The 57,671-nt window shown below is 42.4% G+C and carries 45 protein-coding genes, 4 tRNA genes, 1 other RNA gene and 3 pseudogenes (1 of these 53 running past the window's edge); 22 read left to right on the top strand and 31 right to left on the bottom strand.

Features of this window, described 5'->3' with window-relative positions:
- Together AC0SAP_RS06775 and AC0SAP_RS06770 are read left to right on the top strand one after the other, a co-directional pair.
- Window positions 1-47: the 3' portion of a LexA family protein gene (locus AC0SAP_RS06775; RefSeq protein WP_094567906.1), read on the top strand. 610 nt of this gene lie to the left of the window's left edge; only the last 47 of its 657 coding nucleotides appear in the window; its start codon lies beyond the left edge, outside the window; the stop codon is at window positions 45-47.
- A 365-nt stretch (window positions 48-412) separates the two neighbouring features.
- The gene (locus AC0SAP_RS06770) at window positions 413-736 is read left to right on the top strand and encodes a hypothetical protein (protein ID WP_473383556.1); all 324 of its coding nucleotides are present in this window, start codon (window positions 413-415) and stop codon (window positions 734-736) included.
- Between the two features lie 224 nt (window positions 737-960).
- Here the strand turns inward: AC0SAP_RS06770 and AC0SAP_RS06765 are convergent, their stop codons facing one another.
- Window positions 961-1,848: an EexN family lipoprotein gene (locus AC0SAP_RS06765; protein WP_473383554.1), complete on the bottom strand. Its 888-nt coding sequence runs from the start codon at window positions 1,846-1,848 to the stop codon at window positions 961-963.
- Window positions 1,849-2,328: 480 nt separating this feature from the next.
- Between AC0SAP_RS06765 and AC0SAP_RS06760 the strand changes: the two genes are divergently transcribed.
- Entirely contained in the window at window positions 2,329-3,273 is a 945-nt protein-coding gene (locus AC0SAP_RS06760; RefSeq protein ID WP_286481705.1) for an AEC family transporter, read from the top strand.
- Between the two features lie 184 nt (window positions 3,274-3,457).
- Window positions 3,458-3,997, top strand: a pseudogene (locus AC0SAP_RS06755) (rhodanese-like domain-containing protein); the annotation flags it as partial.
- Window positions 3,998-4,574: 577 nt separating this feature from the next.
- Here AC0SAP_RS06755 and AC0SAP_RS06750 read toward each other — a convergent pair.
- The gene (locus AC0SAP_RS06750; RefSeq protein ID WP_353623209.1) at window positions 4,575-5,735 is read right to left on the bottom strand and encodes a linear amide C-N hydrolase; all 1,161 of its coding nucleotides are present in this window, start codon (window positions 5,733-5,735) and stop codon (window positions 4,575-4,577) included.
- 388 nt (window positions 5,736-6,123) lie between these two features.
- On the bottom strand, window positions 6,124-8,082 hold the full coding sequence (locus AC0SAP_RS06745; RefSeq protein WP_473383553.1) for a PhoX family protein: 1,959 nt from the start codon (window positions 8,080-8,082) through the stop codon (window positions 6,124-6,126).
- Window positions 8,083-8,367: 285 nt separating this feature from the next.
- Here AC0SAP_RS06745 and AC0SAP_RS06740 point away from each other — a divergent pair, with 285 nt between their 5' ends.
- Window positions 8,368-8,967, top strand: a complete 600-nt coding sequence (locus AC0SAP_RS06740; protein ID WP_286481709.1) for a 2OG-Fe(II) oxygenase — start codon at window positions 8,368-8,370, stop codon at window positions 8,965-8,967.
- Window positions 8,968-9,142: 175 nt separating this feature from the next.
- Here AC0SAP_RS06740 and AC0SAP_RS06735 read toward each other — a convergent pair whose 3' ends face one another.
- Window positions 9,143-9,484 (bottom strand): hypothetical protein, encoded by a 342-nt coding sequence (locus AC0SAP_RS06735; protein ID WP_094567911.1) that lies wholly within the window; start codon window positions 9,482-9,484, stop codon window positions 9,143-9,145.
- Window positions 9,485-9,747: 263 nt separating this feature from the next.
- Entirely contained in the window at window positions 9,748-10,536 is a 789-nt protein-coding gene (locus tag AC0SAP_RS06730) for a HesA/MoeB/ThiF family protein (RefSeq protein ID WP_473383552.1), read from the bottom strand.
- 288 nt (window positions 10,537-10,824) lie between these two features.
- Here AC0SAP_RS06730 and hslV point away from each other — a divergent pair, with 288 nt between their 5' ends.
- Window positions 10,825-11,364, top strand: coding sequence for an ATP-dependent protease subunit HslV (gene hslV / locus AC0SAP_RS06725; protein WP_094567913.1), 540 nt, complete (start codon window positions 10,825-10,827; stop codon window positions 11,362-11,364).
- A 245-nt stretch (window positions 11,365-11,609) separates the two neighbouring features.
- Window positions 11,610-12,947, top strand: coding sequence for an ATP-dependent protease ATPase subunit HslU (gene hslU, locus AC0SAP_RS06720; RefSeq protein ID WP_094567914.1), 1,338 nt, complete (start codon window positions 11,610-11,612; stop codon window positions 12,945-12,947).
- Window positions 12,948-13,217: 270 nt separating this feature from the next.
- On the opposite strand, the gene AC0SAP_RS06715 is transcribed toward hslU, so the two are convergent.
- The 11 genes and pseudogenes from AC0SAP_RS06715 to pbpC all read right to left on the bottom strand — a co-directional run bounded on the left by AC0SAP_RS06715 (window position 13,218) and on the right by pbpC (window position 26,492).
- A complete protein-coding gene (locus AC0SAP_RS06715) occupies window positions 13,218-13,877 on the bottom strand; it encodes a DUF4276 family protein (protein ID WP_473383550.1) in 660 nt (219 codons plus the stop codon).
- Window positions 13,871-14,974 (bottom strand): AAA family ATPase, encoded by a 1,104-nt coding sequence (locus AC0SAP_RS06710; protein WP_094567916.1) that lies wholly within the window; start codon window positions 14,972-14,974, stop codon window positions 13,871-13,873. Before AC0SAP_RS06710 ends, AC0SAP_RS06715 begins: the two co-directional genes overlap by 7 nt.
- A gap of 273 nt (window positions 14,975-15,247) precedes the next feature.
- Window positions 15,248-16,291: a ferric ABC transporter ATP-binding protein gene (gene fbpC, locus AC0SAP_RS06705; RefSeq protein ID WP_094567917.1), complete on the bottom strand. Its 1,044-nt coding sequence runs from the start codon at window positions 16,289-16,291 to the stop codon at window positions 15,248-15,250.
- Window positions 16,292-16,308: 17 nt separating this feature from the next.
- A complete protein-coding gene (locus AC0SAP_RS06700) occupies window positions 16,309-18,375 on the bottom strand; it encodes an ABC transporter permease (RefSeq protein WP_286481714.1) in 2,067 nt (688 codons plus the stop codon).
- Between the two features lie 210 nt (window positions 18,376-18,585).
- Complete coding sequence (locus tag AC0SAP_RS06695; RefSeq protein WP_473383548.1) at window positions 18,586-19,614, bottom strand: ABC transporter substrate-binding protein; 1,029 nt, start codon at window positions 19,612-19,614, stop codon at window positions 18,586-18,588.
- Between the two features lie 464 nt (window positions 19,615-20,078).
- Window positions 20,079-21,372 (bottom strand): annotated as a pseudogene (locus tag AC0SAP_RS06690) (MFS transporter).
- A gap of 212 nt (window positions 21,373-21,584) precedes the next feature.
- On the bottom strand, window positions 21,585-22,922 hold the full coding sequence (locus AC0SAP_RS06685) for an amidase (protein WP_473383546.1): 1,338 nt from the start codon (window positions 22,920-22,922) through the stop codon (window positions 21,585-21,587).
- Window positions 22,923-22,932: 10 nt separating this feature from the next.
- Window positions 22,933-23,103: a DUF2848 family protein gene (locus AC0SAP_RS06680; protein WP_473383639.1), complete on the bottom strand. Its 171-nt coding sequence runs from the start codon at window positions 23,101-23,103 to the stop codon at window positions 22,933-22,935.
- Between the two features lie 254 nt (window positions 23,104-23,357).
- Window positions 23,358-23,639: pseudogene (locus tag AC0SAP_RS06675) on the bottom strand (GntR family transcriptional regulator); the annotation flags it as partial.
- A gap of 50 nt (window positions 23,640-23,689) precedes the next feature.
- Complete coding sequence (locus tag AC0SAP_RS06670; RefSeq protein WP_473383545.1) at window positions 23,690-24,049, bottom strand: YajD family HNH nuclease; 360 nt, start codon at window positions 24,047-24,049, stop codon at window positions 23,690-23,692.
- 148 nt (window positions 24,050-24,197) lie between these two features.
- Window positions 24,198-26,492 (bottom strand): penicillin-binding protein 1C, encoded by a 2,295-nt coding sequence (pbpC, locus tag AC0SAP_RS06665; protein ID WP_473383544.1) that lies wholly within the window; start codon window positions 26,490-26,492, stop codon window positions 24,198-24,200.
- 355 nt (window positions 26,493-26,847) lie between these two features.
- On the opposite strand from pbpC, the gene AC0SAP_RS06660 reads away from it, so the two are divergent.
- From AC0SAP_RS06660 to AC0SAP_RS06630, 7 genes are all read left to right on the top strand, one after another.
- Window positions 26,848-31,947, top strand: coding sequence for an alpha-2-macroglobulin family protein (locus AC0SAP_RS06660; protein WP_473383542.1), 5,100 nt, complete (start codon window positions 26,848-26,850; stop codon window positions 31,945-31,947).
- A 216-nt stretch (window positions 31,948-32,163) separates the two neighbouring features.
- The gene (locus AC0SAP_RS06655) at window positions 32,164-33,402 is read left to right on the top strand and encodes a multifunctional CCA addition/repair protein (protein WP_473383541.1); all 1,239 of its coding nucleotides are present in this window, start codon (window positions 32,164-32,166) and stop codon (window positions 33,400-33,402) included.
- Between the two features lie 59 nt (window positions 33,403-33,461).
- Window positions 33,462-33,538: transfer RNA gene (locus tag AC0SAP_RS06650), tRNA-Pro, on the top strand.
- Between the two features lie 40 nt (window positions 33,539-33,578).
- A tRNA-Arg gene (locus tag AC0SAP_RS06645) sits at window positions 33,579-33,655 on the top strand.
- A gap of 53 nt (window positions 33,656-33,708) precedes the next feature.
- Window positions 33,709-33,784, top strand: a tRNA-His gene (locus AC0SAP_RS06640).
- 51 nt (window positions 33,785-33,835) lie between these two features.
- Window positions 33,836-33,912: transfer RNA gene (locus AC0SAP_RS06635), tRNA-Pro, on the top strand.
- Window positions 33,913-34,212: 300 nt separating this feature from the next.
- Window positions 34,213-34,659: an MORN repeat-containing protein gene (locus tag AC0SAP_RS06630; protein WP_473383540.1), complete on the top strand. Its 447-nt coding sequence runs from the start codon at window positions 34,213-34,215 to the stop codon at window positions 34,657-34,659.
- Between the two features lie 64 nt (window positions 34,660-34,723).
- On the opposite strand, the gene AC0SAP_RS06625 is transcribed toward AC0SAP_RS06630, so the two are convergent.
- Window positions 34,724-36,208: an MFS transporter gene (locus AC0SAP_RS06625; protein ID WP_473383538.1), complete on the bottom strand. Its 1,485-nt coding sequence runs from the start codon at window positions 36,206-36,208 to the stop codon at window positions 34,724-34,726.
- A gap of 117 nt (window positions 36,209-36,325) precedes the next feature.
- Here AC0SAP_RS06625 and rnpB point away from each other — a divergent pair.
- From rnpB to hpaC, 4 genes are all read left to right on the top strand, one after another.
- Window positions 36,326-36,680: RNase P RNA component class A (gene rnpB / locus AC0SAP_RS06620), an RNA gene on the top strand.
- A 32-nt stretch (window positions 36,681-36,712) separates the two neighbouring features.
- Window positions 36,713-37,564: a peptide chain release factor N(5)-glutamine methyltransferase gene (gene prmC / locus AC0SAP_RS06615; protein WP_473383537.1), complete on the top strand. Its 852-nt coding sequence runs from the start codon at window positions 36,713-36,715 to the stop codon at window positions 37,562-37,564.
- Between the two features lie 162 nt (window positions 37,565-37,726).
- On the top strand, window positions 37,727-39,298 hold the full coding sequence (gene hpaB, locus AC0SAP_RS06610; RefSeq protein ID WP_473383536.1) for a 4-hydroxyphenylacetate 3-monooxygenase, oxygenase component: 1,572 nt from the start codon (window positions 37,727-37,729) through the stop codon (window positions 39,296-39,298).
- Between the two features lie 84 nt (window positions 39,299-39,382).
- Entirely contained in the window at window positions 39,383-39,895 is a 513-nt protein-coding gene (hpaC, locus tag AC0SAP_RS06605; RefSeq protein WP_473383535.1) for a 4-hydroxyphenylacetate 3-monooxygenase, reductase component, read from the top strand.
- Between the two features lie 111 nt (window positions 39,896-40,006).
- On the opposite strand, the gene AC0SAP_RS06600 is transcribed toward hpaC, so the two are convergent.
- The 8 genes from AC0SAP_RS06600 to AC0SAP_RS06565 all read right to left on the bottom strand — a co-directional run bounded on the left by AC0SAP_RS06600 (window position 40,007) and on the right by AC0SAP_RS06565 (window position 48,044).
- A complete protein-coding gene (locus AC0SAP_RS06600; protein WP_473383533.1) occupies window positions 40,007-40,954 on the bottom strand; it encodes a helix-turn-helix domain-containing protein in 948 nt (315 codons plus the stop codon).
- Between the two features lie 163 nt (window positions 40,955-41,117).
- Window positions 41,118-42,332, bottom strand: coding sequence for a 3-oxoadipyl-CoA thiolase (gene pcaF / locus AC0SAP_RS06595; protein WP_473383532.1), 1,215 nt, complete (start codon window positions 42,330-42,332; stop codon window positions 41,118-41,120).
- A gap of 82 nt (window positions 42,333-42,414) precedes the next feature.
- On the bottom strand, window positions 42,415-43,086 hold the full coding sequence (locus AC0SAP_RS06590; RefSeq protein WP_473383531.1) for a 3-oxoacid CoA-transferase subunit B: 672 nt from the start codon (window positions 43,084-43,086) through the stop codon (window positions 42,415-42,417).
- Between the two features lie 11 nt (window positions 43,087-43,097).
- Window positions 43,098-43,760: a 3-oxoacid CoA-transferase subunit A gene (locus AC0SAP_RS06585; RefSeq protein WP_094567938.1), complete on the bottom strand. Its 663-nt coding sequence runs from the start codon at window positions 43,758-43,760 to the stop codon at window positions 43,098-43,100.
- A gap of 529 nt (window positions 43,761-44,289) precedes the next feature.
- Window positions 44,290-45,225 (bottom strand): catechol 1,2-dioxygenase, encoded by a 936-nt coding sequence (gene catA, locus AC0SAP_RS06580; protein ID WP_473383529.1) that lies wholly within the window; start codon window positions 45,223-45,225, stop codon window positions 44,290-44,292.
- Window positions 45,226-45,462: 237 nt separating this feature from the next.
- A complete protein-coding gene (gene catC, locus AC0SAP_RS06575) occupies window positions 45,463-45,753 on the bottom strand; it encodes a muconolactone Delta-isomerase (protein ID WP_473383528.1) in 291 nt (96 codons plus the stop codon).
- A gap of 149 nt (window positions 45,754-45,902) precedes the next feature.
- A complete protein-coding gene (locus AC0SAP_RS06570; protein ID WP_473383526.1) occupies window positions 45,903-47,048 on the bottom strand; it encodes a muconate/chloromuconate family cycloisomerase in 1,146 nt (381 codons plus the stop codon).
- Between the two features lie 147 nt (window positions 47,049-47,195).
- The gene (locus AC0SAP_RS06565; RefSeq protein ID WP_473383525.1) at window positions 47,196-48,044 is read right to left on the bottom strand and encodes an alpha/beta fold hydrolase; all 849 of its coding nucleotides are present in this window, start codon (window positions 48,042-48,044) and stop codon (window positions 47,196-47,198) included.
- Window positions 48,045-48,404: 360 nt separating this feature from the next.
- On the opposite strand from AC0SAP_RS06565, the gene AC0SAP_RS06560 reads away from it, so the two are divergent.
- Together AC0SAP_RS06560 and AC0SAP_RS06555 are read left to right on the top strand one after the other, a co-directional pair.
- The gene (locus AC0SAP_RS06560; RefSeq protein WP_473383523.1) at window positions 48,405-49,223 is read left to right on the top strand and encodes an IclR family transcriptional regulator domain-containing protein; all 819 of its coding nucleotides are present in this window, start codon (window positions 48,405-48,407) and stop codon (window positions 49,221-49,223) included.
- A 139-nt stretch (window positions 49,224-49,362) separates the two neighbouring features.
- Window positions 49,363-50,169, top strand: coding sequence for an IclR family transcriptional regulator domain-containing protein (locus AC0SAP_RS06555; protein ID WP_189363316.1), 807 nt, complete (start codon window positions 49,363-49,365; stop codon window positions 50,167-50,169).
- A gap of 195 nt (window positions 50,170-50,364) precedes the next feature.
- On the opposite strand, the gene htpX is transcribed toward AC0SAP_RS06555, so the two are convergent.
- The 5 genes from htpX to AC0SAP_RS06530 all read right to left on the bottom strand — a co-directional run bounded on the left by htpX (window position 50,365) and on the right by AC0SAP_RS06530 (window position 54,199).
- The gene (gene htpX, locus AC0SAP_RS06550; protein ID WP_109236425.1) at window positions 50,365-51,249 is read right to left on the bottom strand and encodes a protease HtpX; all 885 of its coding nucleotides are present in this window, start codon (window positions 51,247-51,249) and stop codon (window positions 50,365-50,367) included.
- 355 nt (window positions 51,250-51,604) lie between these two features.
- Entirely contained in the window at window positions 51,605-51,976 is a 372-nt protein-coding gene (gene rplS / locus AC0SAP_RS06545; protein WP_094567946.1) for a 50S ribosomal protein L19, read from the bottom strand.
- Window positions 51,977-52,067: 91 nt separating this feature from the next.
- Window positions 52,068-52,688: an L-threonylcarbamoyladenylate synthase gene (locus tag AC0SAP_RS06540; RefSeq protein ID WP_094567947.1), complete on the bottom strand. Its 621-nt coding sequence runs from the start codon at window positions 52,686-52,688 to the stop codon at window positions 52,068-52,070.
- 19 nt (window positions 52,689-52,707) lie between these two features.
- Entirely contained in the window at window positions 52,708-53,391 is a 684-nt protein-coding gene (locus AC0SAP_RS06535; protein ID WP_473383521.1) for an NUDIX domain-containing protein, read from the bottom strand.
- Window positions 53,392-53,590: 199 nt separating this feature from the next.
- Entirely contained in the window at window positions 53,591-54,199 is a 609-nt protein-coding gene (locus tag AC0SAP_RS06530; RefSeq protein WP_094567949.1) for a YcbK family protein, read from the bottom strand.
- 451 nt (window positions 54,200-54,650) lie between these two features.
- Between AC0SAP_RS06530 and dnaB the strand changes: the two genes are divergently transcribed.
- A complete protein-coding gene (gene dnaB / locus AC0SAP_RS06525; protein WP_109236428.1) occupies window positions 54,651-56,042 on the top strand; it encodes a replicative DNA helicase in 1,392 nt (463 codons plus the stop codon).
- Between the two features lie 111 nt (window positions 56,043-56,153).
- Here dnaB and AC0SAP_RS06520 read toward each other — a convergent pair whose 3' ends face one another.
- A complete protein-coding gene (locus tag AC0SAP_RS06520) occupies window positions 56,154-56,744 on the bottom strand; it encodes a cysteine hydrolase family protein (protein ID WP_473383520.1) in 591 nt (196 codons plus the stop codon).
- A 116-nt stretch (window positions 56,745-56,860) separates the two neighbouring features.
- Here AC0SAP_RS06520 and AC0SAP_RS06515 point away from each other — a divergent pair, with 116 nt between their 5' ends.
- Window positions 56,861-57,130 (top strand): hypothetical protein, encoded by a 270-nt coding sequence (locus AC0SAP_RS06515; protein WP_473383518.1) that lies wholly within the window; start codon window positions 56,861-56,863, stop codon window positions 57,128-57,130.
- Window positions 57,131-57,671: the final 541 nt, after the last annotated feature.

Genomic DNA, 57,671 nt, shown 5'->3' with positions numbered 1-57,671 from the left:
CCTCTATCAATGGTGTTGTGATCGGAAAATGGGTTGATATCTGCTAATAATTAGAGAGCAGATATCGCTCGATTCATTCGAGCGTCTGATCGTTTGATCGTTTAATCTACTCTTCATTGCATCAATAAGATTGATCATTCTCCCATTTCTCTTTACCTATCTCTTTATCCACCACTTTTAAATGTACGATGCACTCAATATATTCTCCTTTTATTCCAATGAGTTACAATTACAGCATCTAAAACCGTAAAAGTTCCAGCAGAAATATTACAAATATGTATTGCAATAACCATTACATAAATGTAATATTTATTACATCAAAGATCACATCAAGATCTAACTGAAAACGGATAAAAAAGTGATTAAGTCGATTCTAAGAGAGCTCAACTGCGTCACTAAAAGGAGAAGAGAGATGTTATTGACCGATCTATTAAACTTATTATTGACCCAACGCCAAAAAGAGAATCTTCGTATTAAGAGAGAGCGCCATTTTAACAATGTTCTATTAATCGCCAATGAATTTAGTGCAGAAACCCCCAAGGCAATTGGCGAGAAGATCACAAAAGCAGAGATCCAGCTACAAAAGGCACCTTTTTGGAGACGCAAAGAGCTAAAAGTATTAACTGAAGCACTCTATCACGCTCAAAAATTGATTAATCGCCGGCATCAATTGATGCAAAATAGAGAACCTCTCTCTCCTGTTCCTTTCGTCCTACTCAGGAAGGAAGCGGCATAATTCCGAATGATGCCACTAAGCGCACACTAAAATTTTACACCACAATAAGAAGAGGCTGACAAATAGAATGTCAGCCTCTTTGCGTTTTCTACAATTCACGATGATTTCCATCTGCTATTAAAGAGTAAGCTAGATGGATTAAGTCGCTTTCAAATGATTACGAATAAGGAAGCAATTATCGCCCCACCTATTCGCTCTACTATAAAGTCGACTATTGAATCCTACTACTCTCCAATATGCTTTCCAAAATTGGTGCTACTTCCCATACCTTTTTCAATAAAGGCCGCTTCAATTTGGGAACAAGGTGTTGTCTCTCTAATCTTACGCTTTGCATTGCGCTTCTCAGTAGCAGTTAAACCACTATTACGGTCAACTTTCGCCATACGATCAACACAACGATTGTATCCAGAGATAAAGAGCGCTCGATCCTGTTTATATTGCTCGACTGCAAGATTATTTTTCTCTTTCCAAACGCGTTTCCAGATATCACAATCTGCCGTCGCGGCATGGCTTTCAGCACAAAACTGTGGATGAATCGCTTGTAGCTCCATCAATGAGAGCGGTGTTAACATCTCATAGCTCTTCTCATCTCGCACATCTTTCCATAATTGGCAAAGTGTCGATTCTGTTGGATTTTTGCCACAAAATTGATGCTCATGACGATAGAGATTATCTAAGTTCTCTTCGAAAAGAACCTTTTTCCCCTCAATCTTTGCGTTCTTTACCAATTTATTAAAGGCATTACACTCAACATTTTCATGTGCCGTGGTCGCTTCATTACAAGCCATAGCATCATAAACGGAAAGAACTTCTTGCCAATTTTTCTCGCCATGCTCACGCTCAAGTCTCGCTTCAATCTCCGAGAAGTGCTCCATCTCTAGATCTAAAGCAGCTTGATCCAAAGCTTTCTGTGCTGCGATACAAGCTTGATCATTTTCCACTAGCGCAACACCCTTTTCTCCCCCTTTTTTACGGGCATTATCAAGGCGTTTCTCACAATTTTTGACCATATCTTGGGCTTTATTTAGATGCTTCATATAGTACGCTTCATCATGGTCCCCACATGCTGCAAGCCCTAATACTAAACCCACTACTATCGCAATTTTTTTCATCTCTCTTTGCCTTTTGTTTTAAGTACAATGGATAAGCGAATCAGTGATCAAAATACTTTGATCTTCAACATAGCTCTCTTCCTAAAGAGGAGGGGAGAAACTACGTTGCCCTTAATCTGACCGGCTCCTTGTCTCTCTTTACGTAATACTTAGCCGTAATACTTAACGTAATATTTACAGTAAAACCTAACTGTAATCATTTTATTAATATTTACATATTATAGATAATCACATCTTAAATAGAAAGGTAGAACCCGCTAAAGGCTATATAGATCAAGCTTCCTAGTAACCAAAAGAGGTTGAAAGATCCTCTGATAGAGAGTGATAAAAAAGTATTTTACCTCCTCTTTCTACTTTGAAAATGCTCTGCTACAGTGGAGAGACACTTTTGATTTAGATCACATTTGATTTAGATCACAAATCCCTAAAAGGATAGATCACTCTATTCTCCCTAACTCCACTTTTCTCTGAGCGCTGACCATGACACTCTTTCTACATGCCTTTGCGACCCAATTTTACGCCCTTCTACCCTTTTTTATTCTGATTGCAACCGGCTATATTCTAGTCCGCATCTTCCGTTGGAGTAATACCTTTACAGAAGGATTAACGCGTTTTCTCTTCAATCTGGCAATCCCGGTGATGCTCTTTGGTGTGATGAGTCGCTTTCATACTCAAGAGGAGATGGACCCGCGTCTGATTATTGCCTATTTCGGCGCCTCTTTTATCCTCTTCTTTATTGCACAAATCTATGTCAAGTGGATCTTAAAACGGAGTGCGCAAGAGGCGGCTGTCTTTGGAATGGGTGGCATCTTCTCCAATAATGTGATGATTGGAATTCCCCTTATTATGCTCTTTATGGGAAGTGAAGCGATTGCAGTATCGGCACTGGTAATCTCCTTCAATGCGCTTCTTCTTTGGAGTTTAGTCTCCGTTGCCATTGAATGGGCAGACCATGGATCGCTCTCTCTTAAAGGGTTTCTCCTCACCTTCCGTGGCGTTCTTAAAAACCCGATTGTCATCGGCATTATGCTGGGACTTTTAGTGAGCTTTCTTCGAGTGCCGATGCCAACTTTTGCAACCCATACCATTGAGATGTTCTCTGATATGGTCGCACCCCTTTCCCTTTTGGTCCTGGGAATGGGATTAGCTAAATATCGTCTAGGTGCAAATCTCAAGTTGAGCCTTAATATCACCTTTTTTAAATTAATTCTGCATCCTCTTATCATTTGGGGCGTTGCACTCTTGATGGGACTTCCTCCCTTTGAGACAAAGGCAATTGTCATTTTAGGCTCCATCGCTACAGGGATGAATGTCTATCTTATGGCCTTAAAATTCCAAGTGATTGAGGATGCCGTCGCCTCAAGTATTATCTTAACGACGATCCTCTCTGCCGTTACGACACCTATTATTGTGGTACTTCTCTAGAGCTCTAACTTCTCTATATCTGGCCAGTCATTACCAAACTCCTTCAATATACAAAAATATATGATATCTGTTAAAATAGAGGAGATAGAGCGAGTCTATCACTCATATCGATCAACTCAACCATCGGCTAATTATCGATAGCGATCGAATGATCTATTTTCAACTAGTTAAGAGAGTGACTATTATGAAAAAATTGATTTTATCCTCCCTATTTCTTCTTGCTTCATGGTCTTTTGCTGCAGAAGAGATGGGCTTAACACCTCAAGAGACTTATCAATTAAAGACGGAAGGCGAGACACCTGTTCTCTTTATTGATGTCCGTGATCCTGTAGAGATTATGTTTGTTGGTAGTACTGATGTTGTCGATCTCAATATTCCCTTTTTAATCGTTGATCGAACAGAATGGAGTGATGAGCGTGGCGCGTTTAAGATGAATAAGAATGATCAATTCGCTAAAGAAGTTGCTGCGGCATTAGAAGCTAAAAATCTTCCTAAAGAGACAATGATTATCACCATGTGTCGTTCAGGTAGTGAGCGAGGAAAGCCAAGCGCAGAAGCTCTACGTGAAGCAGGATTTAGTAACGCACACTATGTTATCAATGGCTTCCAAGGTGATGCAGTTAAAGAGGGTGAAATGAAGGGCTTCCGCATTGAAAATGGTTGGCAAAACTCTGACCTTCCTTGGGGCGCAAAAATGAGTGGTGATAAGATCTACCGTACAGATACAAGTGAAGCAGAAGTGAAAGCAGATACTGAAGTCGCAGAAAAGGCTATTGAAGCGGCGGCAACAGATACTGCAACAGCAGCAGATGCTGCGATCGATCAAGTCAAAGAGACTGCCTCAACTGATGCAACAACTATTGAAGAAGATGCAGCAGATAAAAAGAGTGCCCTCAATGAGATGAAAGAAGATCTTAAAAAGAGCGTTGATAATGCATCGGAGAATGTCAAAGAACTTTTTGATCAACAAAAAGAGAATCTCGATAATGCCGTTGATAAGGCAAAAGAGCTCTTCGATGGCAAGAAAGAGGATCTCAATAAGCTCAAAGAGATGCCTAAATCTGATGATGCACCGGCAGCTGTTAAAGAGAATGTCGCAGCTTAGAGTCTGCTTCTATTCCATTGCCTAATAACACAAAAAGCACTGATCCTAACAATCAGTGCTTTTCTATTTCACCAGCCTTATTGCCGGCTAAAGCGATATCTTAACTGATCAATACATTGGCCTCATCGAGGCTTATTGATCTTATGGATCTTATGGATCTTATCGATCTCGGCAATCCTACCAGTCCCATCAATCATTAGAGCGGGACACTATCAACACTCTCATTCTCTCTGAGTTTAGCTTCCTCTTTCGCTTCAAAAGCCTTCTCTTCAGCACGCTCTTTCGCCATCTCATCCTGAATTTGTGCTTCAGTAACACCGAGGAACTTAAATGCCGGCGTTACGACAAACTCTGAAGAGACCTCGCCTGAATAGATATGCGATTGATTCTGACCTAAATCGAGTTTTTTCACATTCTGCTCGCCTGGCGCAAAATCAATCTTTTTAAGATCAACCCAGAAGATATTGGGAGAGATCGCAGATTCAAAGAAATAGAGCCCCTCTTTATGATCGACTACCGTACGCCATCGTGTTGAAGAGATATTAGGTTCCTCTTCCGTATTCAGTCCATAAGGAACAGAGACATTGCGAATGACACTAAAGACACTAGAGATCGAATCCTTCATCGATCCGCCTGTCGGAATCGCATTGATATAGAATGAAGCTCGTGCAAAACGATCCGCCGCACGATTGGTTCCCGGCAATACCACCGTCCCACCAATGCCTTCCCAATACTCATTCATCGCTAACTGCTTATCGAATGTAGGAGAGTTTGTCATCACTTGGTAACTACGGTCATGATGAATCACTTGCTCTCCATTAACATACTCGACAATGGCGCTATCTCCCGTTGCATCTGACATAGAGAGATGTAAGGTCGCAAGACGTGTCTCGCCCGGCACTTCCGCCGTAACAATAATAAAAGGTTCCTTCTCTAAAAATTCAACCGCCTCTGCTACAGTGGCAAAATTATCGAGCATATATTGCGCCCAGAGTGAGATTGCCATAGTGGGCTTCTCATTGAGAACAGAAGGATTGGGATATTCCGATTCCGCTAGCCAAAGAAGGTTCGCATTAAGCCCCGCCTCATTCACGCCATCTGTTGTGGAGATATCATAACCTGTTGCAACTAAGCTTCCATACTGAGAGACCCACTCAATCGATCGATCTCCCGCTTCACCCGTACGTGCCATTCCCTTTGGAAGGATCCATAAGTTAGTCCCCACATCACTCTTCCAATCCATCGATCTTGCCGTAATATTACGATCATTATCACCATGGAATACAACACGGGTACACGCTTCTGCTGCCGTGGTTAAAAGTAGTGCAGCACCAACGGCAACAGCCACTTTTTTCATGTTAAGGAGGGGAGATTTTTTGAAGATATTACGCATAGTTTAATAATCCTTCTTTAGCATAGCTCTTATTAAAGAGAAATCTGAGATAGAGATGTCAAAAATAGCGATATTAGGATCACTCCCTTTATCTCATAACACTCTACTTTCTGCCTATTTTACCATCAGAGTGGCTGATCTCTTTCACTTTTTTTATAAAAATCGATAAAAAAAGCGAAATAAACGATGATTAAAATAAGAAAAAAGCTAAAAGAAAAATGTAAGAAGAACTAAAAGCCCCTTTAAGAGCCCAACTACTAAAATGTAATTGAGATTAAAGGAGCCTCTATCGCTATCTCATAATAAGCTCATAATAAACTCACAATGAGATTATGATTAGAGATCAAAATGATTAACTGCCGATCACGCCACCATCTCTCTTCTGAATCACCACAGTTGCTGAGCGAGGACGCCCTGCCGCCGCACCATCAGGCCATGTTGAGAGCGCTAATGCCGCGGAAGGATCAGTTGTTCCATTATCGGGCTCACCAGGATGCTGAATATTGATAAAGAGCGTCTTATTATCAGGTGTAAAGGAGATTCCCGTAATCTCACTACGATTAGGTCCCACCAAGAAACGTTTGAAATAACCATCAGCAGGATCAACCGCTAACATCTGATTATTCCCCATGCCGGCATACGCTTTCTGATTAATGGTTGATGAGGAGACATCGGTCTGCACCCATAAGATTCCATTATGATCAAAAGCTAATCCATCAGGGCTACCAAAAGCATCTCCACGATTTTGAGCTTTTAAGTTAGGATCATCTGTTAAATCAGAGCCGGCAAGCGCTAAAATATCCCATTCAAATGTTGGTGATGTGACATCTGCATGATCTTCCTGCCAATGGATAATATGACCAAAGAGGTTATTATCACGAGGATTTGCCGCATCTTTTCCTGGGTAGCCTGCTTTACCACGATTGCTATTGTTGGTCAGTGTACAGTAGATACTGCCGGGATTTTTAGGATCTGCTGCAATCCATTCTGGGCGATCCATCTTTGTACCGCCCACAATATCAGCTGCACTACGGGCATTGATCACGACATCCCCTTGATTTTTAAATCCATTCTCTGCTGTTAAACCATTCTCACCATAGATTAATGGTAGCCATTCACCTTTGCCATTCTCATCAAAGCGAGCAACATAGAGCGTTCCATCACTGAGAAGCTGACTATTCGCCTTCCCTTTTGCTGGATCATATTGATCACGACTGACAAATTTATAGATATACTCAAAGCGCTGATCATCGCCCATATAGACGGCGACGCGCTTATCCGGTCCAACAACAAGTTCAGCACCCTCATGTTTAAAACGGCCGAGCGCCGTATGTTTGACCGGTGTTGAGGTAGGATCTTCAGGATCGATCTCTACCACCCAACCGAAACGGTTCACCTCATTGGGATGTTTATCGACATTGAAGCGCTCATCAAATTCCACCCAACGATAAGCAGTGTCACTATCAGCAATACCATAACGCTTCTCGAGAGCATTATGCGCTCCTTCTGCTTTCACAAAGATATCGGCCCAATTCTCTTCACAAGTTAAATAGGTACCCCATGGCGTTTTACCATTTGCACAATTTTGCATGGTACCTAATACTTTTGAACCAGTAGGGTCTGCTGCAGTAATAAAGAGCTCATGCCCTTTTGCCGGACCTGAAACGCCCATCTCTGTATGCGGTGTAATGCGACGTGCATATTGTGAAGGACGTACCACTTCCCATTCACCTTGATCATTCTTCATCACTTCAATGACAGAGATCCCCATCGCATTTTGTGATTTAAGAACTTTATCGGCAGACCAATTCGCCTCACCATCCACAAAGAGAAGACCATTATCGACATACTCATGGTTCATCGCTAAAAGACCATGACGAGAAGCCTCATCCCCCTCTCCTAACGGAAAGTAAGCCATCCCATCATGATTCATCCCTGCTTGCACCGCTTGATCATCGGCACTATTTGATCCATCTTTCTTAAATTCAGGGTTATTACCCGGCAATCCTACAGGATCCCCCCATTTATAGAAGGCAACCGCTTCATAACCTTCGGGAACAATCACCGTATCCAATACTGAGTAAGGAACCGGCTTAAAAGAGACGCGACCACTTTCCGCTGCTTTTATCACTTCATCACGGGCGTTATCTGCAAAGAGATTAGAAGGAAAAAGCGACATAATGCCAGCGGTAACACCTAATCCCCCCATCTTAAAGAGTGAGCGACGTGAGATACGCGCATCCATCACTTCCGAGAAGGCTGAGTTTGTGGTCTGATTATTTACTTCAAATTCATCACGTTTACGTGTCATGATTGATCTCCAAAAAATCAAAAGCTATTCAAAAGCTATAGAAGGACTCCCGTTCTGCAATCGGGTCACTCACTATAGTAGGCATGCAATATGACACTGTAATGACAGCTTCTTGCTAATTTTTTTGACAATAAATAGAAATATTTTACAATCAGTTTTACAACTAAAAGTCCCTAAATAACGGTAGTTATGGAGGTATGCACGATTTCATTTAAGTTTTTTATTTTAATTTTTTTGGATTTCACTATATAAAATTTCTCTTAACTTTTATCTCTGAAATTCACTATGAAAACAGACAATCTTATCGATGCGCTCACCACACAGGGCTACTATGTGTGGGATGATTTTCTTACCCCTTTTGAGGTTGCCGATCTTAAAGAAGCAATCCCGGAAGATCAATTACAAGAAGCTCGTATCGGTCACCGCCATACGTTACAGGGGAATCGAGAGATTAGAGGCGATCTCACCCTCTGGCTCGACCCCACCATGGGAGAGCCTATTGCCCAATACTTTAAGAAGATGGAAGAGATTCAGCAATCACTTAATCAAACACTCTATTTAGGTTTACGTGATTTTGAGACCCACTTTTGTCGTTATCCAAGTGGCGCCTACTATAAACGGCACAACGATAATGCGCGCAATCAGAATCGCCGAAAAGTGACGACTGTTCTCTATCTTAATGAGTCGTGGCAACCCGGCGATGGAGGGGAGCTGCTGATCTATAGTCGTGAGAAGCCCGAATCAGATGAGGTAATATTATCACTACCCCCTCAAGCGGGGAGTATGATCCTCTTTCTCTCTGAAGATTTCCCACATGAGGTCTTACCGACCCAAAAGATCCGAGAGAGTATTACCGGATGGTATCTTACGGAGAGATTTCTCTAAACTCTCGCCCCACTCTACCACTTTTAAAAATCTATAATCATAGAGTCTATAAAAAAAGAGTAACCCAATGAGGTTACTCTTTTACTCTTCTACTCTTCTAATATGCTCTGACCTTTACAGTTAGTAACGATCATCAGTGATAACTGTTAGTGGCAACTGATTCTTACCCAACGCACTATTTACAACGATGGAGAAGATCAATAATACGCTTATCATCACTATCGGCACGCGCATAAGTACTATCGATAGCGCGATAGATCTCAATCACAAAGTGGTTACCACTCTGAAGTCGAGCTCCATTTCCTTTAAGCGCAGACTCCGTCACTTGATGGGATTTAAGACCACTTCGAACACAAGCAAGATAACTCTCATAATGTTTATCGGAAACCAGTTCCGTATCATGTTTGTGGTTATCTTTATAATCGGTATAACTGACACTCTTCGTGGGAGCTTCTGTCGTTGCGCATCCGGCAAGAATAAGCGCACTTAAACTACTTATTGCAAAAAACTTTTTCATTATTCAACCTTCTCTCTTGTTCGGAATAGAGGGATCGGCAATCTCGCTGATTCTCTGATATTGTTCTCAACTTTCTACGATCAATTGTTTCTTGATCGTTTCTTGACTACATGAACCGATCAACATTAAATTATCTCTAATGGGATCTCTAATAGTTATCTAGCTGCTCCGCGTGACATCTATTGATCGCTCACTTCTCTGTCGAAATTTACCCTAATTTACCTTAATTAAGAGGTGAAGTTAACACTTTGGCCTCTAATTTTTCAGATTCGATGATGAGGGCAATCGGGATTACGTCGATATTTAAATTTCTGCCAACTAAAATTGAGCGCATTGTAGAGGCAGATCTCCCCCACCGCAATTGAACCTAAATCCATAATCAATTTAAGAGCTTCCTGCGCCTGGGAAACACCGATAATATGAACTACAGGAGAGAAGACACCAAAGAGCGCACAATTACCATCATCTGCATGCTCTCCCCCAAAGAGACATTCATAACAAGCGCTATTTTCATCACGAAAGTCAAAAACGGTCAATTGCCCCTCATAGCGGACAGCAGAACCTGAAACAAGGGGAACGCGATTGATAAAACAAGCACGATTCAGATCTTTTCGTAGCGCAAAATTATCACTACAATCGAGCGCAACATCGGCATCCTGAATCAGCGATTCCAATTCGGAAAAAGAGACTTTCTGCTCCACCTCAACGAGCGTGACATTGGGATTGAGCTCTCGCAGATGCTTTGCCGCTTGCCTCACCTTTGAGAGGTTAAGATCCCCCATACGATAGCCGGTCTGCCGATGAAGATTGGTAATATCGACCCGATCATAATCCACCAATGTGATTTTTCCGATTCCGGCACCAGCAAAAAGAGGAAGAGCCGCCATGCCAAGCCCACCGCAACCCACGACGACAACATGCGCTTGTTTAAGTCTCTCCTGACCTGCTAAATCAAATTGATCCAACATAATATGGCGCGAATAGCGTAGTAATTCATCATCACTTAAGAGTGAATCATCAAATGCGCCGGCACTCTCTTTTCGATCTCTCATCTGCCCTTCTCCCTTAATTTGAAAATGTGACACTCTTTAAAAACTTATCGGTCTCTAATAGTAATAATAACCCTTATGGCAAGAGCGAATTATACTCGCAACCCTACATCAGATCTATCTGATCTATCTGATCTATCTGATCTATCTCTAAGATAATGCACCTTCTCCCCATCTATTCTCTCTTCAAAAAATGTGTAAGTTTGGCACATTTTCTACTTTCATCTTGAAATGGGCTAAAGATGCCACATTATATTAGCATGCCAACTTAAAACTATAAGGAGTTTAATTGTGGAACAGTTTAGAGGGACAACCATCTGTGCAGTACGTCGCGGCAATGAAGTGGTCATTGGTGGCGATGGTCAGGTATCTATGGGAAACACCATTATGAAAGGCAATGCGCGTAAAGTTCGCCGCCTCTATAATGGTAAAGTGATCGCTGGCTTTGCTGGTGGAACCGCAGATGCTTTTACACTCTTTGAACGCTTTGAAGAGAAGCTCGCACAGCATGGCGGGAATCTTACCCGTGCGGCTGTTGCTTTAGCGAAAGATTGGCGTACAGAGCGTTCACTTCGTAAATTAGAGGCGCTCTTAATTGTTGCTGATGAAACAGCAACCTTTGTGATCTCCGGTTTAGGGGATGTTATTGAGCCTGAGCATGATATTGCAACAATCGGATCGGGCGGTATGTTTGCCCATAGTGCAGCATTAGCACTCTTACAAAATACTGAGCTTTCAGCGGAAGAGATTGTGCGTAAAAGTTTAGAAATTGCCGGCAGCGTCTGTATCTATAGTAATACAAACCTGACATTAGAGAAGCTCTCATTCTAAGAGCGATAACCTCTATTAAGGCCATAAAGCATAAAGATAGATGCATAAAAGGATCTATGCATATGGATATCTTAAGAGTATATCTCTTCAAATAGACCTGAAAGCATATCTGGAAAAATCTAGAAAAGATTTGGAAAAGACCTGAAAAGTATCTAAACAATATCTGAACAACAAATATCTGAACAACATCTAAAAAGATCTAAGAACGATCTAAAAAATAGTTAAAAGAGAAAGGAATTATCAATATGAGCGCTATGACACCAAGAGAGATCGTACAAGAACTCGATCGCTATATTATTGGTCAAGATGAGGCTAAACGATCCGTAGCGATTGCCCTGCGTAATCGTTGGAGACGTCAACAGGTCTCAGATGAGATGAGAAAAGAGATCACCCCTAAAAATATCTTAATGATCGGACCTACCGGTGTTGGTAAAACAGAGATCGCCCGTCGTCTTGCCACTTTAGCGAATGCGCCTTTTATTAAAGTTGAAGCAACTAAATTTACGGAAGTTGGTTATGTCGGTCGTGAAGTCGACTCCATTATCCGTGATCTTGTTGAAGCTGCCGTAAAACAAGTACGTGAGCGCATGATTAAAGAAGCTTATCCAAAAGCTGAGGAAGCTGCTATTGAGCGCGTTCTCGATGCGATCTTACCGCCGCCTAAAAGTGTTGGTTTTGCCGATGAACCTAATGCACCCAAGGCGGAGAGCCCAACGCGTCAAAAATTCCGCGAAAAAATTATCCGTGGAGAGATGGATGATAAAGAGATCGATATCGAAATCGCAAGTACAGGTGTCGGCGTTAATATCATGACCCCTCCCGGTATGGAAGAGATGGCAGATCAACTGCAATCGCTCTTCCAACAATCGGGTATGGAGAAGAAAAAGAGCAAAAAGATGAAGATCAAAGATGCGCTTAAAGTAGTTCAAAATGAGGAAGCTGCGCGTCTAATCAATGAAGAGGAAGCAAAACAGAAAGCGATCGAAATTGCCGAAAACCAAGGGATCGTCTTTATTGATGAGATCGATAAAGTGTGCCGTAAAGGGGAAACTTCCGGCGCGGATGTCTCCCGTGAAGGAGTTCAGCGCGACCTGCTTCCATTAATTGAGGGTTGTACCGTTTCAACGAAATATGGGGCAATTAAGACAGACCATATCCTCTTTATCACATCAGGTGCTTTCCACTTAGCTAAACCTTCTGATCTGATCCCTGAGCTTCAAGGTCGTCTTCCGATTCGTGTCGAGTTAAAATCACTCAATGCGGATGACTTCTACCGTATCTTAACAGAGCCCTCTTCAGCACTCATTAAGCAGTATAAAGCGCTTCTTAAAACTGAAGGTGTTGAGCTTGAGTTTGATGATTCTGCATTACACAAAATCGCTAAAATGGCATTTGAAGTCAATGAGAAGACAGAAAATATCGGAGCTCGTCGCCTCCACACCATTTTAGAACGTCTCCTAGAAGAGATCTCATTTACCGCTTCTGATCGCGATGGTGAAAAATTTGTTGTCACAGAAGAGTATGTGAAAAATGAGTTAGAAGATCTCGTAGAAGATGAAGATCTCAGTCGCTTTATTCTTTAATCTTTGATTCTGAATCTTTGATTTTGAATCTTTAACCCGAACCTCTAATCTGAGAAATTAAGACCTGTAAAAAAGGTCTCTCAGAAAGAGTCACAATATAAACACAGAGCAGCTTCTCAATTGATCCAATATTGATGAAGCTGCTTTTTTATTTGTCGCCCTAAACAGTATCAACCACTTTATCAGCCATGATTAGAAAAAATTAGAAGCTACATGTTTCAAAGAAAAATATATTTAATATTCAAGTATTAAATGCTCTGCTATAGATTATTATCGGCTTTTAAGTTGCTCTAATTTTTGGAGCCAGTTATGAAAAAGATGACATTCAGCTTTAATTTTCTCTAAAGTCATCTCTCTTGCTAAAATTGTTCCCCCTAACACCTTATGGTAAGTTGGACAAAGCTTCTCTATTCGTTTCGAAGGTGCTGTACTTGAACTATTATTGATATGCTCAGGCGAATTAAATTGATCTCTAATTGCACAGAATCCCCTCACATTTAACTTCTCTTCCATCAATTGTGGATCACTAAAAAGAATTGCCTCAAACTCATACATCTGTATATAGGGAATAAATCGTGTTGCAGCTTCTGCACCTAAAGTTTCAGTAACAGCGTTAACTAATGCTTCTTGCATTATTTCTAGCTTCTTTACTAGGTCTGATTCTCTCTCTGCATCCAGCTTTCCTGGAAAATCTGAATGTAATCCATAAAAGTCTAAAAAAGTTGTGCAATAGACGGAATGGTCACTCTTCATCATGACCGTGAGATCTCGCTTTAATCTTGCCCAGTTCACATTTCCCCCTTTGTGCCCAGGCTTCCCTATTAAAGGAGCACTAATCCAGATACCTTGTGTAGCAAAATAAGGTGCAATAATTGCATTAACAAAACTCTCTTCAGTTTGCCCCTCACAAATAATGTTAACCCTTACCATTTAGGTCTTGCTCCTAAAATATTTTTTTCCCAGAGTTCTCCTAGCGTATACTCTTCTAACCACTCCGAAAATGTCTCCCCATCTAAACGCTTAAAAATGGAAACGCCATCCTCTCTATCAACCGTAATAACATTATCTGCAGAAAATTGATTTAAAAGGGGAACTGATTGCGTTGAGATAATAACTTGCATCCGCTTCGAAGCCTCCCTAAAAAGAGCTCCTAACAACGTAATCGCATAGGGATGAAGCCCTAATTCTGGCTCATCAAAAATAATTGTAGAAGGTGGATCCGGCTGCAGTAATGCTGTAACTAAACAGATAAATCTAATAGAACCATCTGATAACTGACTAGGCCATAATTCATAATCGCTATTTTTTTGACGCCATAAGAGGCGAATCTGTTTCTCTTCTGTAGATAATGCCTTAGGTTCTAATACAAAATCATCAAAAAAAGGAATCGCTAAACGGATAGTGTCAATAATCAGAGTATAAGTGTCGTTATACTCCTCTCTCAATTTATATAAAAATGCAGCTAAATTGGAAGCATTTGGTCGAAGGTATTTATTATCATGTAGTGCCCCTTGCTGTTTGACTCTTGCTGTATCACTTGTATCGTGGAAATGATAGATACGCCACTTTGAAATTGCCGAATAACAGTAATCTGCAATTCGTTCAGAATCAATCTTTGACTTAAGCTTCGCTTCTGAATGTCCCCGCCCTAAATCAACATCAAAAGGTTTTGGATAACCATCTCCTTGAAAATAGAAGATCTCTTTTTGAAAAATAAGGCGGTCATCTACCGTTGCTGTTAACTCAAATTCATAGCTATTTTTATCAAAATACAACCTTGATGATAATCTCTCTGTCACCTGTGTACCATAAGTTAAGAGTCGATTAGCCCCCCCTTGCTTATTGATCCAAAATGCCAAATTCCCCTCTATTAAATGAGAAAGTAGACGGAAATAGGATACAAAATTGCTTTTCCCTGAGCCATTTGAGCCAATTAATACATTTAATGGTGTTAACTTTAAATCTACAGATTGTATAGATTTAAAACCTTTAATCTTTATGCGATCAATTGGTTGTTTCAAACTCATTTCGTTAAACCTTATTCAGTAAAAGATAGTCAATTAATAGTAGCATTTTTAATTCTAGAAATTCATCGAAGCTGATCATCAGCATTGATTATTAAAAAATATCAGAAGACTCTAAGATCAGCATAAAGCTATTTTAAAGATAACAAAGTTAACGCCTAAAAAATCACTATCAAAATAATAATCAGAGCGAATTGAGTACTCGAAATTAATTTGATAGGTATTTCATAGGCGTTTAATAGATACTTAAATCCTCCCAAGCCTCAAAATTAGAAACTAAAGAGCAAAGATCCCTGTCGTCGCTATATGAAGATAATAGTGTTGATCGAGCTTCGGTTTCTCTTCGATAGAGCTGACCTCAAGAAAGAGAATCTGCCCCTGCCAATTAACCGTGACTTCATAGGTTGCTCCCATATAGACAACATGCTCAATATGGCATTTTTGACTCTCTTCACCGGTTATCTGTAAAGAGGTCGCTTCAGGCCGAATTCCCACTCGACAGGCACCATCTTGTCGATCTAAAGCATGATCGAGTCTAATACGGTAACCATTCACCTCTAACTGTTGGGTCTTCGCTTCATAATGTCCATCAAAAATATTAGCATCACCCATAAAGTTCGCGATAAACTCCGAATTGGGGGCACGATAGAGATTTTCTGGAGTATCGAACTGCATAATCTCCCCTTTTCGCATCACTAAAACACGATCAGAGACAGCAAAAGCCTCACTCTGATCATGCGTAACATAGAAAGAGGTGATTCCAAATTGTTGCTGTAATTCTCTGATCTTCTCTCGCATACTTCGGCGAAGATTGGTATCGAGATTACTCAAGGGTTCATCAAAAAGAAGCACTTTCGGCTGAAGAATAAGCGCACGAGCAAGCGCTACACGCTGCTGTTGCCCACCTGAGATCTGATCGACATAGCGATTTTCAAATCCTGCAAGATCAACAATCTCTAAAATCTCAGAGACACGCTTTTCTCGCTCCCTCTTCCCAACGCCGAGCATCTTCAAACCATACCCTACATTTTCCCCAAGAGACATATGGGGAAAGAGAGCATACGATTGAAAGACCATTGAGATATCTCGTTCTTGAATCGAACGCTTAGTCACATCCTCGCCATTAATATAGATCGAGCCGGCCGTTGGCTGCTCCAATCCTGCTAAAAGACGCAAAATGGTCGTTTTACCGCAACCCGATGGACCTAAAATAGAGATCATCTCTCCCTTTTCAACCTGCAAAGAGAGATCATCGATCACCACATTTTTACCAAAGGTCTTATTAATATTTTTAAACTCAACAAAATATGAGGTTGTCATTGTTAAATCTCTCCTAATTACTGTCCATTTTTTGCTGCTGATCGTTGGGTTCGTGACTCCCCTACTAGATAGTCAAAGATAAGAATAATCGCCATCATCACGACAATAAGAATGGATCCATAAGCGATCGCAATTCCATATTCACCATCTTCTACCCGATTTAGGATATAAGCCGTTGCGACCCGAGTATCAGGTGTCACTAAGAAGATAATAGCGCTGACCGTTGTCACTGCTCGTACAAAACTATAGACCAGGGCAGATAAGATCGCCGGTCTTAAAAGTGGAATTAAGATGAGAGAAAGCGTCTTAAAAGAGCCTGCTTTTAAACTTAATGAGGCCTCATCTAATGATTTATCAATCTGCCCTAATCCAGCAATCCCTGCACGAATTCCCACCGGCACATTGCGCATAATCATTGAGATAATCACAATCGCCGCCGTTCCTGTAATATAGATCGGGGCATCATTAAAAGCTAAAAGATAAGCAACTCCAGCGACAGTTCCTGGCACGGCAAAACAGAGCATCGTGGTAAATTCCAAAGTCTTCTTCCCTCGGAAGTTTTGTCGCACCACAATATAGGCAATTAAAATCCCAAAGAAAGCTGTAACAGGCGCTGCAATGGCTGCAAATGAGATGGTATCGATCAGAGATGGCCATGCTCCATCAGTAAATCCTTGCCCAAATAGCGTCTTAAAGTTATTGAGCGTTAAGGTGTAATCCACGCCCCAGTTAATGGTGAAACTGCCATAGAAGATGCTGCCATAGAGTAATCCATTAAAGAGGGTCCAGAAAAAGAAGACACCAATAATGATCCACTTTAATGAGATGGGCAATGGCTGTAGATCCCCACGAGAGAACTTTCCAGAAACAGTGACATAAGAGCGCTTACCAATCCAGAGATATTGCGCGGCAAAAGCAGCTAAGGAGAAGAGTAGCAGAACAATCCCCAATGTCGCAGCTGATGTATAGTTAAGCTGTGCGCCGGTAATATAGAAGTAGATCTGCGTCGCTAACACGTCAAAACTTCCCCCCAATACAAGTGGATTACTAAAATCCGCTAATGATTGTACAAAGACAATTAAAAAAGAGTTTGCCAATGTCGGGCGCAACAACGGTAAAAAAATAGTAAAAAAGCTCTTATAAGGTGTTGCGCGCAAGGTGTAAGCCGCCTCTTCCATAGAGGGATGAACTGTTTTAATCGCACCATCGATAATCATAAAAGACATTGGTGTGAAAGCTAATACTTGTGCAAGCCAGATTCCGGTAAAGCCGTAGAGCCAATTAGTTGTCGTCAAGCCTAAATGATTGGCGGCAAATTCCGTCAAATACCCTGAGCGCCCCATCATCAAGGTGATCCCGAGTCCAACGACAAATGGAGGCGTGACAATTGGCAAAAGAGCAAAGATTCGCCCAATAATAACGCTTCTCTTAGCAATTCTTGCAGTATAAACCGCTAAAATCAGCCCAAAGATCGTTGCAGTTAAACCAACGGCAGTGGCTAATAGTAATGAGTTTTTAATGACCCGTAAGATATAGTGATTATTAAGAACATGGAAAAAATTGAAAGGTGCAAAGCCCTCTTTTGTCATTACTACCGGGATAAAGATCTTAATAATAGGATAGATAATAAAGATAGCGATCAGGGCTACAATCAATATTAGTGCGGCAATAATAAAACGATCACCACCCAAGTAATCGAGCCGAGAAAGATTGAGCGTTAAGATCATTCCAAAAGCTAGAATAAGTAAAATAACGCTATAACCGAGCCCCATTCCCATCATACTCGATGTGACCAGCATCACTAATGTTGAAAATGCTAAAATCATAATATCGAACCGATTTCGCCTAACTGATTTAAGTTGCGCCACTGTCGGTCGCAAAGGGCGAAATAACAGCAGTAGAGGTAGAGCAAACCAGAGCCAACCGATAGAGAGGGAGGACCAACCAAAAGATTCCAAGATCTCCTCTTCTGTTGAGTCCCATAAACCATAATCTAAGGAGTAAGTTGGTAGCACTAAAAAGGCTACGACTCCCAATAGTACCCAGTAAAAGATCGGGTCGATCCGCCGTTGCACTATCGCCATCTTCTCCCCCTTAAATTGTTACCTTCTTTCAAAAAAATACTCAATCGATCAAGATCTCTCTTCATATCTGACCCCTTATCAAGCTCATTATCTATTCTCTCTCTATAAAATTGAGAGAGTGGATAAAAAGGGGCTTACCCCGAAGAGTAAGCCTTACATCATATCGAAGCTGATGATCAACTTCGATCTTCCCAATAAAATGAGATGCCGCTATTTCTGCATCTTCACATCATTGACCCACTTCTCGATAAGATAGGTGCGCATCTCGCTATCCCCATATTTATCAAAATCATACTCAATGAGATTCACATCCTCTAATTTTAAGGAGTTAGGGGAAGCTTCTGCCGTCACGTTGGTGGGAACTTGATAGGATTGTGCTTTTTTCCAAGCAATCTCCTGCGCCTCTTTGGAGAGTGCCCAATCCACAAAGAGTTTGGCATTTTCTAAGTTACGCGCACCTTTTAAGATACTAACACCACCGATCTCATATCCTGAACCCTCACAAGGAACGATCAACTCAATAGGGGCACCATTCTCCTTCTCTAATGCATAGTCATGGAGGAAACCGATTCCAACTGTTGCTTCACCACGCGCAACATTTCGTGCCGGGGCAAAACCCGATTTTGTATATTGCGAGATATTTTTATCAAGATCTTTGAGATAGGTAAATGCCGTATCTTCATCCCAGAGCTGATTAAAGGTTGCAAGTGCCGTATAGGCGGTACCAGAACTTTGAGGATCGGCGATCTGTATCTCCCCTTTGAGACCTTCATTGGTTAAATCTGACCAACATTTAGGGATCTCAATACCCAACTGTTCGGCTCGGTCTGTATTGACCCCAAAACCTAAGATCCCAATATAGACCGCTGAAGAGTAATTGCCCTTCATCTTTGCGGGATCTCTAAACTCAGGAATAATCTCTTCCAAAACTTCTGACTGATAAGGCTCTAAAAGATCCATCTCCCCAGCTTGTGAGTGAGGATCGAGTGTCCCACCATACCAAACATCCGCTTGTGGATTTCTTCTCTCTGCTTCAATTTTTGCAAAAGTACTACCACTACCATTACGAATTACAGAAGTTCTTACATCATACTTATCACTAAATGCTTTGACCTCTTCCTCACAAAAAGCATTCGTTCCACTACAATAGACAACTAATCTTCCCTTCGCTTCTGCTGTTGAAAGGGTAAAACTGAGTGCTGCACTAAGCGCACATAAGGTTAAAACTCGTTTTTTCATAACTGACAATCCTTATATTTTAAATAGTGGTTAAGTCAGAGTAGAAACTACAACTATAACCAGCAACAACAACCAGAATAGTTCACCGATAATGATCTAGAGAGACCATCGCACTATTACCTTACTATATGTTATCTCCTCCTTATTGATAATAGAGAATCGTCTCTTTTTGGGACAAAATGGCGGTTGAGATCAATTAAAGTTGCAAATACCCTGCAATCACATCATTAAGTCTCATCAACTTCTATGAGGCTTCATAGGCAATCTTTCTTTCATGCTCTCTGAAAATCTTATTAACTAATAAGGGGACTCCCACTAACCCTCATTAAAAAAATTCCCAAAAATAGATGACCAATTAGCCATATACTTTTGGGAATATCATGTTAGCAACACTAACACTGCCAACAACTCACTCTCAACTGACTGACCCTCAACGGCTCACCATAAGTTGTAGAGCTCTCAATTTATGCTTTTTTACGTGGAATCTTGATAAAGAAGAGAACTGCTAATAACTCTAACGCGCCCACAAAGTAGAGTCCCGATGCGAGGCTATCTGTTTTGGTCTTTAAAAATCCAATCATATAGGGCGCAACAAAACCGGCAAGATTCCCAACTGAGTTAATCACCGCAATCGCAGCAGCAACAGCACCGCCGACAAAGTAGAGGGAAGGCAGTGACCAAAAGACAGGAAAGGCGGCTAAAATACCGACTGAACCAATCACTAGACCGACCATTGCGGCTACCGCATTCCCCATAAAGAAGCCAGTTAAAATGAGACCGATACCGGCAAAAAGTGTCGCAATACAAGTATGATACTTACGTTCATTACTCTTATCAGAGCTAGCACCCCACCACACCATGGTAACGGTTCCAAATAGAAACGGAATCGCTGAGATAAGTCCAATCACAAAGTTATTGCTAACCCCTAATGCCTGAACAATACTTGGAGACCAAAATGCGATGGTAGCGTTGCCGGCAACAATACAGAAGTAGATCGCACAACAGAGCCAGAGAACGGGCTTTTTAAAGATTGCCTTAATACTTCCCTCTTTCTCGACACTTTGATGATCTTTTGCAATATCTGCAACGATCGTATCTTGCTCCTCTTTTGTTAACCATTTTGCATCATGAGGGCGGTTAGGTAGATAGAGTAGAACAAAGATTCCGGCAATGACTGATGGAATACCCTCAATAATAAAGAGCCACTGCCAATTACTTAAACCGCCCACATCTCCCATAACACTCATAATAAAACCTGCTAAAGGGTTGCCCACAACGCCGGCAATCGCAAAAGAGGTCATAAAGCTTCGCTCTTCTCGCCATAGGGAACCAATAGGTGATGTAGAGAACTACCCCAGGGAAAAATCCTGCCTCAAATACCCCTAATAGAAAACGTAAAACATAGAACATCATCGGGGTGGTGACAAACATCATCGCAGCAGAAGTAATTCCCCACAAGATAGTAATTCTTGCAAGAGTCTTTTTCACCCCAATCTTTTCTAGATAGATGTTACTCGGTAGTTCAAAGAGAAAATAACCGATAAAGAAGATCCCCACCCCTAAACCATATACAGCCTCACTAAACTGCAGATCATCGAGCGTACTAATCTTTGCAAAGCCCACATTCACTCGATTGAGCCATGCAAGTAGAAAGAGAAGGATTAAAAATGGGATTAAACGCATTGTAATTTTACGATAAGCACGATCTTTTATTATTGTTTGATCATGAAGCATATCTTGATTTGCGAATGAGTGCATAGCATCATTCCTCCTATGGTTTATGTCATCACATTACTGTGACTGATATAGATAAAAATATATAAAAATAAATGAAAATAGATAAAACTGATAAATACTGACAAACTCCAATAAGTGCCGGTAAATGCAGATAGAAGCAGATAAATGGAGTTAAAAAAGCTAACGTAGCAACTATAAAAGCGCTGATACGTTACACCTTAAATCGCCACTATTTACCGCAATAACTGAAGATGTTTTTCAATACTTTTAGCAACCGCTAAAATATGATGATCCTGATCTTTTAGCCCAGAAATGCTCAGACCTATTCCGGCACCTAATGGCAGAGAGAGCGCACAGCCATCGAGGAAATTGGTCACTGTCGTATTGCGTAACACAATGCCATTTAAGCGAAAAAACTCTGCTTCATCCGCTAGTGCCTCAACTTTAGGAGGCTGTACTGCGACCGTTGGCATTAACCAAGCATCAAAAAAGGTGAGTTTTTCTGCCGCAATTGCCTGTAACTCTGCTCGCTTTTTCAATACCTGAAGGTAGTGAGATGCACTAATATCTCGTCCTCTCTCAATTCTTTGAGCTACCAAAGGATCATATTGATCACGCAGTTGATCAAAAAAGAGTTCGTGTTCACACCAGATCTCAGCAGCAGTCAATCCACCGCGACTATTAATATTAGGAATGTGTGACAGTTCATAAAAATCACGATAGATAATCGTTGCACCTGCCTGCTCTAATTGAGCGAGTGTCTCTAGAAATCTCGCTTCAACTTCAGCATCTAACCCTTCCATCACATAATCTTTAGTGACAAAAAAGCGCATTTGTGAAAGGGGAATCTCCGGCACTTTATAGTCACTTTGCGATAAGACTTGATCCATCACAATCGCATCTTCTACAGAGCGTGTTATCGCCCCCACTGAATCGTAGCTATAAGAGAGTGGCACAACCCCTTCGGTCGAAATACGACTTGCTGTCGGCTTAAAACCAACAACATCACAGAAAGCCGCCGGAATACGCAATGAACCACCGGTATCTGATCCTAAGGCGGCAAAAACAGCCTGAGAAGCGACACTGACTGCTCCCCCTGATGTTGATCCTCCCGCAATATAATCAGGTCGCTCAGGATGAACCGGCGTACCATAGTGAGGGTTCACACCTAAACCAGAAAAAGCAAACTCACTCATATTTGTTCTACCAACAATAATCGCGCCAGCTCGTTTGATCGCATCAATCACCGGTGCATCTTTCTCGGCAGCGCCATTTTGGGTAAAGATGACCGATCCTGCAGGCGTGACTTCACCGGCAACATCCATCGAATCTTTAATGGAGATGGGTAACCCTAAAAGGGGAGCCTGATCACCAAGCATTAATCGCTGATCCGCGACCCGTGCCGCTTCCATCGCCTCTTGAGGATAGAGCTTTGTAAAGGCGAGCGCTCCCACCTCTCCCATCTCAGCAATTCTCTCAAAAGAGGCGCTAACTAGATCGACACTTGTAATCTCTCTTCTTTCTAGTTGTTCAGTCATTGCTGTGAGCGTGTTATTTAATATCTGAGTCATCGTGCTACTCCTACTCATCCACCGCTAAAAGAGCGACATCATATTGATGTTGTAATGTACGGTTTAATATTGGATCGAAAAGTTCAAGCTCAAAGCGTTCACCAAAGCCCAATTTCCCAATCACTGCTTGCGTTCCACAAAGGAGTGCTTCCCCCTCTTCTAAATCGGGTCGGGGTGAAATTAAGAGACACGCGTCCTTCTGGTAAATGCACTTCTAGGGCTAATTGTTCCTGTTTCATCTCTTGTTAGATTGCTTTTTTTTTAGATTGTTCTTGTTAGATTGTTCTTGTTAGATTGTTATTCCTCGATTTTCCTCAAGGTTTTGTTCGTTTTTCGATTCTTCTTACTCTGCTATTACCCATTTCTCTGCGGTTACACAGATTTCGATTACACATTCGGTAATATGCGGTACAGTTCTTTTGATTCTTTTCGCTCTTAAATCGTTGCTACAATATTTTTTCTAAAGTTCTCTACATGACGAATCATGGCAGATTCCGCTAACAGAGTATCGCGCTGAGCAATCGCTTCAACGATCTCTAGATGCTCTTCATAGGCACGTGTCATCTGCTCTTTAGCTGAAAGTGAGAGGAACCAGAAACATGCTTGACGCTCATGCAATCCGCTTAAAATATCGGAGAGAACCCGATTTCGAGATGCTGCAGTAATCGCATTATGAAAACGTAAATCGATCTTCATTAACGCTGTCAGATCAGCTTCTTCTGCTTCTGATCTGTTATTGAGAGCGCTTCATTGAAAATGAAAAACTATCACTTCTTCATCATCTTCGCTAAATCAGCAAAAGGATTATGGGTTGCAACCTTACTCTTACCATCACTATTAGCCGTGCCATATTGATGCGCCTCTTCTAATCGCTGATGCTCATTATCATGACAATAGAGGCAGAGAAGCTCCCAATTACTTCCATCTGCCGGGTTATTATCATGATTATGATCTTTATGATGAACGGTTAATTCTCGTAAATTGCGATGATCAAATTCTCGCTGACAACGTCCACAAATCCAAGGATAGAGCTTTAGTGCCTGCTCTCGATAGCCTTGCTCTCGTAATCGTCTCTTTTGGTGAGTCTCTGCAATAATCTGATCTAAACGTGATGTTGGTTGATTCATCCTCTCCTCCAAACTTCAAGCTTCAAGCTTCAATAAATACTATAAGTAAAAACTATAAGTAGAAATATCCATATCCGTATCCATATCGATACTCATATCAATATCAATATCAATATCAATATCAATATCAATAGAAATCATCATAGCATCAATCAACAGCGCGTAACTCAAAGCGAATATTGTGATAGTGACCTTGGTCATCTTGCACGGTTAAACGATAAGATCCTGGCGCCATATTGGGAAGATCGAGAAAAGGGCTCTCTAATAATTGACCATTTAGATACCAATAAAAAGGACCATTCCCGCTAGCTGAAAGAGGAAGGCGCTGATTACTCTGGAAAATAATGCTCTCATCAACTAATGTGGCAATACTCAATCTTTGCCGTGACCACATTTCACTGGTATCTCTCTTTGCTCTCGTATTAACTTCTGATTGCTCTTCCCCTCCTACTGAATGCGGCATCAGCTGAGAGTGACGGCTAATTGCCGGCCTGTTAGTGATCTCTTTTAACACACTATGTTGTAAAAGAGAGGGCCAACCTGAATGGGGAGATTCCCCCGGCGCATCATAGAGGGTACCGGGAATTTTGCCGGCAATAGTATCGATCGAAAATTGTTGCAAACACTCACCCTCCGCCACAACTGCTTGGGATCTTCCTGAAGGCCAACAGATCACGGCAGATTCTATTCCCGCCGGCTTTACGATCTCTCTTTTCGATAGAGGGAGGAGCTGGAAAAGATCAAAGAGTAGAGGGACAGCACTATCACTTGCCATCATACCAACATTGGGCATACCATCGGGTCGACCGATCCAAACACCAACACTCCAATCTGCCGTCACACCCAAAGCCCAAGCATCACGATGGCCGTAACTCGTGCCACTCTTCCACGCAATCCTTTGATGATTTAAGCGCCCCTGAGGTGCTACACCCTTTAACGCCTTAACAACAAGCCAGCTTGCCTCAGGTGAAAGAAGTGCAGCCCCTTCCACTACAGACTCTCTATCATCGACCGCTCTCAATTCAGCCTCTCTAAGCCTTTTCGCTCCCTCCGCTGCTCCCTTTATTTTCTTTATCCCCTTTACCCACCGAAGCGGATAGACCTTCCCTTCTGTAGCTAAACTACTATAGAGCCGCACTTGCTCTTCTAAGGAGATCCCAACGCCTCCCAAAATAAGACTCAAAGTAGGGGTATCACTATAGAGCAAGATCCCGGCATCTCGCACGCTCTTAACAAAATAGAGCGGTGTTAATTGCCGAAAAATCTGGACAATCGGAACATTCAAAGAGAGCTGTAATGCACGATAAGCAGGAATTCGCCCTCGAAAACGTCTATCAAAATTTTGAGGCTCATAACCATCGAAAGCGCGTGGCACATCACTTAAGAGGCTCCCCTCATGAATAATCCCATAATCGAGTGCTAAACCGTAAGCAAAGGGCTTAAGTGTAGATCCTGGGGAACGAATCGCGGGCACCATATCCACAAATCCCGCACGCTCTTGATCAAAGAGATCGAGAGATCCTACATAGGTCACCACTTCATGGGTACGATTATCGACAATCAATACGGCAATTGAGAGCCGATCTGAAAGATTTTTAGCACGCTTAAGAAGATAGGCTTCCACCTCTTTTTGTAATCGATAATCGATAGTTGTCTCAATACGTTCAGCTTGCGGATATTGCCGGCGCAGACGCTCTGCCAATAGAGGTGCATAAAAAGGGGATTCGCTCGGTTGATAACGGAGCGGATCATTGATCGTCTTTAGATAGTGTTCTTCATCGATCTGCTGAAAATCATAGAGCCGTTTCAGCACCTTATTGCGCGCCTCTTCTGCTTTTTGAAGAGAGCGATCTGGCCTGTAGATAGAGGGTCTTTGTGGAAGTGCAACTAGCAAGGCACTTTCAGAGAGATTGAGCGCAATTGCCGGCTTAGAGAAGTATCGCTCTGCAGCTGCTGCAACACCCTCAATATTTCCCCCCATCGGCGCTAAATTAAGATAGAGCGTTAAGATCTCTGCTTTAGAGTAGCTGAGTTCTAACTGTAGAGCGCGAAAGATCTGTGTCATCTTCCCCATAATGGTTCGAGGATGAGGATAGAGTAGTCGCGCAACCTGCATCGTTAAGGTAGAACTACCGGAGATAATTTCACCATGGATGAACCACTGTCCTAAAGCCCTCAATGTTGCTAATGGATTGAGACCAAAATGGCGATAGAAGTAACGATCTTCATAGGTTAACAGTGTTGAGAGATAGGTGGGAGAGACCTCATCGAGTGTCACCCAATGGCGTAAACGTCCCTCTTGATCGGTAAATTGCCGTAAAAGCTCACCATCAGCGGCAACAACTGTTGTTGAGATCATCACATGGGGAGTTTGTAGCGGGAAGAGATAGTTAAGCCCTATAAAAAGAGAGGATAAAAGAAGAGATAAAGCGATCAATATCATCGTTATAGAGCGCAATAATCGGTATAAAAATCGGCGCTGATTCGCTCTTTTCGGGGTTACTCTTAGTGAGCTTCCCAATTTATTTATCTGATCACATCTGCGCTTCACATAAGCATCCTCATTACTAAACCTGATTCCTAGAATTGATCCTATCGAATATTCTATCGAGTGTTTCTATCGAGCGTTTCTCTCAAGTATTCTATCGAACTTTCGAGGAAGATCGCTAGAAGAGAAAAATAAAAAGATAAAAAGAGAAGAATCTCTTGTTTGAACAAAAAAGCCACAAAACCTGCTCTTTTTTGGCATAATTGAAGGGTATGTCCCACCGAGCATTCCAATAGAGAGGAAGAGAGCAATGATGAGAAGATATCAGAAAAGAGATCCTATTATGGATTCTAACGACTCCCTAAGGAGATCTCGGACAAGACTCCTCCTGCCTCTGTTGCTGCTCTTCTCTCTCCTATTCTCGCTACTTCTTAGCATCATGCCCGCATCAGCACAGGTTGAATCGATCAATGCCGCCAAGATCGATGGAAAAGAGACACTATCGATCTTCTTTGAAACGCCTCAAACTTTCTCTCCCGAACTTCTCCAGAAACAATTTACCGTTAAACGCTTCAATAATGAGGAAGAGCGCTATGTGATCGATCATGACGGTCAATGGCAGTTAAGCAAAGATGGTTATCGACTCTCCTATTTTCCTATCAGCAGTGGAAGTTATGAGGTCTCCACTCAACTATTTCACCATGAAGCGGAAAAGTCACAACGCACAGCAGAGATCTATATCGGGCAACCGAGCCAACAGGTTAAGATTATAGGGCGCGGTCCTGTGCTTCCTCTAGAAAATGGTGTGCTGCCAATCGAGATGATCGGCACCAACCAAGTGGATCTTGAATTTTATAAAATCGATAATCTCCCTTCACTTTTAGAAGAGTACTATATCGGCAATGATATTAGCAGTTGGAGCTTTTCGCAGCTGAGTCGTGAGATCACGCCTGAAGCGATCTTCCGCTATAGAGCACCTCAAGGAACTCAAACAGAACGTTATCATCGTATTCCTCTCCCTAAAGAGATCACTTCCGGGGCATATCTGATTACTGTCAATCCTGCCGGAGAGATCTATAAAACTATTGATGCTCGCATTATCTTTTTGACAGATATTGGCTTACAAGCACGCCTCTATCCTGAAAAGAGCCTTATTATTGCCAACCAATTCTCAAATGGTGCGCCGATTCAAGAGGGAGCGCTAGAGGTTTGGCGTAACCAGAAAGGGAAATTGATAAAAAAGCGTCATCTTTGCCAATTTGAAGCGGGGCTTTGTGAAATTTCTGAACGTTTAAAGAGTCAAGATGTCGTGGTTGTTCGAAGTGGCGAGGATCTTTCGTTACTTCCCCTCAAAGAGATTGCGCTCGATCTTAATGAGTACGCTATCACCGGGGAACCGAGCCGCAATGAGATTGCTTACCTCTATAGCAATCGCACCCTCTATCGTCCCGGTGAAAGTGCGACAATCAATCTCTTAATGCGAAACTATGACGGTCGCCCACTACCGGAGCAACCCATAACTCTCTCACTGATTGCGCCTGATGGTAAAAAGTATCGGGATTTTCATCTCGACAAGGGGATTGAAGGCTTCTATCAAGAAGAGATTAAACTTCCGGCAAGTGGTAAATTGGGTTTATGGCAACTTGAGGCACGTACCGATCTTGCAAGTGAACAGCCCTTAGGAACCCTAAAACTCTATATGGAGGAGTTTTTGCCCGAACGCATGGCATTAACTCTACTCTCTACCCAAAAACCTTATCAATATCAAGAGAGCGCAACAGTAAAGATCGATAGCCACTATCTCTTTGGCGCACCCGCCGCAGGAAATCGCTTCCATCTAGAGAACCAACTCTCTATCGCGCGAACGCCCTTTATCGATAAGCCCGATTGGTATGTGGGGCTGATTGACTTTCCTTATGATCGCTTCCCTTCTGATTATGCGATCGAAGGGGTTTTAGATGAAAATGGAAGAAGTATCGTTGAACTTCAACTCCCTAACCATGAAGAGCACAATGGAGAAAATGATGGTGAGGATAAGATCCAAGTACCCTTCTCCGGCATCTTAAATCTTACAAGCCATGTCTCAATTCTCGATGGCTCCCTGCTTGGAATTACGAGAGAGATAGAGCATCAATTTTGGCCCGATCAGGAGATTCCTATTATCCGTCCCCTCTTTAGAGAGCAAGATCTTGGATATGGTGATACTGCACGGTTTGAGCTCTTTAGTGCCGGCAAGAAGGGAGAGATTGTCCCGAGCCAACTGCTTTTAACCTTAAAATATCAAGATCCTTCCTGTATCTGGATCTATAGCACTGCCCGTGGTTGGGATTGTCAATATAGTAGTCGCTATCAGATTGTTGAGCAGAAGATGATCGATGCCGATAGCATCGCCGATTATGAAGTGACGCCCAATAGTTGGGGTGAATATCTCCTTGAGGTGAAAGATCCTCAATCGGGACTCATATCACAATACCACTTTAGTGGGCGCTGGGAAGAATCTAATAGCGGGCAATTGCCGGCGATCAAACCTCAGCATCTCAACATCACCACATCAGCACCTTTCTTATCCCCCAATCAGGAGGTTGAAGTTACGATTGATGCCCCTTTAGCAGGCCATTTAACACTACTAATAGAGGGTGATTCTCCGCTCTATCATGAAAATTTAGAGGTCGATGCCGGCAGAACAAGCTTCACACTTCCGGCAGATCTTCCTTGGGATCGACACAATCTCTATCTATCAGCGTTACTTCTCTCCCGTAATAGTGAGGAAGAATTTGTTCGCTCCTTTGGCGTTATCCCCTTAAAAGTGAATCAATCCCAGCGTGAGGTGAGGCCTCTTCTCGAACTTCCTGCAATCACCCAACCGAATCAGCCCCTCACCATCACAGTGATGCTTCCCGATAATCTCTCTCGAACGGAGCAAGAGAGCCCTTTCTATGCAACAATCTCCATCACTGATAGCGGTATTCTCAATATAATGCCACAAAAACCTCTCTCGCTCTTTGATGCCTTTTTCGGCCAACGCCGTTATAGTGCAACAATTATCGACTACTATAGTCGCCTCTTTAAACGAGGAGAAGGATCACTCCTTAACCCTCAATTTGGCGGGGATGGTCTTGTTGTCGAAGAGGAGAGCACTCTTGCGCTTAACCTCACCGAGATGCCGACGGTCTCCCTCTCCTCCCCCCTGCTCTCCTTTGAAGAGGGGAGAGCGAGCTGGCAAGTGGAGCTACCCGATTTTAATGGAGAAGCGATCGTTGCCGTTAAGCTCTTCAATAACGCTCAAGTAGGAGAAATCGAGAAGAGCCTCATCATTCGTGCGCCCATTATTGCTGAGCTTCTACCACCCCCCTTTATCCGTGTTGGAGATAAGAGCGCTTTAGCATTAACCTTAGTCAATATGGCAGAAGAGAACGATTTTTCAGTCGAGGCTCAACAATCACTTGACCAACAATCTCAAGCATTATCTGAAAAGATCAGCGAGAGAGATATTCCCATCACCATAACCCTCAAAAGTGATCACCTTCAAACACGCCATGCAGATGCTAACGTAAAAGAGGATGAGTTCATCGATGAGTTCATCATTTGGCAAAAAGAGATTCAGCTTCCCTATCAAGAAAAGCAGTTTGAACTTATCCCAATCATGCTCCCTCAACAACCTGAAGCGGGAATGCCGGCAACACTCACATTGACCCTTGATAGCCCGATCTATCAGGCAACGCGCTATTACACTATCGGGACACTCCCTAAAACAGTGGAGACAACACAATATCTCCGACAATACCTTGCTAAAGGGGAGAGTCTTAATCTAGAGCATTGGCGTAAACAATATGAACCTGGCGATAAGAGTCACTTATCGATCTCTAAAAATCCCACCATCGATCCTGGTCTCTATGCACTTGATCTCTTTAACTACCCTTATGCTTGTAGTGAACAGCTCACAAGTAAGACCTTTCCCTGGCTCTTTCAGAGTCCGGCACTCAATCGTGTCAAGAGGGTCTTTTATAAGGAAGATCTTATGAAGGCGCACATTGAAGATAGAGATGGAGATGGAGATGAATCTATTAGCGATAAGAGCGCAAGTGAGAAGATGGGATCTCCTTCAATAGATCACTTCTCAACATGGGAGAGATCTTTTATTGAAGATCATTTAGCACAACTCTTAGCAAGACAGCAGATTGATGGGGGCTTTCCCCTCTGGAATAGTGGCCCGAGCTTTCTGCCAGCAACTGCCTATATCACCGATCTTTTAGCAACCGCGAAGCGAGAGCACTATACAATCGTCACGCAAGAGGCTTTAAATGCCGCTTACCGCTATCTCCAAAAAGGACTCAATCAAACTCAAGCAGAGTTTAATCTCTACGGCCTTGAGATCTCTGATTATGCCGAATGGCTAACGCGAGACTCTCTAGCATCGATCAGCTATGCAAGTTGGCTTCTAGCAGATGGAGGAAAAATCTATCTTGCTGATCTTTTCTTTCTACCACAATTAGAATCTCGCTTAACACCACTGGCAACGAGCTACTTAGGTGCTGCCTTAATGGTTTTAGGGGATACTAAAGGAGGGTTATCCCTCTTTGCAACCCTTCCAGGCAAGATTGAGAAAAATGCACAATATTATGGATACTATCAATCCTCGATCTCAGAATTAGCACTGATGATTGATCTACTTAATCGCCTGACAGATCGCGGATACCCTATCGCTGTTGAGTTGAAAAATGAGCTTTTTGTAAAGTTAAATCAACGTCTAGCTGAACAAAAATATTTCTCCACACAAGATCGTTATGCGCTCATTCGCTTAGGGAGTGATGCACACAGAGAATCTGAGTCCCTTCCCCTAATCATCGATGGTCAAAGAGCGATACTGACAAGTGATCAACCATTAATAGCCGATGGGATTGAATCCATTGAGGCGACCGAACCCCTTTTCATTCAATATATGATTAAAGGGCAACCTAAAGAGCAAACTACTGTCACACAATTTAAGATGCAGTATCATAACTCTCTCACTGCGCAGCGAGAAGAGACATTCCAGGTTGGCCAGCAGATCGAAGTCACTATTGAGATCACCCCTGAGCGCGATCTCCCTGATGCGCTCTTAACAGCTTATATTCCTGGTGGCTTTAAGCTTGTTAATCCGCAACTTATGGCAAAAAATAGTGCAGAGATCGATCTCATAACATCAGAGAATATCTCATGGGATCATCAATCTCTACTCCATGAAGAGTATCGACTCGATCGCTATATCGCCTCCCTTGCTATAAATGCCGGCGAAAAAGTCACCTTTCGTTATCTTTTAGAAGCGGCTGTTCCCGGAGAGTATCAGATGCCGATCACTATCATTGAAGATATGTACCTTCCTGAAAGGCGCAATGTTATGGGGGCAGAAGGGAAAATCATTATAAAATAGCTTATAAAGTAGAGCTAAAAAGTATAGGGAATAGCAAGAAAAACAGATCAAGAAGAGATCTATCGATGGATCGAGAAAGAATAGACTTCAAAAAATCGATCTAAAAAATAAATCTAGTAAATAGATCCTAGAGTAGACCTAAAGAATATTTAGAAAATATTTAGAGAATATATTTAGAGAATTTTTAGAAACATTAAGGGATATTGAAAAAGCAATATGAGTTCATTTCAAACCTACCTTGTCGGCGGGGCCGTTCGGGACAAACTTTTAGGACACCCATACCATGAGCATGATTGGGTAGTTGTCGGTGCAACGCCTGAAATAATGAGCGATGCCGGCTACATTTTAGTGGGAAAAGACTTCCCTGTCTTTCTTCATCCAGAGAGCAAAGAGGAGTATGCACTTGCTCGCTCTGAACGAAAAGTTGCAAAAGGTTATCAAGGTTTTGCAATCTCGGCAGATCCTTCTATTACATTAGAAGAAGATCTCCTGCGACGTGATCTCACCATCAATGCCATGGCAGAAGATAGTGAGGGGAATCTTATTGATCCTTATGGTGGATTACAAGATTTAGAGGCACGTATATTGCGACATGTGAGCCCCGCCTTTGTTGAAGATCCTGTAAGGGTCTTGCGACTCGCTCGCTTCTATGCTCGTTATGCACAATATGGTTTTTCGATTGCCGATGAGACTAAAGCTCTTATTCGAACAATGATTCACTCTGGAGAATTAGAGGCGCTCACCGCAGAACGTGTCTTCCAAGAGTTACTCAAAGCTCTAGGGGAAGCAACTCCCCATCAGTTTTTTAACGCTTTACGGGAGGTGGATGCATTAGAGATCCTCTTTCCAGAGGTTGAAGCACTCTTTGGCGTTCCGCAAACAGCAAAATATCATCCTGAAATCGATTCTGGCGTCCATACGCTCATGGCGCTTGAAGTTTCAACCCAAATCACCGATGATCTTCCAACCCGCTTCTCCATCCTCTGCCACGATTTTGGTAAAGCGATCACACCACCAGAAGAGTGGCCAAGCCATAAATTACATGAAATTCGCGGTGTCCCCATCGTGGCGCAATTTTGTGATCGCCTCAAAGTTCCAAAAGAATTTCGCGATATTGCCTTAAAAGTAACAGAGTTCCATCTCCTGATGCATCAAGCCTTTGTTCTTAAACCGAAAACGATTCTTAAGCTCCTTAAAAAACTAGATGCCATTCGTAAACCGCAAAATCTAACGCGTTTTGTTGATGCCTGTATGGCCGATGCAAGAGGTCGTCTACACTTTACTGAACGAGAATATCCCCAAAGAGAATACCTCTTAACCCTCAGAGAAGCACTACAGGAGATCGACCTCAAACCGCTGATCGCCGATGCCGATCGTAAGGAGATTCCTAATATCATTGAACAAGCACAGATTAAAAAGCTACAGGAAACGATTAAAAATTACTCAAATATTTGACGCTAGAAAAATAATAGCCTATGATACATTTCTTTCTTGGAAAGCAAGAATAAAAATTTCGGGGCATAGCGCAGTCTGGTAGCGCATCTGGTTTGGGACCAGAGGGTCGGGGGTTCGAATCCCTCTGCCCCGACCAATTTTTAATCTGATTCAAATGCGGCCCTAAAGTGCTTTAAGCGCTCGTAGCTCATCTGGATAGAGCATCGGCCTTCTAAGCCGAGGGTAGCAGGTTCGAGTCCTGCCGAGCGCGCCATTAAGCAAGAGGCGTGCATTAGAGCCAAGAAAGAATACGGTAAATCATCTATGGTGGGCGTAGCTCAGTTGGTAGAGCCCCGGATTGTGATTCCGGTTGTCGCGGGTTCAAGTCCCGTCGTTCACCCCAATTTACCTTATTTAATAGATTCTTCCCAAAGAATCGAACAAAATTTAAGTGCGGGGCATAGCGCAGTCTGGTAGCGCATCTGGTTTGGGACCAGAGGGTCGGGGGTTCGAATCCCTCTGCCCCGACCATTTAAATTACATATATTAAATCGCTTATATTAAATTAAGAATGAGTGATAAAGTTTAAAACTCATCAAAACGCGGCGTCCATCAGGACGTTTTTTTTTCGCCTCAAGAAAATACTCCGCCAAAATATTTCTCCTAATATTACAATTTAAGACATTTAAGACCTATCAAAATCTATAAATCTATCAAGGTTCGGTACAACCTACCACCCGCCATTATTATCGATACCTACGTATCTCTACTTGAATCTACTCGAGCCCTACTTGATCTCTATTTATCGATATTCAATTTAAGAGCCACTTTATGAAAAAGCAATTACTACCACTTCTCCTCTCCTTAACACTCATAGCTTGCACCCATGCACCCGATACCATTCGCATCGATCAACCCTACCTTGATGCGCAAAAACAGATTCAATCCCTCTCTACCGATCAATATCAGATTCTCCCTGATCAGAGCATCTATATTGGAGAATTAAAATCGGGAGAAGCGACCGGCTACGGCAAAATTATAATGCCCGATGGTTCCCACTACCAGGGAGCAGTTAAAAAGGGCTTAGCTCATGGATTTGGACGTAGCGAGATGAGTAGCGGAGAGATCTATGAAGGAGAGCATAAAAATGGAATATTTGAAGGTCATGGGAGATTAATCTTAAGTGATGGCTCGGCCTTTATCGGGACCTTTAAAAATCACAAAGTCGATCGAGGAGAGATCTTCTTTCCCGATGGCACCCATGGCGTCTCCCGCTAAATAGATTACTCCCCAAATCAACTAGTCAAGTGGTCAACTGGTCAACTAATAAACTAGATCAACTTTATGCTTTTCGCTGATGAATTTTTTCATGTTGGGGATCTTCCTGATGAGGATTGAGCCCTTCCTTCTCCTCATCGATTCGCCCTGCCATTAAATCACCATCGTCATGGCGCAATCGAGCAAAGACATAGGTGGCAAAGAATGTTAAAGACCCCATCGTGATAAAGGTCAGTTGGAATGCCTTTTCAGTATTCTCCGACACGAACCATCCCTGCCCCACATAGAAGTTTAGGAAGAGTGCTGCAAATGCGACACCTAGCGTTAAAGCTAACTGCTGATTAACAACCATTAGACTATTGCCACTACTGATCTGCTCTTTTCTTAAGTCACCAATTGTCAAAGTATTCATCGCCGTAAATTGAGTTGAGTTGCAGACCCCCAATATAAAGAGAATCACAATTAAGAGCGGTATAGGGATAAAGCGCCCAACAAAACCAATGGTGATAATTAAGAGGCTGATAAAGAGCGTATTCCAAATCAACACTCGGCGATATCCCGTCAACTTTAAAATTCGAGTCACGATCGGCTTCACAAAGAGGCCTCCCACTGCAATCGGTACCAAGAGCCAACCTGCATCACTCGGGCTATAGCCTAATGCGACCTGAAAGAAGAGAGGAAGAAGGAAAGGCATCGCACTAATCCCTAAGCGTGCGATAAGATTTCCTAAAAGGCCAATGCGATAAGTTCTAACATCTAAAAGCGTCGTTGCAAATAGTGGCGCCTCTTTTCGTTTCGCATAGAACCAATAATTAATTAATAGAATAAAACCGACAATCAGAAGGGGGAAGGTAATCCACTTCTGCTCTCCATTGATGGAGTACTCAAGACCAAAAGTAATGGCAAAAATACCCAAAGCAAAGATCAAGTAGCCACGAAGATCAAATCGGAAAGGTTCACCGCGAAAATCAGGCATAAAGAAGAGCGCTAATATGAGGACAATCGCACCGATCGGAATATTAATAAGAAAGATCCAATGCCAACTCATATATTGCACTAGATATCCCCCTAATACAGGTCCTAATATCGGACCAATCAGCGCCGGCGTAATTGCATAATTAATCACTCGCAGATACTCTTTTCGGTCATAAGCTTTCATTAACGCCAAACGGGCAACCGGCGTTAACATCGCCCCACCAATCCCCTGCAATACCCGAGATAAGGTAAGTTGCAATAAGGTCAAAGAGAGTGCCGCAAAGAGTGATCCCAACGTAAAGAAGATCACCGCAAGAAGAAAAGTACGCTTAGTGCCGATCTTATCGGAGACAACACCACTAATCGGCGCACAGATCGCTAAGACTAACGTATAGACAACCAAGATCGATTGAATCTTCAGTTGTGGCTCATTGAGATCTTGCGCAATCGAGGGAAGCGCGGTATTAAGAATAGTGGTATCGAGCATCTGCATAAAGATCGCGATGGCTAAAATCACCGGCAGTAAAACTCGATAACGCTGATTCTTCAGTTCGGTTTCTCTGCTCTCTCCCATAGATTCCCCTTTTCCCTAGCTATTTATAGTGAGTGTAACCCTCTTGCTTAAAAAAATATAGCCCCTAATCTCCTTTCTGATTGCTTTAATTGAAAAACTTAGGCAAAATGGTGCGCTTGAGTTAGCTAGATGATCGCTGGTTATTGCAAAATAACGAGAGGAAAGTCCGGGCTCCTCGGATCAAGATGCTAGATAACGTCTAGAGGGCGCGAGTCCATGGAAAGTGCTGAAGAAATGATACCGCCTAAAGATCATTAGATCTCGGTAAGGGTGAGAAGGTGCGGTAAGAGCGCACCGTACGAGAGGTGACTCTTCGTAGCTGAGGTAAACCCCATCTGGAGCAAGACCAAATAGGAGTACATTAGACGAGATCCGCGTTGTACTCGGGTAGGTCGCTTGAGCCTAGGAGCAATTCTAGGCCTAGAGGAATGATCATCCACGACAGAACCCGGCTTATCGGCTAACTCATCCCCATTTTACTTAAGATCACGATGAGAGATCACTATGACGATTATTGATGCGATTCTGGAAGGAAAAGCACAATTAGCACATCTTCCCTCCCCTCAACTTGAGGCAGAACTGCTCCTCTCTTATCTGCTTAAACGTAATCGCAGTTATCTCATCGCCTTTCCTGAAACGAAGATCTCCCCCACCGTAATAGCACAGTATCGACAACTTCTGACGCGCCGAGCGGCAGGAGAACCCTATGCCTATATTTGTGGTGAGAAAGAGTTCTACGGCCTACAACTGACGGTCAACGAAGAGACATTAATTCCACGTGATGATACTGAAGTGATTGTAGAAGCTGCTCTTGAGCGGATTCCTACAACTCTAGAGAGCTCCTTCTCTCTACTCGATCTTGGCACCGGCAGCGGTGCTATTGCGTTAGCCATCAAAAAATATCGCCCTGATATTGAGGTGACCGCTGTTGATTACTATCCACAAACTTTAAAAGTTGCAGCACAAAATGCCGAAAGAAATCATCTCGATATTGAGTTTATCGAGAGCAATTGGTTTAGCGCACTTCCTAAAGCCTCTTACAATCTCATTCTCTCCAATCCCCCCTATATCGATCCCATCGACCCTCACCTTGATGGTGATGGTGTAAAATATGAACCCAAACGCGCCCTTATTGCAGAGAACCGTGGATTGAGCGATCTCTTCTATCTGATCGATAATGCACCCTTCTACTTTAAAGATGCCGGTTGGCTTCTCCTTGAGCATGGCTATGATCAGAGTCAAATTTTGCAGCAAAGGATGGTGCAAAAAGGGTATCAATCGATCGAAACGCTACAAGATTATGGTGGAAATGATCGTGTCACCCTCGGTTTTTACTCGTCCACTAGTCGCCCCTAAGTCCGACTAAAGAATACTTTTAGCCTAAAAAAGTGACAAAAATCTCTTTTTTTGATGAAAAGTACCGATTTATCTCACAATAATACCTTTTTGTCCCCTCTCTTTTTGCTATCGTGAATTCAGGTTGTCATGACCAATAATAAAAAACCAAAGGAGGGAATAATGACAAAACTACCTGAAGACTTTCGTGCAGAAAAAAATCGCCCATTTACTGGTGCAGAGTATATTGAGAGCTTAAAAGATGAACGAGAGATCTATATCTATGGCAAACGCGTCAAAGATATTACGACACATCCTGCATTTCGAAACTCTGTTGCATCAATCGCTAAACTCTATGATGCACTTCATGACCCTGCAACAAAAGAGAAATTGACCTGGGAGACCGATACCGGCAATGGGGGCTATACCCACAAATTCTTCCGTTATGCAAAAAGTCGTGAAGAGTTAAGAGAGCAGATTGAAGCGATCTCTGAATGGTCAAAACTAACTTATGGTTGGATGGGACGTTCGCCCGATTATAAAGCTGCCCTTGGAAATACTTTTGGCGTTAATGCCGACTATTATGGTGAGTTTGCCGATAATGCTCGTCGCTGGTATAAGCGATTGCAAGAGAGCTGCCTCTATATGAATCATGCAATCGTCAATCCCCCGATTGATCGAGCAAAGCCGGTTAGTGAATTAAAAGATGTCTTTATCACCGTTCAAGAAGAGAGAGAAGATGGCATTATCGTCAGTGGCGCTAAAGTCGTTGCGACAAATTCGGCCTTAACCCACTACAACTTTATTGGTCCCGGCCCTGCGAACTTAATTGGTGAAGAGCCCTCTTCTGCGATGATGTTTATCGCCCCGATGAATGCAAAAGGAGTGAAACTGATCTGTCGCCCCTCTTATGAATTGATGGGTAGCCTCACTGGCAATGCTTTCGATTATCCGCTCTCGAGTCGCTTTGATGAGAATGATGCGATCCTCATCTTCGATAAGGTCTTTATCCCTTGGGAAGATGTCTTAATCTATAGAGATCCTAAGAAATGCCAGGCATGGTTTGGTCAAGCAGGATTTGTGCAGCTCTTCCCTATGCAAGCTTGTGCTCGATTTGTGGTCAAGCTCGAGTTTATTACAGGACTTTTAGTTAAAGCGCTTGAGTGTACCGGCTCTCTTGAATTCCGTGGAGTTCAAGCACAAGTAGGGGAAGTTGCCGGCCTTCGTAATGCTTTTAGCTCCTTCCTAGAGGCGATGTGGGCAAACTCAAAAGAGTGGAATGGCACGTTCCTTCCTGATCAAGAGGCGGTACATGCCTATCGTGCAAATGCACCTGAAGCGTATGCTCGTATTAAAAATATTATCGAAAAGACGGTGGCAAGTGGATTGATCTACCTCCCCTCTGGATCACGTGATCTACAGGACCCAACTCTCGATCACTATTTAAGTATCTATTGTCGCGGCTCAAATGATATCAACCATACCGATCGTATTAAGATCTTAAAACTCCTCTGGGATGCTATTGGAACTGAATTTGGTGGCCGTCATGAACTTTATGAGATCAATTATGCCGGAAACCAAGATGATATTCGTACCCAATGTTTAGGTCAACTTCGCGCCTCGGGAGAGCTCGATCGGATGATCGGCTTAGTGGATCAATGTCTCTCTGATTATGATGTCGATGGTTGGACTGTTCCCCATCTCCATAATTCAGATGACATCAATGTCATTAATCAATTATTAGCAGATCGCTAACATCAAGCCCAACAGATACAACTCCCCACTGACCTGTTATGGGTGGGGAGATTGCATCTAAAAGAGGATCAAAGGAGGAAAAAGATGAATAAACCTCAATTAACCCCTATTCAACAGCAGTTTCGCGATGCAATGAGTTCACTCTCAGCTGCAGTTAATATTATCACTACCAATGGTCGTGCCGGAAAATGTGGCCTAACAGCAACCGCTGTCTGCTCTATTACCGACTCTCCCCCCACAGTGATGATTGCGGTTAACCAAAATAGCAAAACAAATGCAACACTCAAAGAGAATGGCATCGTTGCCATCAATATCTTAGCAAAGGAGCATGAGGAGACCGCAAAGGATTTCGCCGGCTTGACACAACTGAATATCGAAGAACGTTTTCGCCGTCATGCATGGTGCGAAGGGGCGCATCAACTACCTATCTTGCAAGATTCTCTTGCCAATCTACAAGGGGAGATTATTCAAACGATGGAGATGGGAACCCATACCCTCTTCTTTATTGAACTCTTTGAAATTCGAAATCGTACCGGAGGCGCTGCCCTTGCCTACTTCTCCCGGGCTTTTCATGCCGTAGGGGATGAGTTGCGATAGGCTCATAATCACTACAGAGATAGTAACGGCGGTGACCATAATCACTTAAGCGACTATCTCTTTTTATTTCCCCTCTGACTTCTCCCCTTACCTCCCCCTCTACTTCTTCTTTTATCTCTCTGCCTCAGAGCGCGATGCTATTTTTTGCCGATAACCACTAGGGGTGATTGCAGCATAACGCTTAAAAAACCGGGTAAAATAGGAAGAATCTTTAAATCCCAATTGATGTGCAATCTCAATAATAGAGAGTGATTGATACTTTAAAAGAAACTCCGCCTCCTTAACAAGTCGTTGTGCAACATACTCTTTTGCCGGCAATCCGCCTAATTCTCGACAGATATTATTAAGTGTTGAAACCGTTATATTAAGTTTTTTCGCATAAAGTGGTAATGCCCAATGCTCCCGAAAATGCTCGTCGATAAGATGAAGATAACGCCGAAACTTCTCAGCATGCCGATGTTGACATAAAAAGAGCGCAGATCCATGATGCGCTAGACGGAAAGAGACAATATAGGCGAGCCGAATCCAGCAGAGCAGAAGTGCTCGAAGCCCTAGGCTCTCCTCTTTGGAGATCTCCTCTTGAATCGATACTAAAGAATTTTCTAAGATCGCAATTTCCGAATGAGACTCTCCCTTTAAAGTGAGGTCAAGAATAAAGGCTTCATCGCGATAAGAGCGCGTTGCATCGGGAAGCTTATTGAGAATATCGACTAAAATCTCTTTTGAAATAAAGAGAAGATGCCCCTTAACATGACCGCTAATAGTGATTTTTTGCGCTCTCCCGGGAGCCGAATAGTAGATAAAGGGGCGGTCTCGAATCACATTCTTTTGTGTCGCATGTTCTAAAATCGCCTCCCCTTCCGTAATATAGAGAAGCTGATAGAAGCTATTACGAGTTGAGTTTCGCATCTTGTCATAGAGGATATTGCTCCCGCACTCCGGCATTGAAGCGTACTCCCGAGAGATCTCCTCTAAAGATTCATAGATAAACCCCAAATTCTCCCCGATGGTACTCTTCACGATGGGAAGATTATCCGGCAACAATTGACTCAATATCATCACTCGCTCCTTCTTCTATCAGATAGTTATAACTATTTCTCTGCATAACAACTAATCAAACAATTAATAACAAAAACGCCCCAATCTAAAGAGGCGCTCTGCTTATTGTGATCGTTGCTATCTATTCCCCATCGATTGATGGTCAATAAATGCTCTATCTTCGCTATTCAACACGCTCAATAATTAAAGCGATTCCTTGTCCGACACCGATACACATTGTGCAAAGAGCATAACGTCCATTCCGGCGTTGCAGCTCATTAAGAGCGGCAATCACAAGACGCGCACCAGAGGCTCCTAGCGGGTGACCAAGTGCAATCGCTCCTCCATTAGGATTGATCCGTTGATCATCATCTTCTAATCCCAATTCACGAATACACGCTAAGGCTTGAGCGGCAAATGCTTCATTAAGCTCAATAACATCCATCTCTGCTAATGTTAAGCCAACTCGTTTAAGTAGCTTCTTAACAGCGGAAACGGGACCTATCCCCATCACTGAAGGTTCAACCCCCATACTCTGCATTCCTACGATTCGCGCTTTAGGGGTTAAACCATACTGTGCAACTGCCTCATCTGAGGCGATTAAGAGCGCTGCCGCTCCATCATTAATTCCAGATGCATTGCCGGCAGTAATAACACCCTCTTTTTTAACGAAAGGCTTCAGTTTCGCTAACCCTTCCAATGTCGTTGTCGGACGCAAATGCTCATCTTTAGCAACGATTAGATCTTCACCACGTCTTTGAGGAATTTGGACCGGCATAATCTCTTCTGCAAGATATCCTGCCGTATCTGCATGAGCTGCCTTCATCTGACTTGCATAAGCAAAAGCATCTTGATCTTCTCGAGAGATTTGATAGCGTTCAGCCACATTTTCCGCTGTCTCCGGCATTGTTTCCGTACCATAAAGCTGATCTAGCTTTGGATTAATAAAGCGCCAGCCCATTGTGGTATCTTCCATGATCTGCCCACGACCAAAAGCGCTATCGCTCTTACCCACAACAAATGGAGATCGCGTCATCGATTCAACCCCACCAGCAATCACCAAATCTGCTTCTCCTGCTCGAATTGCACGCGCAGCAGAACCAATCGCTTCTAGACTAGAACCACATAATCGATTGACCGTCACCCCAGGTACTTCTTGCGGTAATCCCGCTAATAATGCTGCCATTCGCGCAACATTACGATTATCTTCCCCGGCTTGGTTAGCACACCCCAAAATAACATCATCCACCGCTTCCCACTTTACTTGAGGATGACGGCGCATCAATTCCGTAATCGGTAACGCCGCTAAATCATCGGCACGAACAGGGGCCAATCCACCACCATATCGCCCAAATGGGGTACGAATGGCATCACAAATATAAGCATTTCTCTCACTCATCTTTTATCTCACTCTCTCTTTTTACGCTCTTTATTAACTTAATATCACTCACGCCTGCCACTTTTTATGCCGATACTTATGCTTACTGCGACTTCTCTTCTGAAGTTGCATCTATTAAAGGCGCATCTGTTAAGGCTTCTAGCTCTGGAAAAGTAATCCCACCAAAGAGCTCAGTTACATGAAGTTTTTGGTCACGAACATCTATTACAGCCAGATCGGTATAGATACGATCAACACATCCGATGCCGGTCAGAGGATAGGTACAATTTTTAACGATCTTAGGCGTTCCATCGCGTGTTGTATGATTCGTCGCAACCCAGACATTTTTAGCACCAATCGCTAAATCCATCGCTCCACCTACCGCTGGAATGGCATCAGGCTCACCGGTATGCCAATTGGCAAGATCCCCATTTTCCGCAACTTGAAAGGCCCCTAAAACACAGATATCGATATGCCCTCCTCGCATCATGGTAAAAGAGTCTCCATGATGAAAATAACTTCCCCCCGGTAAGAGCGTTACCATCTCTTTACCGGCATTAATCAGATCAGGATCTTCTTCACCCGGTGCCGGCGATGGTCCCATTCCCAATAAGCCATTTTCACTATGGAGAAAAATCTCTTTATCATCTCCAAGGTAGTTGGCAATTGAAGTTGGAAGACCAATTCCTAAATTGACATAAGCGCCATCAAAGATATCTTCAGCAACCCTTGCGGCAATCTCATTTCTCGTTAATGGTTTATAGTTTTTTGTCATCTCTCTCTTCCTTATCTAATTTCCACAACATCTGTTACAAATATGCCGGGTGTGACGATACATTCAGGATCTAAGGCGCCTACCTCGACCACTTCATTCACCTGAGCGATAGTCTCTGCTGCTGCGGCTGCCATAATAGGACCAAAGTTCCGTGCTGTTTTTCGATAGATAAGATTGCCATATCGATCTCCCTTGTAAGCCTTAATCAGGGCGAAATCTGCGGTAATGGGATACTCCAAAACATAGTTTTTGCCATTGATCTCTCGAGTCTCTTTCCCTTTTGCGAGCTCTGTTCCATAGCCCGTTGGGGTGAAGATCGCACCAAAGCCCGATCCTGCGGCTTGAATTCTAGCGGCAAGATTACCCTGAGGGACAAGCTCTAATTCAATCTCTCCTGCACGATAGAGGGCATCGAAGACATAGGAGTCCGATTGACGAGGAAACGAGCAGATAATCTTCTTAACGCGCTTAGCCTTAAGGAGTGCGGCTAAACCGATATCTCCATTGCCGGCATTATTATTAATGATGGTAAGATCCGTAGCGCCATGTTCAATCAGCGCATCTATGAGTTCAGCAGGCTGCCCTGCCGTCCCAAATCCGCCAATCATAACGGTGGCGCCATCGAATATCTTTCCGATCGCTGCATGAATAGATGGGCTAATTTTATTAATCATATTGATCCTTTTGTAATATCCCTTTGTAAAAATATATGTTGTGATGGTAGGTGGTGATAAATATTGCCTTTCTCCCCTGCACTCTCTCGTTGCCACTTCTCTTCCAGCGTCTTCCCTTACAGCTCAATTACTGAAAGATTCAACGGCTGAAAGCTCAATCTCTAAACTCTTCTTGAGAAAATAGAGCGCGAAAAAGGGGATCCCAATCACCTTAACGTGTTGAATTTATTAAAATTCTTTCATTGTGCTAGTTTTTATTCTTCAACTAAGGCTTATTGCATCTCTCTGATTTTTTATCGCTCTTTTATGATTCTTTTATGGTTCTTTTTTATTATTCTTATTTTATTGTTGTTATATCTATTATGGCGATAGAGCATAGAGAGATGAAAAGAGATAGAGCCAAACTCCATAATAAAGAGCTCGACTCTATCTCTCTTTCTGTGAGGCTATGGAGAATCCTCACTGAAATAGCGATGCATCCTCCTTAAAATGACTCAATAAAAAAGATGCACCTCTAATAACGCCCTTTTTAGAGTGCCGCTCTTGCACGTGAGCTACGCACTTCCTGATCACTATTTACTGCTTTCGTTAATGAAAAATCAAAGACTAACTCTTTATAAGGACCTTTCATTTTAGCTGCTGCAATCTTCTCTGGATCGTTTACTTCCACAGCATCAACAATCAGCTCATCACGCGTTGCGTAAGCAAAATCATCATGACAGAACGGATCATCGCTTAAGTTAATTTGTGTTGTTAAATGACGATAACCTGGCGCATGAACAAAGAAATGGATATGTGCAGGTCTAGATCCATGACGACCTAAAAGCGTTAATAACTGCTCTGTCGGGTTTCCAGGAGGAACTGAATATCCACTTGGCACAATACTACGCGCAGTATATTGTCCATTATCTGTCTTAATGGTACGACGCATATTGAAATCTGATTGACTCTGATCGAAGAAAGAGTAGTTTCCTTTACTATTACAGTGCCATACCTCTACCGTTGCGTTAGGAATCACTTCTCCTGTTACGGCATCAACCACCTTTCCTGAAAGATGCATCAAATCACTCTCGGTATCGGTTCCATCATCGAGCTGAGCTTCCCCTTCAACAACTGGAGCGCCGGCAACATAGAGCGGCCCTTCAATAGTTCTCGGTGTTGCGCCATCTTTTGCTAATCCCGCTTTCTCATCAAGCTCATCTTCACGTACGTCAAGGATATGCTCTAAGCCTAAACCCGCTACAAGGAGTGCTGTCTCATGTGCTTGGCCTAAGCGAAGAAGATAATTGGCACCATGCCAAAACTCATCTACCGTAATATCAAGATCATCGATCGCTTTACAGAGATCTGATAAGAGACGATGAACAATCTCCTTAACACGGGGATTCCCCTCATCTGAATCGTAACCTGCGGCTGTACGTAAAAATCCTTCTAAAAACTCTGGACTAGAAATTTTTGTTTTCATCTTTATTCTCCTAACTTTGGTGTTTCCCATTTTTATATCTATTCGACTCTTAAGGTCGATCGTATTCTAGAAGCTTAGATTGAGTACTTTTTATTAAGTGTGGTGCTCTTAAGCTCTATTGCTGCTAGATAACTCGCTTATTGAGTAGCGAGATCTAGACTTTTTAAAACTTTCAAACTTCTATTGTGATTTCAATTCTGATTCTTCGAGGCTCTGACTCTTCAAACTTTGATTTTTCTAATGATCATCTTCACGAATAGAAGAGGGATGACGGCAAAGCGCCTCTACTTTAATCTCCATATAGGGATAAAGTGGCAATCCCGTCAAGAGCGTATGAAGCTCCTCATTACTCTCTACATCAAAGATACTGACATTGGCATATTGCCCTGCAACACGCCAGATATGACGCCACTTTCCAGAACGTTGAAGCTCTTGGGAGTAAGCTTTTTCAGTCGCTAGAATCTCCGTACGACGCTGAGGATCCATAGATTCCGGAATATTGACAATCATCTCAACTTTAAACAGCATGACATCTCCTTTTAATAAAATTTCTCTACTAACTCGACTCACCAAATGTCTCATCAAATATCTCATCAAATGATTTCTCAAATCACTCGTCCCATTATTCGTTTAATAATATGAATAGGGGATCGCAGATGATGACTCCATGATGGTAATTACTTACGTCTATAAAAATTAACCTTATCCTCATCAAGCACCATACCTAACCCCGGCTTATCAGAGACTTCTACACCATAATTGTGGTATTGGAGAGGCTCGATAACGATATCATCCTTCAAAAGCAGAGGACTAAAGAGTTCCGTCCCCCATTCAAGTCTCGGGAGTGTTGAATAGGCTTGCACAGCAGCGCTTGTAGCAATCGATCCTTCTAACATCGTACCGCCGTAGAGTCCGATACCGGCAGCTTGTGCGATTTCAGCAAGTGCCAAGACCCCCAACATTCCCCCTGATTTTGCGGTCTTTAGCGCAAAAGCTCTAGCTCCTGCAATCTTTGCAATATTAAATCCTTCATAGGGGAGCCCTACTGACTCATCCGCTAAGATCGGAATATTAAAACGTTCACTTAAACGCGCCTGGGCGGCGATTTCATGTTGCGCTAAAGGTTGCTCAACAAGGTCGATGCCGGCATCTTGTAGAAGTTGCATTCCCTCTATCGCTTCAGCTTCACTCCAAGCCTGATTAACATCCACTGTCACCATGCTATCATCGCCAAGCGCCTCTTTAATGGCAATGACATGCGCTACATCCTCTTTTACAGGGCGGCGACCAATCTTTAATTTGAAATCTTTATGGCGTCCTGAAGCGATCATCTCCTTCGCTTCAAGGATATCTTTCTCAGTATCGCCACTCGCTAATACCCATAATACAGAGAGTCTATCCTGAACTTTTCCACCTAAAAGCGTTGAGATCGGAACATTGAGAATCTTCCCTTGAATATCAAAAAGAGCGGTTTCTACAGCATTTTTAGCAAAGTAATTGCCACGGATATTTTGTGCCATTCGTACTTTTAATGCTTTGATAGAAGCGATCGATTGCCCAGTCAGAAGAGGGGCGATATATTGATCGATCGTCAATTGCATCCCTTCAGGACTCTCAGGGCCATAACTAAGCCCTCCAATTGTAGCGGCTTCTCCTAATCCCAATACGCCCCCTTCTGTATAGATCTTCACAATAACAGAGCTTTGGGTTGTCATCGTCGTCATTGACAGCTGATGACCACGGATCGTAGGTAGATCGACAATCAATGTCTCAATCTTAGCGATACGATCTGTCAATAATGTTTGATTTGCTAAAAGGGTCATTCTCTATTCCTTATATCTCGGTACTCTATTGAGAAACTATCACAGCCTCTCCCGGTAGTAACTTCATAGTGGCTTCATAACGACTTCAAATAATAGCTACAGATGATGGCTCTAGATGATAACTCTAGATAATATGGTGTAATAACACTATTTCGCCATTAACCACTCTGCCAAGATTTGATTAAATGCTTCTGGTGCCTCGACCGAAGGGACATGACCAACAGCTAATACTTTAAGTGCTCTATCCCCCATTAGATCTGCTAATTGCTCCATATTGCTAAGCGCCATCGCCTTATCTTCACTTCCGGCAAGAGAGAGGACAGGAATAGATGAATCTCGTGAAGGGAGCCGATCTGTTGCACTCCAAGCACCTAATGCTTCACATAATTGTGCATAACCTTCATTACTTGTTGCCGCTAATGAACGTTGCCAATTTTCAATCTCACTGGTCGCCGTTTCTAAATAATCATCTGCAAACCATCTTGGGACAATCGTTGCCGCCATCTTTGCCAAACCGATCTGACGAACATCTGCCGCACGACTCTCCCATGCAGCTGTTTCACCAATTTTATGACTACTATTGGTGATCATTAAACTCTTCACTCTTTCCGGCGCTAGAAGAAGAATCTCTTGACCAATCGCACCACCGATAGAGGTCCCCACATAATGAAAACGCGGATAACCTAACTGATCTACTAATCCCAACACCATCTCTGCTAATGACTCAATTCGCCACTGCTCATCCTCGCTTGGCGCCGGGCTATTCCCATGTCCAGGGAGATCGATCGCTAAAAGATCATATTGCGATTCAAAAGCGGCGATCGTTTCATCCCAAACGTGTCGATTCATCCCCAAAGGATGTACGAATACGATGAGGTCACGAGGAGATTCCCCCGCAACATAGAGATAATTGATCTTTTCGTTATATCGCTGCTCTTGATACTTCACTGCTTCCTCTCCTCGATACTGTTGATACTTCTCTTTTATATCACTCAATCTATCCCTCAACCTATCACTCGGTGATGAAATAATCTCTTGAGTGGTTATCTCTTATATAGTTTTATGATTTTTTTAAACGATTCTTGTACACGGCTCTTTTAAGCGATTTTTTTGAACACTGAGATCTTAAAGGCGCTTGATATCTCGACTCTTAACTTACTCAGTGTCTCTTGTTCGACTGTCGAACTATATCTCCATTGATCGCCCACAACTTATTAATCTCATACCCCACTAGGATTGTCAAATCTTTAATACTTTTATGAATCAGATCTTCTACATAGAAAAAAATTATCGTCTATAATGTGTAAAAATTTATCGAGGATTGCCCTTTTTTTTAGAAAACCGGATAGGAACAAAGTGACGGAAAAGATGCAGAATAACTATATGGAAGAGCTCTCTCCCCTTTTAGAGCAATATGCAGAAGACCCTGATTTCATCACCGCTTTTGCCCGGGGACTTGTGATATTCCAAGTTCTCTCTAACAGTAAACGTCCTCAATCAATATCCGATATTGCCAAAATCACCGGTTTTCCACGCGCAACGGTAAGACGAGGACTCTACACACTGGTAAGACTCGGTTATGTGAGCCAAAATGATCGGGAATATACCTTAACGTCAAAGATCTTAACGCTCTCTCACAGCTTTATCTCTTCCCAATCACTTCCCAATGCCGCGCAGCCAATCCTCGAGAATATTACCAAAGAGGTTGATGAAGCCTCCTCAATGGCAGTCCTAGCACAGAGCAATATTGTCTATATCGCCCGCTCGTCAGAAAATACGCAGCGGATCATGTCCAATACCTTAGCAATTGGTAGCCAACTACCTGCCTGTTGCACCTCAATGGGACGCGTACTCTTAGCTGCCGAACCTAAAGAGAGACAGATCGAACTATTAGCTCAGCATCAGCTAAAGATCTATACCCCCAATACGATCCATACAGAAGAGGATCTTTTAGCGGAATTGGAGAGGATCAAAGAGCAAGGATATGCCATAATTGATCAAGAGCTGGAGATTGGGCTACGCTCTATTGCCGTACCGGTCTATGACAAATCGGGAGCAATAATTGCGGCAATCAATATTAGTACCCATGCGATGCGAAATTCTGTTGAGGATATGATCAATAAATTCCTGCCGGTACTACAACGCTCAGCGCAGCTCCTTCGAACCTTTTTATAAAACTCTTTACCAACGATCTATTTCTCTCTATAAAGCCTCTAATAACAAATCGCTCTATAGAGAGCTATACTGATAGGGAATATCGCTATTGGAATCTTTAGATGGAGTGATATTCCCCACTATCATGGATAAAACGCTTATGCAGAAAGAATCAATAGAAGAATATGGAAAAACATTAGAGAAGCATGCAGATAATGCTGATTTCCTAAGCTCCTTTGCCAGAGGTTTGATGATCTTTGAGGTTCTCTCCACGAGTAAACGCGCACAAACAATTTCCGATATCGCAAAAGAGACGGGATTTCCTCGCGCCACCGTTCGTAGAGGCCTTTTTACATTGGTAGAATTGGGTTATGTCCTTCAAGATGATCGTTACTATGAGCTCTCACCTAAAGTATTAATGATCGCGCATGACTATATCAACTCCCAAACGCTCTCTACAACCGCGCAACCGATCTTAGAAAACCTCACAAGAGAACTTAATGAAACGGCAACAATGGGAGTATTAGTGAAAGATGAGGTGATCTATATCGCCCGCTCATCTGATAATCGACAAAAGATTATGTCCAATACGTTAACAATAGGGAGCCATCTGCCGGCATACTGCTCCTCTATTGGTCGTGTGCTTCTTGCAGCAGAATCGAGAGAGAGACAGATCGAAATTCTTGCCCAATCTCATCTTATACCCTATACAGATCGTACTATCTATGATCGCGATCGACTCTTAGATGAACTCGAAAAAGTGAAACGCGAAGGATACTCCATTATCGATCAGGAGCTCGAAGTTGGGCTGCGCTCTATCTCTGTTCCCGTCTTTGATCGAAGTGGCAAAGTGATCGCTTCCATCAGTATTAGTGCTTTAACGCTTAAATATAGTATCGATGAATTGATCAATAAATGTCTTCCGGCACTTCAGAAAGCAGCGGCAATTTTAACAACATTTATCTAACTTTTTATTGATATAACCTTTTAGTAAACTTTTTAATAAACTTTTTTAATAAACTTTTTTAATAAAAAGTGTAAACGCAAAAACGCCTACGGCGAATGCAACAAATAAGATAACAGATAAAGATAACTTATAATGTTGCCACCGTAGGCGCTCTTTTTTATCCCTTTTACTACAAGGCTTAAGACTACGAGAGTACTATCCTTGACGATTTTCAGCTTCAAGAAGTGCCGCAATCCGCTTCTCTAAAGGGGGATGGGTACTAAAGAGATCTCGAATTGACCCGGTAAAACCAAATGCCGCAAATTGTCCTGGAAGATCTTGGTTAAGCTCAGGTCGACGACGTAACGCATCTAATGCATTTGCCATCTGACGATTAGAAGTCAGTCTTGCACCTCCAGCATCTGCTCTAAACTCACGGTGACGGCTAAACCAACTTGCAATAATTTGAGCCAAAATTCCAAATACGATCTGCAACACAATAGTGCTGATCATATAGATTCCACTACTGCTACTCTCCCCATTAGAGTTCCCTCTCGAGGCGATCGCTTCAGCAATAATTCTTGATAAGAAGACAACAAAGGTATTCAGAACTCCTTGAAGAAGCGCCATTGTTACCATATCACCGTTCGCAATATGTGCCATCTCATGGCCTACAACCGCTTCGATCTCCTCTTTATTCATCACGCGCATGAGCCCTGTACTGATCGCCACTAATGAATTATTTCGACTTGCACCTGTCGCAAAAGCATTAGGTTCAGGAGAATCAAAGATACCAATCTCAGGTCGCTTTAAACCTAATGCCGCCGCTTGTCGTTCAACAACATTGACATACCATGCTTCAAACTCATTCTGAGGTGTCTCAATTACATGAACCCCCATAGAACGCTTCACCATACTTTTTGACATTAGTAAGGAGATAATTGAACCGGCAAATCCCACTACAGCACAAGCAAGTAACATCGGAAAGAGGCCTCGCCCACCTGAAATAGCGGTATCTAAGCCGGTAATTTTTAAAATAATAGTGATCACTGCGATCACCGCGATATTCATCGCAACCCATAAAGCAACTCGTTTAAACATAGAGTCTCCTTCTCTTCTATAAATATCTTGCAATACTTTTAACAGATCTGATCAACGCTTCGATCTAAATCAGATCCCATTTTTTATCTCTCTATCTCAATCGATCATCATCTATTATATCGATCAGGACAAGATTTATTCTACTTCAATTCTACTTCACCCTAATAATATGAGGCTTTTTCCCCTAAATACAATATATATCGATCATTATCAATCACGCTTATATCCAAGATTTAGCGTTAGGTTTGGTTTAGATTTTTATTTAGATTTGTGTTCAGCTAAGATTGAAGATAGAAAAAAACCTTGGCGATTAAAATCACCAAGGTCTTCATCTGGATTCAAAGAATTTCGAAAATTATGCAGTCGCTGCTGTTTTACGCGCTGGTAATTTCTCTTTAATTCTTGCTGCTCTACCTGAAAGTTCACGCAAGTAGTAGAGCTTAGAGCGACGAACGCTACCACGACGTTTAACATCGATGCTCGCGATTAATGGGCTATAAGTTTGGAAAGTACGCTCCATACCAACACCGTGAGAGATACGTCTTACGATAAATGATGAACCCATTCCACGATTTTTAATTGCAATCACAACACCTTCAAATGCTTGAATACGCTCGCGATCGCCCTCTTTTACCCTTACATTTACAACGATTGTATCGCCAGGGTTGAAAGCAGGAAGCTCTTTGCCTTGCATTGCTTCTTGCTCTAATTGTTTAATAATATTCATGTCCGTTAAACCTTCTAATGAAATAACCATCTTACCCAGATTTATTCTAAGCAAAGCATTATACACCAATATTCAATTATTGGTATCACTTTTATTCAAACAAAGCTGTTGAGCCTTGCCCTTTACGTAATATTTCAGGGGCTCCTTCGCTCAGATCAATGACTGTCGTTGGCGCCATACTACATGCTCCACCATCAATAATCGCATCAACATGATCCCCTATGACCTCATTAATTAAGGTGGCATCATTTAGCTCATAAGCTTCATAACCAGGGATTTTTAAGGTGGTAGAGAGTATCGGGGCACCGAGCTCTGCTAAAACAGCTTGGATTATAACATGATTTGGCACACGAAGTCCTACTGTATTTCGTTTTGGCATCAGAAGTTTTTTAGGAACCTCTTTTGTTCCACGTAAAATAAGCGTATACGGTCCTGGTAAAATCGCTTTTAAGAGGCGATATTGGGGATTATCCACCACGGCATAGTGCGATAGTTCTGAAAGATCTTTACAAATTAGAGAAAAATAGTGATCTTTAGCACTCTCTTGACGAATTTTTAAGATGCGATCCATACCGCGCTGATTTCCCACCATACAACCGATGGCATAACTAGAATCAGTCGGATAGACGACAACCCCCTCATTACGAAAAATTGAAACAACCTGCTCAATTAATCTCGCTTGTGGTGTCTCTGGATGAATCCTTAATAACATATAAGCCTCCTTCTGTTGCTTATGCACTCATCAAGTACTCTTGATAATGTAGTTTAAACCATAAAATGGCAATTAGCGTAAACTCATTATCCAACTTTCCTTGATCTAATAGTTGAAAAGCCTCTTCTCGAGTCATCGTAAAAGCTTCTATATCTTCTCCCTCTTCCTCAATACCGTAATAACCTCCTGCACAACTTAAATCGCAGAGCCCTAAATAGAGATGCATTTTGCCGGGACTTCCTCCTGTTGAGGGATAATATTGATAGATGGGAATCAACTTCTCAATCTCTACTCCCGCCTCTTCTTCTGCTTCTGCCCGAATAATCATCTCAGGTGACTCTGCACGATCAATTGTTCCGGCAACAATCTCAATAGTCCAAGGCGAACGGCGCTCCTCTCGCTCTATAAGCGGAACTCGAAGTTGTCGAACAAAGAGTAGATGATCTAACTTTGGATCATAGAGAAGAATACTCACCGTATCACACTTTACAATCACTTCGCGACGAATATCGTAGAGCATCTCTCCATCAAAACGTTGATGATCAACGATAACCTCATCAATTTTAAAAAAACCATCAAAAATTCTTCGGCGAGATTGGAGTTGAACACTACTTTTATCCAAGATTTTTCCACTACTATCCCGAGGAAGCTCTTCTATAAGCCCTCTCTTGTCACACTCTTTAATACATTTTTGCGCTTCCATGCCACCCCCTTCTAAAATTTGACTAAGTAATATCGCCCTTAAACCTTTAGTATAAAGCATAGGAATTTATCATAGATATTTATAAAAAATTTATAAAGAATTTATAAAATTTACAGAAAAGGCATGGGAAAATAAAAAGCCACTTCTTATAAGAAGTGGCTCTCTAACAAATCTATCTCTTGTCGATAAAAATCTAAAATTAACGGCCCCAGTTTCTCACTGCACCGCTATCAATATGTACAAAAGCTGAACGGCTATAGTAACCAACACCACCTGCTTTTAGGGAAAGTGCTGCATTGCGGAGATTACGAGTTGCAATACCCGGCATACGAATATCAATCGCCTTTGCTTGCATATGGAGACTTGATTTTGCTCCGCGGATAGCTCTATTCGTTTGTGGAGAACGGTAACCACTTAAACCGTGAACTGGCTTGTTAAAGCCTAAACGGAGTCTTAAAGCAAATAGTTGATCAAGTACATTAGGATCATACAGTTTAGAAGTTGTTGTTCTTCTATCTCTTAAAGCCCAAGAGATCTCATCTAATGATTCTCTGATATAGCCTTCTGTAGGTGTCCAGTAAACAGTGCGAGTAGTCTCACCTAATGCGGGCGTATAAATTGTTAATTCACGCTCTTGCGACACTGCTTGTTTCGCTAATGCTGGATTTAATCCGAAGATACCGAAGACAGCTGATCCGGCTAAAACGCCTGTCGCCACTTTCAAAAGATTACGTCTATTATCACATACAAATTCATTATGCTGCTCTATAAAAGACTCTCTGTCCGTAATGATCAATTTACTATCCATGTATCTTTAACCCTTGCTTGTTCTACTAACAGACTATTTCATTTAGCCCCTTAGCCTCTATTATCAACTGATTTCCTAAATCGAGAAATCAGTGTAATGTTCATAACCTAAAATTGCAACCTTGCAAGCTGTAAATTCACTAAATAATTAGTATAAATTGATCAAGATACTTGTCTTATAAATTTATAGTTAATTATCTTATATAACAGTTCGCAGGATTGAGTCCCTTTTTTAATCCGTTGTAACAAGATCTTAAGAGATGAACGAAATTATTAACCCCTTTCTTAACCACTCTTAAGTGCTTATTTCCCCCAAATGGAGGTAAGAATTATTTCAGAAATTTTATTACAAAATATCGATCAAGTGCAACGATTTTTTACCAACATGATAAAATAGGCCTCACCATAATAGAGCCTACATATAAGAGATCTTTAAAATCAAAAAAGAGAATATGCAAAATAGATCACCACAAGATAACGATATCGCACAGATCAAAACTCCTCCTCACTCAATTGAAGCTGAGCAAGCTGTTTTAGGAGGTTTATTACTTGATCGAGATGCATGGGATAAAATCGATGGGTTGCTATCCCCTAGCGACTTCTATAGTAAAAATCACCGCATTATTTTTGAAGCAATCTACACACTCTACAATGAGATGCAGACGGTTGATATCTTAACCGTTAGTGATCACCTTAAACAGAAAGAGGTGCTTGAAGAGATCGGGGGACTTCCCTACCTTGCAACATTGGCACAAGATATGCCCTCTGTCAGCAATATCGCCGCCTATGCCAATATCGTTTATGATCGTTCCGTCATTCGAAAATTGATCGCCGTAGGAACCAATATTGCCGATTCAGGCTTTAATCCCGATGGCCGCAGTAGTAACGAACTGATTCAATTTGCAGAGCAGGCGGTCTTTGCCATTGCAGAGCAAGGAACCAAACAGGATGCCGGACTTATCGATATCCGTGACGTACTTAAAAGTACAATCGCACGGATCGATGAGTTAGCCCAATCCCAAGGAGGTGTCACCGGTGCGCCTACCGGTTGGGATCAATTTGATGAGATGACTTCAGGTCTTCAAAATGGAGATATGATCGTTGTTGCCGGACGTCCATCGATGGGTAAAACAACCATTGCAATGAATATGGTTGAACGTGTTGCGATGTATACCAATAAGCCTGTAGCAATCTTCAGCTTGGAGATGCCGGCAGAACAGCTTGTTATGAGAATGTTTGCCTCTATCGGTGGCATTGAGCAAGGAAAAATTAGAACCGGTGAACTCAATGAGATTGAGGCGAAAAAGTTAAGTGACGCAACAAAAACACTTGCTCAAACAAAGATCTTTATCGATGATACAAGTGGCTTAAGCCCTTCTGAAATGCGTTCTAGAGCACGTCGATTACAACGTGATCATGGCCAATTAGGGCTGGTCATGGTGGACTACCTTCAGCTGATGAGCATCCCTGGAATGTCTGATCATCGTGTTGCTGAGGTCTCTGAGATCTCGCGTTCATTAAAACTGATGGCGAGAGAGCTCAATTGCCCTGTTATTGTCCTATCACAGCTCAACCGTAGCCTTGAGCAACGTCCTAATAAACGACCCGTAATGAGTGACCTTCGTGACTCTGGTGCGATCGAGCAGGATGCTGACTTAATCTGCTTTGTCTATCGTGATGAGGTTTATAATGAGGATTCTCCGGAGAAAGGCATCGCTGAAATTATTATCGCTAAGCAACGTAATGGTCCTATCGGAACAGTAAAGCTCAGTTTCCAAGGGCGCTATTCTCGCTTTATGAATCTCTCTACACGAGATTTTGCTGATCAATTTATTGATGAATAATCACTATCCCTTATATAAATTGACAAAGCCATAAGACAAAATCAGAAGTTAAAGAAGTTAAAAAATAGCAACAGTAAACAAGCAATAGATGAGTAACAAGACTCCTAGCAGCTATGCTTCTAGGAGTTTTTTTAATTCTGCGATTGGGATCACCGTGGCTAATCCTTCTAATGCATCCATACTCTCTTGATGAAGCTCAAAACTCTTAGCAGCACAAAGCTCATCAACGACATAAACTCTAAAGCCCAACTCATGGGCTTCCCTTGCACTACTCTGAATAGCTAGCAGTGAACTCACACCTCCTAAAATAAGAGTATCTATTTTAGATATCTCAAGCCATCTCGCCAAGTTATTGCCGGTAAAAATACTCACTCCTTTTTTAATAAAGTAGTGATCCTCTTCACTCTGCTCTAATCCTTTAACCCAACAATTATTAGGAGAGTTAAGTCGTAATGCACCTCGCTCTTTCGCTTGATGAAACATCGGTGAGAATCTTGGGATATCGTGATAGTCATCTGCAAAGCCCACCTTCACCCAAACAATAGGCACATTCTCTAGCCGAGCGAAAGAGATTGCACGATTACTCTCTTCTAAGATATTTCTCTGCAGAAATTGTTGGTAACTACTATTTGATAGCCCCTCTTTTCCGACAATATCCTCGATCAAATCGATCAATACCAAAGCCTTAGATTTCTTCTTCATATCAACCTCTCCGCATACTGTTTTCTATCTTATTCCCTTTGTAACATAGCATTATCTATTAAACAAAAGAATATAAATCACCACTGAGGCTTATGAATTGCCGGATCTGATACTACATGCTTCCAATAATCGCGTGCCAGCAAGGGGAAATTTCCTCAATTGCTGAAACTTCAGGTTACATTGAGTTAATATTTCTACCAAGCTTTTTTTCCGGCATCATAGATGCCGATTGGCGGGCATGCACCGGCAAAAAGAGCGATATAGTCGGCTCCCGCCACTCAACAAGCCCTCTTATAAATTCAATCCCTGAAACAACAGAGGCTGATGAATTGCCGGATCTTACTATCGCGTTCTTCCAGAAATCTCATGCCGGCAAGGGGCATTGAAAATGCCCAAACTGCAGATATGCACTAGTAATAAGAATGAAGTAGTGGGTTCCCGCAGCTCCATGAGTTCTCTTAAGAGTCATCAAAATGATTCATTGAAACAACAGAAGCTGATGAATTGCCGGATCTTACTATCGCGTTCTTCCCCAAATTACGTGCCGGCAAAGGGCGATCATTCAATCTTCGAAACATTTCTTATCTTTATAAGAGACTGATGAATTGCCGGGTCTTACTACCGTGTTCTTCCAGAAGTTATGTGCCGGCAATCGACATCGAAGATGCCAAACTGCGGGCATGCACCGGTTAAAAGAACGATATAGTCAGTTCCCGCAACTCAATGAACCTTCTTAAGGGGAAAACATCCAGGATTGTTGGTCGCCATTCATCATCCTTCTTTCTATTGATTCTATTGAATAAAAAAAGATTACTTAAAATCCAGACAAAGAAAAAGCTCCTAGCTAATTAGCTAGGAGCTCTTAATGAAGCCCTGGGGTTGACCTACTCTCACATGGGATCTCCCACACTACCATCGGCGCTGCTA

The sequence above is a fragment of the Ignatzschineria sp. PL_is040 genome (assembly GCF_055813795.1).
Note: the sequence above shows the minus strand (reverse complement) of the source record. Positions and strands in the feature narration are given on the sequence as shown.

Coding starts and splice junctions, on each gene's coding strand:
- AC0SAP_RS06760 (WP_286481705.1), top strand. CDS start 2,329: ATGACACTCTTTCTACATGCCTTTGCGACCCAATTTTACGCCCTTCTA.
- catA (WP_473383529.1), bottom strand. CDS start 45,225: ATGAAAACAAAAATTTCTAGTCCAGAGTTTTTAGAAGGATTTTTACGT.
- hpaB (WP_473383536.1), top strand. CDS start 37,727: ATGACAAAACTACCTGAAGACTTTCGTGCAGAAAAAAATCGCCCATTT.
- AC0SAP_RS06600 (WP_473383533.1), bottom strand. CDS start 40,954: ATGATATTGAGTCAATTGTTGCCGGATAATCTTCCCATCGTGAAGAGT.
- pbpC (WP_473383544.1), bottom strand. CDS start 26,492: ATGATATTGATCGCTTTATCTCTTCTTTTATCCTCTCTTTTTATAGGG.
- AC0SAP_RS06685 (WP_473383546.1), bottom strand. CDS start 22,922: ATGACTCAGATATTAAATAACACGCTCACAGCAATGACTGAACAACTA.
- hpaC (WP_473383535.1), top strand. CDS start 39,383: ATGAATAAACCTCAATTAACCCCTATTCAACAGCAGTTTCGCGATGCA.
- AC0SAP_RS06570 (WP_473383526.1), bottom strand. CDS start 47,048: ATGACCCTTTTAGCAAATCAAACATTATTGACAGATCGTATCGCTAAG.
- AC0SAP_RS06700 (WP_286481714.1), bottom strand. CDS start 18,375: ATGGCGATAGTGCAACGGCGGATCGACCCGATCTTTTACTGGGTACTA.
- AC0SAP_RS06535 (WP_473383521.1), bottom strand. CDS start 53,391: ATGGAAGCGCAAAAATGTATTAAAGAGTGTGACAAGAGAGGGCTTATA.
- AC0SAP_RS06530 (WP_094567949.1), bottom strand. CDS start 54,199: ATGGATAGTAAATTGATCATTACGGACAGAGAGTCTTTTATAGAGCAG.
- pcaF (WP_473383532.1), bottom strand. CDS start 42,332: ATGAGTGAGAGAAATGCTTATATTTGTGATGCCATTCGTACCCCATTT.
- AC0SAP_RS06515 (WP_473383518.1), top strand. CDS start 56,861: ATGCTTCCAATAATCGCGTGCCAGCAAGGGGAAATTTCCTCAATTGCT.
- htpX (WP_109236425.1), bottom strand. CDS start 51,249: ATGTTTAAACGAGTTGCTTTATGGGTTGCGATGAATATCGCGGTGATC.
- AC0SAP_RS06765 (WP_473383554.1), bottom strand. CDS start 1,848: ATGAAAAAAATTGCGATAGTAGTGGGTTTAGTATTAGGGCTTGCAGCA.
- AC0SAP_RS06740 (WP_286481709.1), top strand. CDS start 8,368: ATGAAAACAGACAATCTTATCGATGCGCTCACCACACAGGGCTACTAT.
- AC0SAP_RS06625 (WP_473383538.1), bottom strand. CDS start 36,208: ATGGGAGAGAGCAGAGAAACCGAACTGAAGAATCAGCGTTATCGAGTT.
- catC (WP_473383528.1), bottom strand. CDS start 45,753: ATGCTGTTTAAAGTTGAGATGATTGTCAATATTCCGGAATCTATGGAT.
- prmC (WP_473383537.1), top strand. CDS start 36,713: ATGACGATTATTGATGCGATTCTGGAAGGAAAAGCACAATTAGCACAT.
- AC0SAP_RS06540 (WP_094567947.1), bottom strand. CDS start 52,688: ATGTTATTAAGGATTCATCCAGAGACACCACAAGCGAGATTAATTGAG.
- AC0SAP_RS06585 (WP_094567938.1), bottom strand. CDS start 43,760: ATGATTAATAAAATTAGCCCATCTATTCATGCAGCGATCGGAAAGATA.
- AC0SAP_RS06745 (WP_473383553.1), bottom strand. CDS start 8,082: ATGACACGTAAACGTGATGAATTTGAAGTAAATAATCAGACCACAAAC.
- AC0SAP_RS06695 (WP_473383548.1), bottom strand. CDS start 19,614: ATGAAAAAACGAGTTTTAACCTTATGTGCGCTTAGTGCAGCACTCAGT.
- AC0SAP_RS06655 (WP_473383541.1), top strand. CDS start 32,164: ATGAGTTCATTTCAAACCTACCTTGTCGGCGGGGCCGTTCGGGACAAA.
- AC0SAP_RS06660 (WP_473383542.1), top strand. CDS start 26,848: ATGATGAGAAGATATCAGAAAAGAGATCCTATTATGGATTCTAACGAC.
- AC0SAP_RS06520 (WP_473383520.1), bottom strand. CDS start 56,744: ATGAAGAAGAAATCTAAGGCTTTGGTATTGATCGATTTGATCGAGGAT.
- AC0SAP_RS06590 (WP_473383531.1), bottom strand. CDS start 43,086: ATGACAAAAAACTATAAACCATTAACGAGAAATGAGATTGCCGCAAGG.
- AC0SAP_RS06555 (WP_189363316.1), top strand. CDS start 49,363: ATGCAGAAAGAATCAATAGAAGAATATGGAAAAACATTAGAGAAGCAT.
- AC0SAP_RS06770 (WP_473383556.1), top strand. CDS start 413: ATGTTATTGACCGATCTATTAAACTTATTATTGACCCAACGCCAAAAA.
- hslU (WP_094567914.1), top strand. CDS start 11,610: ATGAGCGCTATGACACCAAGAGAGATCGTACAAGAACTCGATCGCTAT.
- AC0SAP_RS06710 (WP_094567916.1), bottom strand. CDS start 14,974: ATGAGTTTGAAACAACCAATTGATCGCATAAAGATTAAAGGTTTTAAA.
- AC0SAP_RS06630 (WP_473383540.1), top strand. CDS start 34,213: ATGAAAAAGCAATTACTACCACTTCTCCTCTCCTTAACACTCATAGCT.
- AC0SAP_RS06750 (WP_353623209.1), bottom strand. CDS start 5,735: ATGAAAAAAGTGGCTGTTGCCGTTGGTGCTGCACTACTTTTAACCACG.
- AC0SAP_RS06730 (WP_473383552.1), bottom strand. CDS start 10,536: ATGAGAGATCGAAAAGAGAGTGCCGGCGCATTTGATGATTCACTCTTA.
- rplS (WP_094567946.1), bottom strand. CDS start 51,976: ATGAATATTATTAAACAATTAGAGCAAGAAGCAATGCAAGGCAAAGAG.
- fbpC (WP_094567917.1), bottom strand. CDS start 16,291: ATGACAACCTCATATTTTGTTGAGTTTAAAAATATTAATAAGACCTTT.
- dnaB (WP_109236428.1), top strand. CDS start 54,651: ATGCAAAATAGATCACCACAAGATAACGATATCGCACAGATCAAAACT.
- AC0SAP_RS06735 (WP_094567911.1), bottom strand. CDS start 9,484: ATGAAAAAGTTTTTTGCAATAAGTAGTTTAAGTGCGCTTATTCTTGCC.
- AC0SAP_RS06670 (WP_473383545.1), bottom strand. CDS start 24,049: ATGAATCAACCAACATCACGTTTAGATCAGATTATTGCAGAGACTCAC.
- AC0SAP_RS06715 (WP_473383550.1), bottom strand. CDS start 13,877: ATGGTAAGGGTTAACATTATTTGTGAGGGGCAAACTGAAGAGAGTTTT.